We start from the raw sequence: 55,179 nt of genomic DNA, 5'->3' as shown, positions 1-55,179 counted from the left end.
TTTCACAGGTGCTTAATTTCAAGGCGTTACTTTGCAAGAATGGCAGTCCCTTTTAAGAAGTAACAACGATGAGAGTAAGTGCCTGTGAAGCGCCCAAAGGGTTGGTTTAAAAGCGATTTATACTGCGTTATTGATTTTAACAATAGAACCACTATTACTTGCAATCAATGCCTTGCCTAAATCGCTTTTAATTCCAACTGAAACTCGCACCTTGAAATGGTTTGGGTATATAAAGCCCAGCACTGTATGAAGTACTGGGCTGTTTTTTTAGGATTGATAGTCGTAGTAAATCAAAATACACACCAGCTAACCTACTTAGATCTAATCTTCGCTTAAAAGATTGAAAAGTTTATGTTACAACGGCACTAACATTACTTTTTAGTTACAAACATGACTGAACTTTACCATTGGTTTGATTTAATCGGCGTAGCCGTGTTTGCTGTTTCTGGAACGCTATTAGCGTACGACAAAAAAATGGATGGCTTTGGGGTTGTTGTGTTAGCCACAGTCACTGCTATTGGCGGTGGAACTGTGCGCGACGTTATTTTAGATGTGCCCGTATTTTGGTTACATGATCAAAGCTATTTCTGGGCTATATTACTTTCTGTATTTGTTACCACTCGTTTAATCAATAAACAGCGTTCGATTTCACTTAATGCATTGCAAGTGGCAGATGCTTTTGGTTTAGCATTTTTTGCGGTGATGGGGGCGCAAAAAGCCATGCTTGCCGGTGTGCCTGATACCACCGCGATTATTATGGGTGTGATCACAGGGTGTTTTGGTGGCGTTATCCGTGATGTGTTGGCTGGAAATATGCCGATGCTGTTAAAAGGTGAGCTCTATGCTATTACTTGCATCGCAGGTGGGATTGTTTACACATTAAGTATCTCACTGGGTTTGGTGACCGAAATGGCCATGGTGTTGGCTATGCTTATGACCTTATCACTGCGTTTAGCTGCAATGAAATGGCACCTTACATTACACGTTTTTAAATATCCCGACTAAGATTAGTATTAAGAATGAATGATAGGGACATCATGGATCGTGTCTTTAGCTAGAATATTTTCTCGTGCACAAGTAGGTGTGCAAGCTCCTGAAGTGATTGTAGAAGTACACTTAGGCAACGGCTTACCTGCTTTTCATATCGTTGGCTTGCCAGAAGCGTCAGTCAAAGAGTCAAAAGATAGAGTGCGTAGCGCACTCGAAAACTCACAGTTTGGCTTTCCTGACCAACGAATAACCGTCAACCTTGCGCCTGCTGATTTACCTAAAGAGGGTGGCCGTTTTGACTTGGCTATTGCAGTGGGTATTTTGGTCGCCTCTGGGCAAATAAACTGCCCCGATATTCATCGTTATGAGTTCTACGGAGAACTGGCTTTAAATGGTGAGGTAAGAGGGGTGAATGCTATTTTGCCTTCGGTGTTAGGAGCGAAAGAGCAGGGTCGCTGTTGTTTTTTACCCGCCGAAAACGATAATCTCGCAAGCCTTGTTTCGGGCGTTTCTCGAAAAGCCGTTTACTCCTTACAAGATGTTTGGAATGACTTATTAAATCAGCAACCTCTGCCACTTAATATTTGTTATCCAGAGCAGCAGTCGCAGCGTGACTCGCTACTCGATTTAAGTGATGTGAAAGGCCAACCTGGAGCCAAAAGGGTACTCGAAATTGCTGCGGCTGGTGGCCATAATTTATTGTTTCTTGGTCCTCCAGGTACTGGCAAGTCAATGCTTGCCCAGCGTATGCCAACGATTATGCCAACCATGTCGGATGATGAAGCAATTAGCACTGCCGCGTTATATTCGATAATTGGTCAATCGGTTGATTTATCGAATTGGCGTGAACGCCCCTTCAGAAACCCACATCATACTTGCTCTGCTGTTGCCCTTGTTGGTGGTTCCTCAAATCCTAAACCGGGTGAAATCTCTCTCGCTCATAATGGCGTTCTGTTTTTAGATGAGTTACCCGAATTTGAAAGAAAAGTGCTCGACTCATTGCGTGAACCAATGGAAACGGGCGTGGTGACTATATCGCGTGCGGCACGACAAATGGAATTTCCATCACAATTCCAGCTGATCGCCGCATTAAATCCTAGCCCCACAGGAAGCCATACCGATAAGCGTGCAACGCCAGATCAAGTATTGCGGTACTTATCTCGGGTATCTGGGCCATTTATCGATAGGATTGATTTACAAATTGAGCTGCCGCGACTCACCAGTAGTCAATTGCAGAGCACGCAAGTAGAAGAAAGCAGTGAACAAGTAAGAGCCAGAGTCGAAAGAGCTTATGCAATTCAACTCAACCGACAAGGCAAAGTGAATGCGCGCTTGAATAATAAAGAAATGAGCATTCATTGTGAGTTGGCAACTGCTGAGTTGCAGTTTTTAGCAAAAGCCAGCGAAAAACTGGCGTTATCACCGCGTTCATATCATCGCATTATTAAAGTGGCACGTACCATTAGCGACCTAAAAGCACAGCCAGCAATTACTTTAAACGAATTAAAAGAGGCGTTGAATTATCGTGCGTTTGAACGGCTAATAAGCCAATTAACGCAGTTTTAGTGAGCTTTTAAATTGATAGCATGTAGCCTTTACCGCGAACGGTTACGATACGCTTTTGGTCTTTTTCATCGCTGAGTTTTTTACGTAAGCGGCCGATAAGTACATCAACGGTACGATCGCTTGGGCTCCAGTCAGGCTGACCAATTTCTTCGGAAATTTTTTCACGTGATGTCGCTTTACCCGCATTTGCAATAAGGCAAATAAGTACCTTGTGTTCTGCTTCAGTAAGACGAGACTCTTCACCATTAGGGGTGACTAATGTGCGGTTATCAGGGTGCAGTTTAAAGTCGGCATATTCAATAAACTCTTCACTCTCATCATCTTGCTGAGAGCCTTTTATGCGCTTAAAAAGGGCGCGCATTCGTAGTTCAAGCTCTAGTAAGTCAACCGGCTTGCAAATGTAGTCATCGGCACCTTGTGCAAGACCAGCAATACGGTCAGCTTGCGAGTCACGACTAGACAGCACAATAACGCCAATGTCTGTTAGTGCATTAAGCTCTTTGGCAAGCAAAAGCCCATCGCGTTTTGGTAACACAATGTCGATAACGGCTAAAGAGATTGCTTTTTTTGATGAAGCACGCGATTGTACAATGCCTAATGCATCTGCACCCGTTGAATCTACCTCAATATTAAACTCAGTTTCATTAAAATGATTAAGAATGCGTTTAACGAGTAGTTCGTCGTCTTCAACCAATAAAACTTGAATAGTCATTCGCTTTAATTTCACACTTGATTTGTTGTAATGTTAGCACTGTATGGCAAAGGCTGAGAAGAGTCATGATAAGGTTTATAACTATTTCTTACAATTTAATGGCTTAGCGATAGTTGCAAAGGATGAAAGCTGAGCACTCGCATAGTGCTCAGCCAAGTGATTAAACTACTTTTCAGGATAAAGGTGTTGCCACCATTGTGGCTGATCTTTTAAGTTTTTATCGAAATAAGCCAACATGGTATTCCACCAGTCGAAGCGTTTATCACGAGCAAAAATTTGGTGATCTGCACCTTTGTACTCAATCAGGTCAACATCTTTACCTAATAATTTTAATGCCGTGTACATATTGTGGCTTTCACCAACCGGTACGTTGGTATCTGAATCACCATGAAGGAGTAATAACGGCGTTGTTACTTTGTCAGCATGAAAAACCGGGCTGTGTTGGCTGTAAAGTGTAGGATTGTTCCACGGATAGCTATTTTTAGATGCTTCAGCTGAGTATAAGTAACCCCACCAGCCTTGGCCCCAATACGAGGTGATGTTTGAAATTCCAGCATGAGCAATCGATGCACTGAACATATCTGTTTTAGTTGCGAGTAGCATGGTCATAAAGCCGCCGTAAGAGGCCCCTAAATTACCCACACGTTTACTATCTACAAAGTTATATTTATCTAAAAAGGCTTTAGTACCGTCGATGATATCGTTGGCGGTGTATTCACCCCATGCGTTGACGTGTTTAGCCGAGAACTCTTGGCCAAAGCCTGTTGCGCCCGTAGGTTGTACAACGTAAACAACATAGCCATGCTCAGCCCATAGGTTAAATGGGTAGCGACCGGTAAAACCACGGGTTACTGGCGATGTACCACCATAATAATAAACCAGTGCAGGGTATTGTTTATTGCTATCTAAATCATGGGGTAAATAAACGCGGCCCTTAATTTCAATGCCATCTTTATTAGTAAAGTTAAACTCTTCCAGTGAGGCTACTTGCGTATTTTCATAGCCAATTGGTTTAGAATCCCAGACTACTTTAGCGCGGCTCTTACCTAAGCTGAGTTGTTTTAACTGCTGAGGTGTTGACGCTGTGGTGCCGGTAACCAAAATGCGCGGGGTGCGTTCGTGTGAGTAGCTAACTTGCTCAACAACATCAAAACCCGTATTCACTTTATTAAAACGCTTTTTGCTTAAGTCGAATTGATAAAGTTGTACGGTATCTTGCTCGGTCACTTTAATAAGCGCATCACCGTTTTTAAGTACGTGTAACTGGCCGATAGCCGGGTTAAACTCTTTACTTAGCGCGCTTGCCTTTTTACCGTCACGGCTTAGCAAATAAAGTTGACCGTCATAGTTATTAGCAAGCATTCCTTCAGGAAGATTACGACCTAAGCCATTATTAAAATCTGGTCCGGCAGTGACATAAATTCCGTCGTCAGTATATTTAGCCTGATTAAATGTATTGTATTGACCCAGTACCGTAAGAGCCGATGTAGCTAGGTTTAGCTCAACAAGTTCTGTTGCTGGTTGTGGTGATAGCTGCATTGCTTGTGCCGAGCGGCTCATTAAGACGTGGCCGTTTTTAGCGTCAAAATCTTCAAGTGAATGGCTAAGTGGGCCTTGGCTTAAGATTTTGCTAAGACCTGTTGGTATATCGAGTAAATATACTTGCGATGTGGTACGAGCATAAGACCAACGGTCTTGCAGGCCTTGGTAATGCTTAGTGAGCTTGCCATTGTCTGTTGGAGACTTTGACCAACTAAAAATTAAGCTGTTGTTATCAAAAAACTGAAAGCCACTTGCACCTGCGAGGTTTTTAGCAATGACGCTAAGTTGCATGTTTTTTAGGTTTAAATGCTTAAGCTCGCCATTTAATAAATACACTAAGCTTTTGCTATCTGGGCTCCAAGTTATGTTACTCGGCTGGGCTGACTCAAAGCGATAAAGTGTATTGTTTTTTGCGTCTTTAAGCTCAGTAACATATTGCGCTTGATTAGCGGTTGCATCTTCGTAATGACGTAGGCTAGTTATGAAGTAATCGCCATTTGGTGCCATTGAAATATAACTAACCGTTGGCGCATCGAATAATTGCTTAGCCGACAAACCGTGTTGTTGTTTAGCACTAAATTGCACAGCATCTAGTTCTGACTTAGCCGTAAAATCAAGCTCAACCTCATTCCAGTTGGCTACTTGCTCAGTGATGATAATAAACTGATGATCGCCTTGGCTTAAAGCTAGCTCATAGCTTTTATTTTTTTCTGTTTGCTTTTCACCATCAATAAATAGCTGCGCGTTTTCAATGCCTTTAAGTGTTAATGAGCCTTGGCTAAAACGTTCAGTTGAGGCGGTAAATTTGAGTGCCTGTAAACCACCAAGTGTTAGCGCACTCACTTTATCGAATGATTGCCAGTCAAGTTCATTACCAAAAACACGCATGCTATCGCTGCTGTTTTGCAAGCTTGGTAATAGGTTAGCAATAATGGCATCGCGATGATCCGTTTGATATGGCTTAAGTTGCATATCTTCGCCAAGAGGGCCAATAAATTGCACCGCTGATTTATCAATGGCAGCGGCCATCGCAGTATTGCTTAACGCACATAACGCTAATGCACTAAATGTTGTTTTTAGCTTGGCTGATTGGCTTAGCCAAGTAGTTGAAAGTGTCATAGTTTCGCCTGTTGAAGGTAATTTAAACCAATATAGCACGCTGCAAATTAGCCAAAAAGTGCTCTGCGTTAGATTGCAGTCGGGTTTGAGCTTGTGGTTTTCAATTGCTATGGTGAGCAGGTTAACTTTTTAAGAGGGCTTACAGTGACATTGTTACTTGTTTATATGTTTGTTGCCATTACGGTTTCGTTTTTGTGCTCAGTGATGGAAGCGGTACTGTTAAGTATTACGCCAAGTTATGTTGCCATGCTCAGAAAGCAACAACCACAACTGGCAAAACGTGTTGGTAAGCTTAAAGACAATATAGACCAACCGCTGGCAGCAATACTTACGTTAAATACCATAGCGCACACGGCAGGCGCAGCTGGTGTTGGCGCACAAGCTGCAGTGGTGTTTTCAGATGCTGCGGTTGGCGTTGCCTCTGCAATTATGACGCTATTGGTTCTGGTGCTTTCTGAAATTATTCCGAAAACATTAGGGGCTAATTATTGGCGAGGATTAACACCCATTGTTAGTGTGAGCCTAATTTGGTTGGTGTTTATTCTAAAACCCTTTGTGTGGTTTGCAGATATTTTAACGCGCTTTTTAGGGCGTAATTACGATGAAGCCTATTATATTCGCCAAGAAATTGAAGCCATGGCTGATATTGGTACTGAATCAGGAGCCCTTGGGCAAGATGAATCTGAAATCATACGCAGCCTGCTGCATTTTCGTCATGCCAAACTCGATACCTTAATGACACCACGTACGGTGCTTTTTAAAGTACATAAAGATTTAACTGTAAACCAATACTTGGCGGAGCATGGTTCTTCTTCGTTTTCTCGGGTATTGGTTTATGACAAAAATGGTGATGATATTATTGGTTTTGTGCATAAAAATGACATTATGCTGGCTTATCATCGTCTAGGTGAAGACTATAAAATTAGCAAGCTCGTTAAGCCTATTTACACCGTACCAGAAACCTTACATGTGCCGACCTTACTTGAAACCTTACTGTCTGAGCGCACGCATATTTGTTTAGTCGTGGATGAATACGGTGATGTGCAAGGTATTGTCACCCTTGAAGATTTAATCGAAGCATTAATGGGGCTCGAAATTGTTGATGAGCACGATCAATCAGCTAATATGCAAAAAGTCGCCAAACAGCGTTGGCGACAACGTTTAGCATCTAGTAATACCATCGTCAGTGACGATAAGCGTCAACCTTAGCGGCGATGTCCTGCTGCGGTTTTTACCATTTGTCGCCATGAGAGTGACCAATTTAAAAAGTCTTCTTTGGCTTTCGGGCGGCACAGCAAAAAGCCCTGCATAAGAATAAACTCTTTGTAGCGGTCGAGGTATTCGAGTTCTTCCACTCGCTCAATGCCCTCGGCTACAATAGCGAGATCTTCTTGTATCGCTATATTCACTAAGCTACTAACAATCACTTGGGAAAACTGATCGGTTTCAATATTGCTAATCAGGGTGCGATCGATCTTAATTTCGGTAAACGGTAATGTTTTGAGTTGTTGAACATTAGTAAAGCCAGTACCAAAGTCATCGAGCGAAATACCAAAACCGCGCATTCGTAAACGGTTGAGTGTTTCGAGCTGTGCCGCACTTCTAAGTGCATACTGCTCAGTGATTTCGAGGATAATTTCACTTGGAGTTAAATTATTTAAATGTAAGATTAACGCAAGTTTATCTGGGCAGCTTAAATCTTCTAGTTGCGAGGGTGATAAATTGAAAGCGAGCTTTAAGTTTTGATCAAAGTTTTCCTTTATTTCAATAAAATCGCTAGTGGCTTTTTCAAATAATTGAAAAGTAATAAGGTTTATCAAGTCCAAATCTTCAGCAACACAAATAAAGCGTTCGGGCAAAATGATTTCTTGTTCTTGACGCGTGTTGATCCGTGCTAATACTTCAATACTTTCAACCCGGTTGTCATGACGATTAATTTTAGGCTGATAAAACGGGATCACTTCATTGTGGCTGATAGCATGCAGTAGTAATGATTCAGAAATAGGCGCCTGAGTTCGTTCAACATGAATAGCAAAGTGTTCCAACTTTTGAAGTAGTAAGTAAACTTGATTTAATTGTACTGGCTTAGAAACATTACCAATTAAGTGAGCGTTATGCTTGCGAGCTAAGTCAGCAGCTAGGTCTATAACCTTAGGGTCCATCTCAGAAATAATGGCAATTGCACCTTGGTATTTCATGGCGCCTAAATGGCGGATAAGTTCCATGCCATCCATGTCTGGCATATTGAGATCAGTAAAAACAGCATCAAAGTATTTCGGGGCTTTTTTTATTTTTTCTAGTGCTTCCTCAGCACTTAAGCTGGTGGTGATATGAGGGACTTCGAGCTCATTCAAAATAGCATGCATGACAATTAAAATTGCTTTCGAATCATCTACGACGAGAATGTGCCTATTTGACTTAACCATATTCATTCCTTGAATGAGAATACTATTATAAAAGTAGTAGAAAAATTGCATTAAGTCATGTTTATTGATTTCTTTTTGTATAATAAATGAACAATCACTTAAGGGGTTGAAACTCGTAATTTTATCTGTGCGAAGTATAATAGCCGCACTTTTTATTCGTATTTATAAGAACTATGGTCAGACTTCAGTTGAGTCTCGCAGATGAAATCTTTATTTTGCATTTAAACGGCTCACAGTTAATTCAGCTTTTTCATCAACAACAAGCAATTGCCTTCGATAATCCAGAGCCAAAACTTTATGAGTTTGATTTTCAGGGGCAGCGTATTGGCCTTGATACCAGTAAAGTGCACGAAAAAAGCTTAGTGGTTTTTGTTAATCAGCAGCAGGTAAGTCAACTTGCTTTACCTGAGTTGCAAGAAGCCGAACCAAAACGCGGCATTATTGGTTTGCTGGCACTGGGCTTTAAATTATTCAAAAGTGCAAAAGTCGTGAAAGCTGCGTTAGCGGGTGCCTCGGTGGCTGGCTACGCTTGGCTATTTTCCATTGAATTTGCCTTAATGTTAATCGCTTGCTTGGTTGTGCATGAATACGGTCATGTGCGCGCAATGAAATATTTTGGCATTAAAACGAAAGGTATTTACCTTATTCCCTTTGTGGGTGGTTTGGCTGTTTCTGATGATAAAATTACCACGCGATGGCAAGATGTGGTGATCTCACTCATGGGGCCCGCTTTTGGCTTAATTACCTCAGTGCTAGGAGTGGTGCTTTACTACGCCACTGAAATGGAAATATTCGCCGGTGTGGCGGTACTCAGTGCACTGTTAAACCTATTTAACTTGTTACCTATTCTGCCCTTGGATGGTGGCCATGTACTTAAAAGCATTAGTTTTTCGATGCGTTCATGGATAGGCCTAAGTGTATGTTTATTAGGTGTGTTATTTGGCTTGTGGCTGAGTTACACCTTTGGTTTGATGCTACTGGTGTTTTTCTTATTTGTAGGGGCACTTGAGATTATCTTTGAGTGGCGCGGGCGTCACTACTCACACCTCATTCCTCTTGATACTTACGGGCAAGGTTTTTCAGCAGTAATGTACGCACTGGTTGTTGCTGGTCACGTTGCGGTGATGATGCACTTTGCCGACTCAGAAAGCCCAATCTTAAGCTTACCAATGAAGATATTAGCAAGTTAACTCGTATTGCCAGATATTGGGAAGTGTCTTTATCACTTCCTAATTTGGTGTTAAGGATAAAAGCTCAGCATTAACGATATAAATACGCCGGTGATGATCAGCTGCACAAGACAAAAGCCCATGATGTCTTTTGCTTTTAAGCCGGCAATAGCAAGTACGGGGAGTGCCCAGAACGGCTGAATAAGGTTAGTCCAAGCATCGCCCCATGCGACAGCCATAGCAACCCGTGGCATATCCGCGCCAAGTGTTTGCACTGCGGGAATGACAATCGGCGCTTGAACTGCCCATTGGCCACCGCCTGACGGCACAAAGATATTCACAAACCCTGCACTTAAAAAACTCCAAAAAGGCAGCGTTTCGGCTGTTGCAATGGCAATAAATCCTTCAGAAATTTGTTGAGCAAGTCCCGTTTTTACCATAATCGCCATGATCCCGGCATAAAATGGAAATTGAATCACAATGCCAGCGCCACTAGGGATTGCTTGCTGTAAGCTGCTAAGTAAATTATGCGGTGTTTGATGCAGTAAAATTGCGCTAAATAAGAAAATTGCGATCACGCTATTTAAGTTTAAGCCGCCTCCGTTTAACACAAAATAATAAAATAAATAGGCAAGACCAACGGCACCTACTCCCATACCAAGCAAACGACTATGTTCTATGACTTCAGCAGGGCGGGTGGGTGTTGCTATTTGCTGCGTTTCATCATCAAGCTTTGCGGGGTCAACATAAACACTATCTTTTTCGCTTGGCAGCATATAGCGATTTACCAACGGCATGATAATAAACAAGCCCACAACAATAGCGATATTAAATGCCGAAAAAATTGTGTTTTCGGTACTTATCACCCCAATGCTTTGCTGTGCAAAGTGGCCATCGGTTGCGATGGTCAGCGGCACTGAACCGGCTAAGCCACCATGCCAAACAATAAAACCTGAATAGGCACTGGCTACTAACAAACGGTAATCAACGCGGGTTTGTTTCGCAATTGCTTTGGCGAACAAGGCGCCAATAACTAAACCGAAGCCCCAATTTAGCCAGCTAGCCAATAATGACACGAGCGTAACGAGTATAATCGCTTTGGCAGAGCTGTTGGCAAAAGTCGCAAGCTTGTTGAGTATGCTGCGCATCACAGGGGTACTTGCTAGCATGTAGCCCGTTAGCAGCACCAGCAACATTTGCATGGCGAATTGTAGCAGGTTCCAAAAACCACCCCCCCAAGCCGCGAGCACTTGCGTGGGCGTTGATGGCGTAAAGAGGCTCGCAACGATAAAGCTCAGCAAAGTGAGTAATATAACAAATACAAATGGGTCGGGTAGATAACGCTCTACTAGATTAGTGAATGGTTTAGCAACGCGATTTAGCATGGTTTTTATTGTTGTCGTCGAATCGATAGTGCCAATAAATCATGAATAACGATGATTGGCAAATTGCGACGTCGTTGCTTGAGCTTATGCCTTCAAAAACAAATGCTAAAATTAATTACTGTGAATCTTGCTCAAGCACCGCTTTTAAGCGAGCCTGAACTTCTTCGACTAGCAGTATTGGCTGGAACTTTGATAAAAACGCATTACAACCAACCTTCTCAACCAAAGCTTGATTAAAGCTACCACTCAAAGATGTGTTAAGCACGATATATAGGTTTTTCATGCGGCTGTCGTTACGAATTTCGTGTGTTAAGCGGTAGCCATCCATTGCCGGCATTTCTGCATCGGTGATCACCATGAGTAATTCTTTCTCAACATCTTTGCCTTGATCAGCCCAGCCTTTTAACATTTCGAGTGCTTCAAGTCCGTTACGAGCAGGTATGATTTCGATGCCAAGTTGCGACAAGGTATCGCTTACTTGTTTACGAGCCGTTGGCGAATCATCGGCATGAAGAATTTTGCGGCCTGCAAATTCATTCACGATACTTTTATCAAGAATGTCATTAGATATTTGTACTTCATACTCAACGATTTCGGCGAGCACTTTTTCTACATCGATAATTTCAACTAGATGTTCTTGGCCATCGCGTTTTACTTTAGTTAAGGCTGTTAGGTAGTGATTTTTACCAATTGCGGTTGGCGGTGGCATGATATCTGACCATGTCATATTAATGATCTGATCCACTTTACCAATTAAAAAGCCTTGCACAGTGCGGTTGTATTCAGTGATAACTAGGTTTGTATCTTCGATGTTTTTAGCTTCAGGCATATTAATCGCCTTGCGTAAGTCAATAACCGGAATTGATTCACCGCGTATATTGACTACCCCCGATACTTTTGGGTGCGCATGAGGGATCTTGCTAATTGGTGGCAGCTTTACTACTTCTTTAACTTTAAACACATTTAGAGCAAATAAGTGACGGCTGTGAAGGTAAAATAGCAAAAGCTCTAAGCGGTTTTCACCGACCAGTTGCGTACGCTTATCAACAGAAGCAAGAACACCTGACATATTTCACCCTAAACACCTAATACAGAGATAGTATAGTCTACTATTATTTTTCATCGACATGTATGTTCAATTTAGCGCCTGTTGCTAAATATCCTGCATTACAGTACCGTATCGATAATTTCCCCCACGATAGATTGCAAGGATCATGCACTATTTTTTTAATCGAATAGTAGTTCTTATTCGCAGCCATATTGATCAAGTAAGTTGGCAGGCTGTGGTGCTTACCACGCTTTTGCATATGCTACTAATTTGGTGGCTGCTTATGCTTGCAGGAGAGCAAGCTCTTACACCTCTTGGCACTTATTTTTATTATTATGTAGTAACTACGTCAACAGTTGGCTATGGCGACTTTAGTGCGAGCACTGAGCTTGGCCGTTGGATTGTCGCATTACTGCAAATACCTTTTGGTTTAGCATTATTTGGCGTTCTGTTAGGAAAAACAGGGCAAACAGTAACTTATTTAATTAGGCGCGCTATGACGGGTGATAAAAGCTTCGCACATATAAACAATCACATTATTATCTTTGGTTGGCATGATACACGTACTAAGAAGATGGTCGATTATATCTTGGCCGATCATAAACGTTTAGATCGTCGTATTTTATTGGCCGTTACGGAGCAAATGGAGCATCCATTTTTAGCAAACCCGATGGTTGATTTTGCACGCTTAACTAGCTTTACTGACCTAGATGAGTTGAACCGAATTGCGATTGGCCGGGCCGATAAAATTATTATTGATGGCCAAGATGATGACCAAACGTTTACAACGGCATTACGTATTAGCAAGTTGGTAAATGAACAGTGCCACATTAGTGCACACTTTACTGATGAAACGAAAATCGAAATGCTACATGAGCATTGCCACAATGTAGAATGTAGCAGTGCTAAATCAGCCGAGATATTAGTGCGTTCAATGCAAGACCCAGGTTCAAGTCGCGTGCAAGAAGAGTTACTATCGACATTGCACGGTGATACTCAATTTAGTTTACCAATTCCAAAAGGCGTGCAAGCAATGGAATTTGGCAAGCTGTTTCATCACTTTAAATATAGTCACGATGCTATATTACTGGGTGTCGCACATAATTTGAGTGCAAAAAATATGGACTTAAACCCGCCGCTTGATTACGTGGTGAGTGAGGGAGATATTTTGCATTATATCGCTGCTGAACGAGTTTTGAGCGACGAAGTTGATTGGTCTGCGTTGGTATGATGATCTATGAATGAAGTTGTGTTTTTAATTATCGTACTCAGTGCCTACATTTTACCTGTGGTCATTGTGCTCAATAGTAAACGCACACAAGGCCACGAAAAGAATGCTTGGTTAATCGGCATCATCTTCTTTTCGTGGTTAGCTTTAGTAATGTACTTAACAATCATCCCTAAACACGGGCGAGTCAAAAAGCACCGTAAAGTAAAACCCAAGGGTTAACTTACCTTAAGCTTACAGCTGCTTTATCACTTCAACTGTTTTAGTTTATGGTCTATCACAGGATCATCCGGTGAAAGTTGCTGAGCCACTTCTAAGACCTTAATTGCATCGTTTGGGTGCTCATCTTGATGTTTGATTGCAACATCAATCAGCGGTTGCACATCAATCGCATCTTTTTGCTCTTGCATGTGCTCGGCTTTTTCTTCAGCTAAAATTGTATGCGCGGTGCTTAGTAAGGCTAAACGATGTGGCGAACTCTTGTTTGCCTTATTTAGGCGACGATAATAGTCTTCTTTAAAGCGTAGCGTTTTGGTTTGCTGGCGGAATTGGGCGATATCAACTTGCTGGTGGCTAATAAAGTCAACAGCAACATCTTTATAAAAGCCAAACTTATTTAAATATGTTGCATGAACACTATGGCCCATACCAAACACGCGTAAGTGGGTGAGTTGTGGGTAACGTTTAGCATGAGCTCGGTCGATACGATTAGTTGGGTCGTAAATAATATAACCCTTTGCATGGCCTAAATCTAAATCGTGGTAGTCACCGTTCCAATCGAATTTTTGCGCGATGTCGGTGCTTGAACGGTCATCCCATGGTGCTTTTTCTTTGTTTTTTGTGCTAACAGGGTGAAAGAGTAAAACTTTATCAAGCTTTAATAGGTTGGCAAAGGCGCCAACGGCAAAGCCTCCTCGACTCAAGCCATAACCTAACCGCTCTTTGAACCCGCCAATCAGTGGTGCTAGCTGCTCAATGAAAAACAACAGATTACGGTGCCTAAACCAGTTGCTAATGCCTAAATGTTGAAAAGCGATAATATTCACATCCTGCTTTTTCGCGAGCTTATAAGCCCAAGGCGAAAAATCATCAGTAATATCATGTTCTTGATAATTGGTTCCGGCAGGAGAGAAGGTAATTAGCAGGGGCTTATTGGCATCAATGATATGGTATTTTACATAAACATCGCCGAGCAAATCACCGCCAGTCATAGGAACACGGCTTTGTTGCTCATCGCGTGGGAGGTTGGTCCATTCCTCTAACCAATACAATAATTTCATACATCCCCCCTTAGTACCTCTAAAATAAAGGGGCGAAATTATAGCAAAAATAGCAGCTCATTAAAAATGGCCGCTACTTTATATGCTTAGCCCTCGCTCATTGCGATGATCTGTTGCCAGTCATGTTCAGTTACAGGCATTACTGACAAACGGCCGCCTTTTTTAAGGGCAATTTCGGTGATTGCATCATTGGCTTTAATCGCTTGCAGGCTAACTAGCTTTTTAAGGTGTGATTGATATTGCACATCGACCACAAACCAGCGCGGGTTATCAGCGGTTGCTTTGGCGTCGTAGTAATCGCTATTTAAATCAAACTGTGTTGGGTCGGCATAGGCTTCGCGAGTTACCGTAGCAATACCAGCAACACCCACCTGTTTACAACTTGAATGATAAATCATTACCAAGTCACCGTGCTTTATACCATCGCGAAGAAAGTTACGGGCTTGATAATTACGCACGCCATCCCACATAGAAGTTTGCTCAGGTGCGTTTTTTAGATCATCAATTGAAAATGCATCGGGTTCGGTTTTAAAAAGCCAATAAGCCATAATGAGGTGCTCTTACAAAGATTTACTTCCAATTAGTCTATAGTATCATTAAACGCTTGTCGGGATTGAGGGTAAATAAATGAGCCAAGTATTAGATGACCTACTGTCATTAATGTCGTTAGAAGAGATTGAGCAAGGCTTGTATCGCGGGCAAAGCCAAGATTTAGGATTTAGAGCGGTTTTCGGTGGCCAAGTAATGGGCCAAGCCCTATCTGCCGCAAAAGAAACATTACCACAAGGGCGTATTGTTCACTCTTTACACTCTTACTTCTTGCGTCCAGGTGATGCTGCAAAGCCGATTGTCTATGATGTAGAGAATATCCGTGATGGTAAAAGTTTTAGTACTCGCCGTGTAAAAGCAATTCAATATGGTAAGCCGATTTTTTACATGACCGCTTCTTTCCAAGGTGAAGAAGAGGGCTTATCACATCAAGCGCAGATGCCTGATGTACCACAGCCTGAAGAATTAAAGTCATCGCTTGAATTTTACCAAGCAAATGCAGAGCTTATTCCTGAACCAATTCGAAATAAGTTCATCCGTGAAGTGCCAATTGAAATGCGCCCTGTGACTTTTCATAACCCATTCAAACCACAAGTGATGGAGCCAGTTAAGCATATTTGGTTTAAAGCTAATGGTGAGATGCCTGACGATCAGCGTATTCATAATTACTTACTTGCGTACGCATCTGACTTTGAATTTTTACCAACTGCTTTACAGCCGCACGGCGTATCGTTTATGCAGCCGAATATGCAGGTTGCGACGATTGACCATGCGATGTGGTTTCACCGCCCGTTTAGACTAGACGATTGGATTTTATATTCGATTGATAGCCCAAGTGCGAGCTCTGGTCGTGGTTTGGTGCGAGGTCAGTTCTTTGACCGTCAAGGCAATTTAGTTGCCTCAACGATCCAAGAAGGGGTCATGCGTCAGCGTTAATCTTTTGTGTGCTGAGCTTGGCTTTGCACTATATCGTCAATTGACTGCCAGACCCGTGCTGGCAGCAATGCTTTAAGGTATAAATACACCTCACACAGTTCATTGCTACCCGTTAAGCCTTGCTCTGTTTCGGTAATTAGCTTTTGCTCTCGCAAGCTTGAAATAAAACCAATAAGTACTTTTTTGTCGAAGAACTCAGGGGTTTTAATGCCGTGCAAGGTACCTAAGCGATCAGCTAACACTTGGCTTTCGTGTTCAAGTTCTTCACGCTCAATACCACTGCTAGTTTGAATAAAGCCAACCACGATAGCGTAGCGTTGTAGTGTTAAACTTAGGGCACGACCGAGCATTTCGAGTTTCGCTAAGCAGTCGTTGCTGTTAGTGATCTTGATATTATCGCCATCAATTTCAATCAGGTCTTGATCAACGAAGCTTGCAAGTACGCGAGTAATGTAGTTTTCATCTAGCTCGTGTAAGAACCACTCTTTGGCAAACAGTGGGTAAAAACGTGCAATTAAGGCTTGGCAATCAGCCATGGTAGTTTGATGTGCTTTGAATAAATGCAGCGCCAATAAGCTCGGTACTGCAAATAAGTGCAACACGTTATTACGGTAGTAGTTGAACAGTGTTTTTTCTTTATCGTTAATTGCGATAATTTCGCCAAACTCGTCACTGATCACATCAAACTTATTAAGTTTAAGTGCATGCTCTAATAGCTGCTCGGCGCTTTCGTCTGGCGTGGTCACCTTTTCGCTGTAGCTTGCGCTACGTTGTAAATGTAAATAAAACTCAAGCTGAGCAATCAGCTTAGGTTTACTTAGCGCGTGTTTATCATTTACCAGTAATATCATCGCAAGTAGATTCACTGCATTGAGTGCAGCGGCGCTATTAATATTAACCATTACCTTATCAGCGAGGTTAGCAACCTGGGGACCAAGCCATTGTGGCTTTTGCACGTCGGTTGGGTGAATCGACTCTCGCCAATCAGGTTGTTGATCATTGAGATATTGGTTTATCGATATAGGGTCGCCAAAGTTTAAATAACCACGACCATAGTTTTTAAGGTTTTTAATTGCCTTAAAGATACCTAATACCGACTCACCTTTTTTATCGTTACCGGCAAGCTCTTTTAAGTAAGTATTAATTTCCATTACGTGCTCATAACCAATGTATACAGGCACTATTGAAATAGGGCGATCAATGCCACGTAACATAGCTTGTAATGTCATGGCGAGCATACCTGTTTTTGGCGGTAACAAGCGACCAGTACGGCTACGACCACCTTCCGTGTAAAACTTTACTGAATAGCCTTTGATAAATAACTGGCTCAGGTACTCTTTAAATACTGACGAATACAGTTTATTGCCCGCGAATGAGCGGCGAATAAAGAAAGCACCACTGCGACGGAAAATCCCCCCTGCTGGGAAGAAGTTTAAGTTGATACCCGCAGCGATATGCGGCGGAACTAAGCCTAAATGGTAAATAGAATAGGTCAGCAATAAGTAATCCATATGCGAACGGTGACATGGCATGTAGATAATCTCGTGGCCTTTATCTGTAAGCTCATGCACCTGCTCAGAAAACTTAATATCAATCCCGTTATAAAGCTTATTCCACAGCCAAGTTAAAATACGGTCTGCAACACGAATGGTGGCATCGCTATAATTGGCGGCAATCTCATCAAGTAGCTTCAGCGCATTTTGGCGAGCTTGCTCTTGACTGATGTTTTTTTCTTTCGCTTCTATTTGAATTGCTTTTTTTATTGTTGGTGAGGCAAGTAGCGAATTAAATAACTGCTCACGTGATGGCATTTTCGGGCCTGTCGCTGCCAATTTTTGGCGACGAAAGTGCACGCGGGCTACACGTAAAAGCTTATGAGGTAGTTCATCAACATCGGCTTTTTCATTGACCAATAACGATAAATCGAGCGGTTGGCTAAAACGGATAAAGTTATCGCGCCCTGAGAATAGCAACACAAAGAATTTACGAAACCAGCTGGGTGTTAATGAATGAGACACCAAAGTACCTAAACCTGGCTTTTCTTTGCCTGGGTTTCGGCCCCATAAAATAGTCACCGGGATCACTTGGACGTTTTTCTCACCTGATTGCATCAGGTGGTCAATAATTTGTTTGCCTTGCTGCAGGGCATTGCTTGGTTTGCTTTTATTACCAAATAGCGGTGGTGGGTTTTGAATACCGATAAAGCGATCAAGTTCTGCATTACCTAATAACTGCTCTTCGGTCGGGTTAGGTAAGCCGTATTTTTTACATACCCTTGCCAGTGCCGCTAAATCAGAGCGTGCATTTAGCCTAACAATATAAAAAGTAGGGTTGGCTGGGTTTAGATTGTATTGTTCAATCGGATTTTCTGGCAGCACCTTACTTTTTACAAACAAGCGGTTCATACCGGCAGAAATGAAATTTAAACAACGATTAATGATACGCATCAACTCACCAAAGTTATTAGTAGATATTAAATTGACCGAGTCTGGTCAAAAATAAGCGGCATAGAATAACAATTATTAACTGGACTGACCATTTAAAAGCGATTTTCTAGCCTCTTTACTCGCACAAGTATAATTTAAAGACGCTAATGTTATTGATAAAGTTCGAAAATTAAACAAAATTTAATTTAGACCTTTGAGATTTTCAAAATAGTTGTTGCATTTATCACCAATCTATCTATAATACGCAGGCTTTCAAAATTCCCTCGGGAACTTGGAAGGAAAGATTAAGCTTGGATTTCAAGCTAATAAACAGGAATTCCGATTTGGAATTCAACGTAGATATAAGAAAGCAGCCGACATCTTAGTTATTAAGATTGTTTCGGTCGTTTTTTTATGCTCTTTTTAAATGCTCTTTATATTGAGGTTTAAGAATGTCAAATCAACGCATTCGTATTCGCCTAAAAGCTTTTGACCACCGTTTGATTGACCAATCAACGGCGGAAATCGTGGAAACTGCGAAACGCACTGGCGCACAAGTACGTGGTCCAATCCCACTACCTACACGCTTTGAACGTTTTACTGTACTAACTTCACCGCACGTTAACAAAGACGCGCGTGATCAGTACGAAATCCGCACCCATAAACGTCTGATCGACATCGTAGAACCAACTGACAAGACTGTTGACGCTCTTATGCGTTTAGATCTTGCTGCTGGTGTTGATGTTCAAATCAGCCTGGGTTAATCGGAAGATTAGAGAGGTTTTAGGAAAATGGCATTAGGTCTAGTCGGTCGTAAAGTGGGTATGACACGTATCTTCACTGAAGATGGTGTATCTATCCCTGTGACAGTTATCGAAGCGACACCTAACCGCATTGCTCAGATCAAATCTGAAGCAACTGACGGTTATAACGCGCTTCAAGTAACCGCAGGCACTAAAAAAGCAAGCCGTGTAAACAAAGCAGCAGCGGGTCACTTCGCTAAAGCTGGTGTTGAAGCGGGTCGCGGTCTGTGGGAATTCCGCCTAAATGGTGGTGAAGGCGATTTTGAAGTAGGCGCTGAGCTTACTGTTGAATTATTCAACGAAATCAACAAAGTTGACGTAACCGGTACTTCTAAAGGTAAAGGTTTCCAAGGTGGTGTTAAGCGCTGGAACTTCAGCATGCAAGACGCTACTCACGGTAACTCTCTATCTCACCGTGCTCCTGGTTCAATCGGTCAAAACCAATCACCTGGTAAGGTGTTTAAAGGTAAGAAAATGGCCGGTCACATGGGTGCTGAGCGTGTAACGACTCAAAACTTAGAACTAGTTCGCGTTGACGCTGAGCGTAACTTGCTTTTAGTTAAAGGTGCAGTACCTGGCGCTATCGGCGGTGACGTTATCGTTAAACCAGCTGTTAAAGCATAAGTCCTGGAGATTTAGTGATGGAATTAGCAATTAAAGACGCTTCTGGCGCTCTTGAAGTTTCTGAAGCTACTTTTGGACGTGAGTTTAACGAAGCATTAGTACACCAAGTAGTTGTTGCTTACGCAGCAGGTGCTCGTCAAGGTACTCGTGCTCAGAAGACACGTTCTGAAGTAAGCGGTGGTGGTAAAAAACCATGGTCTCAAAAAGGTACTGGCCGTGCACGTGCTGGTACAATTCGTAGCCCAATTTGGCGTTCAGGTGGCGTTAGCTTCGCAGCTAAACCACAAGATCACAGCCAAAAAGTAAACCGTAAAATGTACCGCGGTGCGATCAAAAGCATCTTATCTGAATTAGTTCGTCAAGAGCGTTTAATCGTTGTTGAGCAGTTTGGTCTTGAAGCACCAAAAACTAAAGAACTAGTTGCTAAGCTTAAAGAACTTGAGCTTAAAGATGTTCTAATCGTGACTGAAGAAGTAGATGAGAATCTTTTCTTATCGGCACGTAACCTATACAAGGTTGACACGCGTGATGTAGCTGGTATCGATCCTGTAAGCCTAATCGCTTTCGATAAGGTACTTATTACAGCTGCTGCTGTTAAGCAACTTGAGGAGGCGCTAGCATGATCCGTGAAGAACGTCTTTTAAAAGTGATCCTTGCTCCACACATCTCTGAGAAAAGCACTATCGCTGCTGAAGAGAACAACACGATTGTTTTCAAAGTAGCTTCTGATGCAACTAAAGCTGAAATCAAAGCTGCAGCAGAAAAGCTTTTTGAAGTAGAAGTAACTGGTGTTCGCACACTAAACGTTAAGGGTAAAACAAAACGTACTGGCATGCGTTTCGGTCGTCGTTCAGACTGGAAGAAAGCTTACGTTACTCTTAAAGAAGGTAGCGAGCTAGACTTTGTCGGCGGCGCCGAGTAATAAGGGGAGTTAGAATTATGGCACTTCAAAAGTGTAAACCAACTTCTGCGGGTCGTCGTCACCTGGTTAAAGTGGTTAACCCAGATCTACATAAGGGTAAACCTTACGCACCACTACTAGAGAAAAACTCTAAGTCTGGTGGTCGTAATAACAAAGGTCGTATCACGGTTCGTCACATCGGTGGTGGTCATAAGCATCATTACCGTGTAATCGACTTTAAACGCACTAAAGATGGCATTCCAGCTGTTGTTGAGCGTCTAGAGTATGATCCAAACCGTAGCGCAAACATCGCTCTTGTATTATATGCAGACGGTGAGCGTCGTTACATTATTGCACCTAAAGGCTTAAAAGCTGGTGATTCAATCCAATCTGGTATTGATGCACCAATCAAAGCTGGTAACACGTTACCAATGCGTAACATGCCTGTAGGTTCGACTGTTCACAACGTAGAATTAAAACCAGGTAAAGGCGCGCAAATCGCACGTTCTGCTGGTGCATACGTTCAAATCCTTGCTCGTGAAGGTCAATACGTAACTCTACGTCTTCGTTCTGGCGAAGTTCGTAAAGTTCCAGCTGACTGTCGCGCAACACTTGGTGAAGTAGGTAATGCTGAGCATATGCTTCGTTCACTAGGTAAAGCTGGTGCAAATCGCTGGCGTGGTATCCGTCCGACAGTTCGTGGTGTTGCCATGAACCCGGTAGATCACCCGCACGGTGGTGGTGAAGGTCGTACATCTGGTGGTCGTCATCCTGTGTCTCCATGGGGTAAACCGACTAAAGGTGCTAAGACACGTAAGAACAAGCGTACTGATAAATTTATCGTACGTCGTCGTACTAAATAATAGTTGAGGAATAGCCATGCCACGTTCTCTCAAGAAAGGTCCTTTTATTGACCTACACTTGCTGAAGAAGGTAGAGAAAGCGTTGGAAAGCGGTGACAAGAAGCCAATTAAAACTTGGAGCCGTCGTTCAATGATCATACCTAACATGATCGGATTGACCATCGCTGTCCATAATGGTCGTCAGCACGTTCCTGTGTTCATCACAGACGAAATGATCGGTCACAAACTAGGTGAATTTGCACCAACTCGTACTTACCGCGGTCACGCTGCGGATAAGAAAGCGAAGAAACGTTAAGAGGGGAATGATAAATGCAAGCATTAGCTAAACATAAATTCGCCTCTGGTTCGGCGCAAAAAGCACGTCTAGTTGCAGATCAGATCCGCGGACTTCCGGTTGATCGCGCTCTAGAAATCCTGGCGTACAGCCCTAAAAAAGCGGCTGTATTAGTTAAAAAAGTACTTGAGTCTGCTATTGCTAACGCAGAGCATAACGAAGGTGCTGACATTGATGAGCTTCGTGTAACTACGATCTTTGTGGACGATGGTCCAACAATGAAGCGTATTATGCCACGTGCTAAAGGACGCGCAGACCGCATCCTTAAGCGTACAAGCCACATCACTGTTGTGGTTTCAGATAGCTAGGAGTATAAGTAATGGGACAAAAAGTTCATCCTACTGGTATTCGCCTAGGTATCTCTAAACCTTGGGTTTCTACCTGGTACGCGAATTCAAAAGATTTCTCTGATCAGCTTTTTGGCGATCACAAAGTACGTACTTTCCTTACTAAGGAATTAAAAGCGGCTTCTGTGTCTAAAATCGTTATCGAGCGTCCAGCTAAATCTATCCGTGTAACAATTCACACAGCTCGTCCTGGTGTTGTTATCGGTAAAAAAGGCGAAGACGTTGAAAAACTACGTCAAGCAGTAACTAAGATTGCAGGTGTTCCGGCTCAGATTAATATCGCTGAAGTTCGTAAGCCTGAACTTGATGCACAACTAGTAGCTGACGGTATTGCGTCACAGCTAGAGCGTCGTGTTATGTTCCGTCGCGCTATGAAGCGTTCGGTACAAAATGCAATGCGCATTGGTGCAAAGGGTATCAAAGTTGAAGTTAGCGGTCGTCTTGGCGGTGCTGAGATCGCACGTTCAGAATGGTATCGTGAAGGTCGTGTACCTCTACATACTCTTCGTGCTGATATCGACTACGCAACTTCTGAAGCCTTAACCACTTATGGTATCATTGGTGTTAAAGTTTGGATCTTCAAAGGCGAAGTTATTGGTGGTTTACCACTAGTACAAGAGCAAGAGAAGCCAGCTAAACGCGCGCCAAAGAAAGCCAAAAAAAGTGCTAAGTAGAGGTAGCGAGTAATGTTACAGCCAAAACGTACAAAATTCCGTAAAATGCACAAAGGCCGCAACCGCGGTTTAGCGCAAAACGGTAACAAAGTAAGCTTCGGTACTTTCGGTTTGAAAGCTACTGGCCGTGGCCGTATGACTGCTCGTCAAATCGAAGCAGCTCGTCGTGCTATGACACGTCACGTAAAGCGTCAAGGTAAAATCTGGATTCGTGTATTCCCAGATAAGCCAATTACGAACAAACCATTAGAAGTTCGTATGGGTAAAGGTAAAGGTTCTGTTGAATATTGGGTTGCTGAAATTCAACCTGGTAAAGTACTTTACGAAATGGAAGGTGTTTCTGAAGAGCTTGCTCGTGAAGCATTTAACCTTGCAGCGCGTAAATTACCATTCACAACAACTTTCGTAACTCGGACGGTGATGTAATGAAAGCTAGCGAACTAAAAGACAAAAGCGTAGAAGAGCTAAATGCTGAACTTCTAGGACTTCTTCGTGAGCAGTTCAACCTGCGCATGCAAGCAAGCACTGGTCAGTTAGCTCAGACACACACGCTAAGAACAGTACGTCGCGATATCGCGCGTGTAAAAACAGTTATTAACCAGAAGGCAGGTCAATAATGAGCGATAAAATCCGTACTCTTCAAGGCCGTGTAATCAGCGACAAGATGGATAAATCTTTCACTGTTGCTATCGCACGTTACGTGAAGCATCCAGTATATGGAAAATTCATCAAACGTACGACTAAACTACACGTACATGACGAAAACAACACAGCTCAAACTGGTGACGTAGTTACTATTTCTGAGTGCGCTCCTATTTCTAAGACTAAGTCTTGGACTTTAGTAGACGTTGTTGAGCGTCCAAAGAAAGCTTAATTTTTAATTAAGTTTCCTTACTAAAAAGCCCCGGCATCTGCTGGGGCTTTTTGTTTTTAAAATACCGCTTACCGCCATTTTCTGATGAACTATTTCACTCATCTGACACTCTTAAAAATAAAAAGCGAGGCGCTTGGGTGTTAAAAGGGAATTACAAAGCATGGATCATCTCGATATTGCTACATACTGTGCTTTTGTTGTTACTAGCTCGATATGGCAAGTTTGTGAAGTTACACGCCGTCTCAGAACCGCCCAAGGTAATCAACGCGTATGTGAGTGTCGATTTAACAAAGCTACCTAGTTTGCAGAAGACTCAAGACAAACCTTTATCGGATCAGCCGCCAGAAACAGTTGATGAAGCGAAGGCTTTGCCGCTAAGAAAGGAAACCCCTCATAGCAGTCCTAAGCAGAAAAGCGATGATAGGGTTGTTGAATACTCAGTTAGTGAATCCCAAGAAGTGACAACTGAGGTCGCAAAGCCTGATCAGGCACCTGAACACTCAAAAACAACCGAAGTACCCTTTAAAAAGCTCAACCCGTATGCGCCAATTCCACAGCTTAAGTTTGAAAATGACTCTTCTAATGCATCGCTATTTGGTCAGGTGAACGCCGCAAATAATAATTCGTCTGTAGGCAGGATTTCTGTACCTGTGCAATTAACAGTATCAGATAAGGCAAAAGTCGTTTGGCAGAGTGGTGATGGTAGCAAGCGCATCGAGGTGCTAAATGGTATGTGTTATGGCATCGATTTTAATTCGGTGTTTGGTAAATCTGGAGTGCCAAGCGGTTCGCCCAGACCTTGTGAAGACAAGAATGCTAAATTATTTAAAGAAATAATGAATAAGTGGAGTAAAAACTAATAAAAAAACACTTTACCTCAACTTAACTTGAGCTTTTAAAGTGGCGTTTTTAAAAGGGCGCTACAATGAATCCATTAGAAAACTATCTATTAAGCTTGCAGATTAATACTTATAAAACTTCAATTTATCAAGTTATTGAAATACAAACGCGTATTTGGCAATCACTCCAATCAGGCTCTAGCTATGCACTGGCCATGCTGGAGGTATTAGAAGTAGTAAACCATTCAAAACAACAGCAGCATCAAGCACTGTTAAAGCAGGTGTTACAGCTTCTTGGCTATAGTGCCCAATCTCAAGTCGGTAATAATTTACTTGTTGCGCATAAGCACTTTTCACATTCGTTAGAATTATTATGAGCTGTCATTATTAGGTCACAAAGGTTGGGTGAAATAATACTGTTTTAAGGATTGAAACGGAGTTTCTGCATCATGAATGAGCAGCCAGAGATAATTATTATAGGTAATGGCCCAATAAATACCGAGCTTGCTGAGCTGATTGATTGTTGCCCTCGTGTCGTTCGTTTTAACCGCTGTGCAGCAATGCCTACGCACCTAGGTAGGCGATGCACTGATCTATGGCTACTGGGCCGAGGAAGGCAGGCGCAAAGCTTACTTACTGATCCGCTTGTGATGCCGCTTGAAGGGATAAGTAAAGTTGTCGTCACTGATCCTGCGCCAAATTTACTTATGCAACACATATTCAAACTGATCCGTCGTCATGGCCGGCTTGACCATGGTGACGCTTTGTTTAATAAATATGGCAAAGGATTACAGCAAGAAAGGTTAACCCAGCAATTTCGCCAATCAGTCCTTGAGTATCTATTAACGTTAGGGCCAACAATACATAAGCCATATTGCCCAAGTTCAGGAACTTTAGCGATTGTTCACTACCTTAAATTGTTTTCAAAAGTGCATATAGCAGGTTTTGGTTTTCAGGGCTGGAAGCGTCATCCGTGGCATTTAGAAAAACGCTATGTATCAGAGTTAATTCACGAAAACAAAGTCATTATGCTTGACTGAAAAAAGGCACTTAGCCGAAACTAAGCGCCTTGGCTTAACGAAGTTACCAAATCATTTCTACAAATTCTGGGTGATCCACAAATGGGTTGCGGTTACCTTGATGTTCATAAGCGGCTTGGTTACGGTCAAGCTCTAATTGGCTAACGGGATCCTCGTTATGCCACTTTAATAACATAGTAACGACCCAGCTCTCAAAGACCTGATTAGATGAACCATTCAGTACAGCGTTACTGTAGGTTGTGTTGTTTTGCCATGAGCCAATCACGTTTTCATAGCGTGTTGCCATATAGAAGTACGCTCTTGCAAAGTCACCTTTAAATTCATCAATTGGTTCAAAAACCGTTCCTGAGTAATTTAATGAGCTGGCTGCACTACCTACTTTGCTGCCGTTACTAGAGGTATAGTTTGCACTAGCTACTTCACCAAATGGGTAGTTACTGCGTTTTGAATTGACATAACCGTCAGTGGCAAAAATATGATGTACGTCTGAATTCATTGGCTCAATTGTTCCACCAAACCAACTTTTCGGGAAAGAATGCTCACGGTTGTAGCAGTCTGCTTCGCTGTTGTATGTCCCACATTGGTCGCTCACAGCAACATAGTTGTAGCTGTCTTGGCCTGCAGGGTTTTCTGAATAACGATCTAAAATAGAGTTGTCGTTTTCAAAATACTTATCGCGTGAAGCAACATCGTAAAAGCTCCAAATCGCAGAATAGCCTTGTGAGTTGTGACCTTTAATGATGTTGTATAACTCTGTTTTTAGTGCATAACCACTAAGGCCTTGCGTTGTAACATAGTATCCCGATGGCTCTGTTGGGGTTGTACCACCACCGTCACCGCCGCCTGAGCTATCGCCTAGGCTAAACGGCGTTGCTTCTGAGCTTTGGAAGCTTGCACCACTGGCAAGTACTGTTTGACCTAATGAAAGGCTGTAACTGCCATTGCCGAATGAGCAGCATATGCCATCACCATAACTATCAAAAATAGTAAAGCTATAGTCACCATCCGTTAAACATGCTTGCTCACTGTACTGAGTATTTGCTGCATAGCTGCCGCCTGATGCTACTGCACTACCTTGGCTATTGGTGATTTGCCAGCTTGTTTCTTCACCATAGTTATCGGTAGTGAGGGTTAAAGACACTTGGTTATAGGCGCAGCTGCCCGAAGGTGGTGGGGTTGCGCCAGTGCTTGGTGCAAAGCTATCTACATAAACTACTTCGCTGCCATCAAAACCAGTTACGTCGTAAAAGCGCAGGCCAACATTAATTGATGTGGTAGCAGAGGCTGTGTACTGATAACTGATTTGTTGCCATTGATTAGTTAATGCTGAATTAGAATAGCCTTGATAGCCATCAACCACTAAGCGAGCTTTTACGCCGCCTTCTGTATGGTAAACCCAAGCTGAAAACTCATAAGTTTCACCCGCCACTACATCAACTAGCTGCTGTAAATCGGTATTACTTTGCGTGCCAGTATTAACCACGACTTGCGCTGAGTAATTACCTGAGTAAACCACATTACTATTAGCGCTAAGGCTAATACCGCTATCTATGGTGCTCCAGCTTGCAGGGGTGTTTGCTGACCAGCTTTCGAAGCTGGCGTTATTAACATTTGCCAATGCTGAACTCGCTAGGCACAGCAAGCCACTGGCTAGCATATATTTTTTACATGTCCCGTGTGACATTGTATTTTCCTTTTCATATTTTTTAATAGTTATTGCTGTTCTTAAAATGAACACAGCGAGTATAGGCTAATTGTCTTATGTTGCAATAATGTTAATTAATAAAAGTTTCTTATTTGGGAATTTTTGCTTTTAACATGTTTTTTTTGGATAAATACTAAATTAATAACTAAATGGAATATCAAAGCAGATTCTATTCTTTTTTAATCGCCTCAGACCTCGTTATTCTTCACGCTCAGATAAACCTTTAAAGCGTTTTTATTAGGTCTTTAAAGTCGAAAAAATTGTTCGCGAAATGACGGTAGCAAGTTCGTTTCGCAGTTAACTTTTCAGGGTTACGAGGAATAAATTCATGTTGTTAAGTCAACTAAATGCAGCGGCGAGCCCGCTATCGCAAGAGCAAGTACAAAAGCTGCAAGGCTTAGTGGCTGAACTTAATCCAATTCAGCAAGCGTGGGTAAGTGGTTACTTAGCTGCAAATGCCAACGCAGGTGCATTAACCGGTGGTGTTGCAGCCGCTCCAGCTGCAGGTGATGCACAACCGCTAACTATTTTATACGGCTCGCAAACGGGTAACGCAAAAGGCGTGGCAAGTAAGTTAAAAGAGCAAGCAGAGTCGCGCGGTCTAACGGTTAAGTTAGTAAACATGGCTGACTACAAACCAACTGCCCTGAAAAAAGAAAAGTTCATCACGGTTGTTGTTTCAACTTATGGTGAGGGTGAACCACCAGAAGACGCTGAAAGTCTGCATGAATTCTTAACGACTAAAAAAGCACCAAAACTAGATGGTGTTAAAGTGGCTGTGATCGGCTTAGGTGATTCAAGCTACGAGTTCTTCTGCCAAACAGCAAAAGATTTTGAAGAGCGTTTTAACAAGCTTGGCGCAGAAACTATTTTCCAGCGTGCTGACTTAGATGTTGATTACGATGATGAAGCTGCTAAGTGGATTGACGGTGCACTTGATGCGTTTGAACCTGATCTTAAAGCGCAGCAGCAAGCAAGTGGTGGTCAAGTTGTGGCGATGCCATTTGGTGCAGCGGCACCAGCAGCAAGCCAATACACCAAGCAAAACCCATTTGCTGCAGAGCTAAGCGTTGTGCAAAAAATTACCGGTCGTGATTCAACCAAAGATGTGCGTCATGTTGAAATTTCATTAGAAGGTTCAGACATCACCTATACACCGGGTGATTCGCTAGGCGTTTACTTCTTAAATGACGAAGCGCTTGTTGATGAAGTACTTACGCTTACACAAATCGATGCATCTAGTACGGTTGAACTCGGCGACGAAGAACTAAGTATTCGTGATGCGTTAATCGAAAAATTAGAACTAACTCAGTCATACCCAGGCTTTGTTGAAAAATATGCAACAGCAACGGGCAACCCTGATTTATTAAAGTTAGTTGAAGATAAAGCGGCAATGCGTGAGTACATTGAGCCTCGCCAAATCTTCGATATTATTCGTCAAAACCCAGCTCAGCTTGAAGCACAAACCTTAGTAGACTGCTTACGTAAACTACAAGCACGTTTATATTCGATTGCATCTAGCCAAGCAGAAGTTGAAGAAGAAGTTCACTTAACGGTGGGTCTGGTTGAGTTTGATGCATTCGGCAGCGAGCACTTAGGTGGTTGTTCTGGCTATTTAGCACGTCGTGCTGAGGAAGGCTGCAAAGTAAAAGTATTCAGCGAGCATAACGATAACTTCCGTTTACCGGCTAATGATGAAACGCCAATTATCATGGTAGGTCCGGGTACAGGTATTGCACCTTTCCGTGCGTTTTTACAAGAGCGTGATGCCCGTGAAGCAAGCGGTAAAAATTGGTTATTCTTTGGTAACCCACACTTTACCCAAGACTTTTTATATCAAGTAGAAATTCAAGGTTACTTGAAGTCAGGTTTACTGACAAAAGTGGATGTGGCGTTTAGCCGTGACCAAGCGGAAAAAGTATATGTTCAAGACAAACTTCGCAAAAACAGCCAAGAAGTATTTGCTTGGTTAGAAGCGGGTGCTCATTTCTATATCTGTGGTGATGCAAACCGTATGGCGAAAGATGTTCATCAGGCGCTTGTCGACATTATCAAAGAAAATAGCGGCAAAGATGATGAACAAGCTGAGCAATATTTAAAAGATTTACGTAGCGCAAATCGCTATCAGAAAGACGTGTACTAATCACGTTTAAAGCTAACAGCCGTCACTGTAACAAATTTAGGAAATACCATGAGCGAACAAGACAAAAACGTAAAGCTTTCTGATAACGAGCGTTTGAAAAGAGAAAGTAACTTTTTACGTGGCACCATTGAGCAAGACTTAAAAGACGAGATCACTGGTGGTTTCACTGCTGATAACTTCCAACTGATCCGTTTCCACGGCATGTACCAGCAAGATGACCGTGATATTCGCCCTGAGCGCGCTAAACAAAAATTAGAGCCGTTACATAACGTAATGTTACGTGCTCGTATGCCTGGCGGTATCATCAAGCCAGAGCAATGGTTAGCGATTGATAAGTTTGCTGAAGAGAAAACCAGCTATGGCAGTATTCGTTTAACCACGCGTCAAACGTTCCAGTTCCATGGTGTACTTAAGCCAAATATTAAAGGCATGCATCAAATGCTCAATAGCGTGGGCATTGACTCAATTGCAACGGCGGGCGATGTAAACCGAAACGTATTATGTACAACGAACCCAGTTGAATCTGAGCTTCACCAAGAAGCGTACGAGTGGGCAGCGAAGATCTCTGAGCACCTATTACCAAAAACCAAAGCATACGCTGAAATTTGGCTAAATGGTGAAAAGAGTGAAACCACTGAAGAGCCAATTTTAGGTTCAACTTACTTACCGCGTAAGTTTAAAACCACAGTGACAATTCCACCGAACAATGAAGTGGATGTGCATGCGAACGACTTAAACTTCGTGGCAATTGCAGAAAACGGCAAGTTAGTTGGTTTTAACGTGTTAGTGGGTGGTGGTCTTGCGATGACTCACGGTGATACAGCAACGTATCCTCGTAAAGCAGATGACTTTGGTTTTATCCCACTTGAACACACGTTGAAAATTGCTGAGCACGTGGTGTCTGTACAACGTGATTGGGGTAACCGCTCAAATCGTAAAAATGCGAAAACTAAATACACACTAGACCGTGTAGGTTCAGATGTATTTAAAGCTGAAGTTGAAAAACGTGCCGGTGTTCAATTTCAGCAGAGCCGCCCGTATGAGTTCACTCACCGTGGTGACCGTATCGGTTGGGTTGAAGGTATTGATGGTAAGCACCACTTAACGCTGTTTATCCAAAGTGGCCGTATTTTAGATTACCCAAATCAACCTCTTAAAACAGGTTGCCGTAAAATTGCTGAAATTCACCAAGGTGATTTCCGCATGACTGCAAACCAAAACTTGATCATCGCAGGTGTTCCGGCTGATCAAAAAGCGGTAATCGAAGAGATTGCTCGCAACCATGGCTTAATTGATGACAGCCATACAGAGCAGCGTAAAAACTCAATGGCGTGTGTGGCATTACCAACCTGTCCGCTAGCGATGGCTGAGGCAGAGCGTTATTTACCAAGCTTAATTGAGAAAACAGAAGCGCTATTAGCTAAGCACGGCATTAGCGATGACAACATCATTATGCGTGTCGTGGGTTGTCCGAATGGCTGTGGCCGCGCAATGTTGGCAGAAGCGGGTCTGGTTGGTAAAGGTCCGGGTAAATACAACGTGTACTTAGGTGGTAACCGTGAAGGCACGCGTATTCCAAAATTGTATTTAGAAAATGTTGGCGAAGACGTATACCTAGACGCATTCGATAAGCTAATTGGCCAATGGGCAAGTGAGCGTAATGAAGGCGAGTGTTTTGGTGATTTTGTAATTCGCAAAGGCATTGTTGCTGAAGTTAAAGTTTCAGTAACCGATTTTCACGCATAATTTTATAAGCGACACCGCTTTAAGGTTTGGAATTAACCATGAGTGAATTTAAAGACATCTTAACGATGAGTAAAGAAGACCAAACAGCCATGCTGGCTGATATTAATGGTCTTCTGACTGATAAAAGCGCAGAAGAGCGTGTTGCGTGGGCACTTGAAAACTTACCAAGCACTCACTTTTTGTCGTCGAGCTTTGGTATTCAAGCGGCGGTGATGTTGCATTTAGTGACATCGCAGCAGCCAGATATTCCAGTGGTACTGACTGACACGGGCTATTTGTTCCCTGAGACTTATCAGTTCATCGAGCAAATGACCGAGCGACTTTCGCTTAATCTTAAAGTTTATAAAGCACAGCTTAGCCCAGCGTGGCAAGAAGCGAAGTTTGGTAAACTTTGGGAGCAAGGTGAAGCCGGTATTAAGCAATACAATCAACTGAATAAAGTTGAGCCAATGACTCGCGCTTTAAACGAGCTGGAAGCAGGCACCTGGTTTAGTGGTTTGCGCCGTGACCAGTCATCAAGCCGTGCTGATAAGCAAATTGTTGAAATTAGCCGTGGCACAGTGAAAGTGTACCCACTTATCGAGTGGAATAACCGCGATATTTATCAGTATCTAACTAAGCATGATTTGCCGTATCACCCGCTTTGGGAGCAAGGTTATGTGTCTATGGGTGATGTTCACACCACCCGTAAACTTGAGCCTGGCATGACAGAAGAAGAAACGCGTTTCTTCGGTTTAAACCGTGAATGTGGCTTACATATTGATGGTGACGGTATCTAATCCTAAATTCCTATCAGAATTTTCTCAAAGCGCAGCTTAGCCTGCGCTTTTTTTGTGCTATTTATATACAATCCCTGGCTCAATTTTATGAGAGAAAATTATGAGTCGTGCCGTTGTTTTTTTATTATTGCTATTAATTACGCCTTTAGTGCGAGCAGAAACTTTACGTGTTGCGTTGTATGACACGGATTACCCACCTTATCATTTTGTTGATAGCGGTCAAAAAGGCCTAGTCGCTGACCTATTAAGCCGCTTTGCCGAAAAATATAATTATGATCTTCAGTACATGCTGGTACCAGAAGTGCGTTCGCAGCATTTACTTGATGAGGGTCAGGTTGATGTTCGTTTAGAGTCTGAGCAATGGTATCGTGGAGATAATCAATATTATTGGAGTGATAGTATTGCGATTGTTGAAGATATTTTAGTTATGCCCAGAGGTTGTCATATTCCAGCGATTGATGAGCTCGGCGGCTATGTGTTGATGGCTCGCTTTGGTTACACTTACCCGCAATTTGAAGCATTGTTTGCAGCTGGCAAGTTGCATCGTGAAGATTTTTACTCTGAAATAGATATGTTGAATGCTTTAGTCGATATGCAGCAAAATCAACGTGTTGCCGTCATCTCAAAAAACACATTGCAGTGGTATGCCTCAAGAAATCATGTCTTTAAGAAATTCACGGTAAGTGATTACAGTGTGGGTAGAGCGCCGATGCAATTACAGTTTACATACAATGAAAAAGGTAAGCATATGAGCGAGCAATTTAACGAATTTATGAAAAATCTTAAATCATCCGGTGAATTTGCTAAGATTGAGAGTAACTACCAATAATCGGTAAATGGAATGATTAAGCGTTTTTGTTATCTTGCGGTTATGTTGCTACTGACCAGTGTTGCCCTGCTGTTTTACATTAAAAAGCCAGACGGTAAACCTTACCTAGAGCTGAGCATGTTCGAGCGTTACGCAGAAAAAGTAAGTGGTGATGTGAGTGATTTTGCTTCGCAAGGTGCCGATACACTGACCAGCCAAGCAAAAAAGCTCACTGAGAATTTGAGCTTTAGCAAAAACGCGGATGCACCTGTCGTCGTGTATAAATGGCAAGATGAACATGGTCAGTGGCACTATGCTGATACCCCTCACCCTAATTACGTTAGTACTACAGTAACTTTGGATCCGAACGATATAACTGTGTTACCTGCAGAGACTTTTCAAGCTGATGAAAAGCAACCAACAACCGTTAAAGCAGACGAAAAAGCTGCAGCGCTTGGGATATACGACCCTAAAAATGTACAAAAAATGATGCAAGATGCTGAGCAAGTAAAACAGCTTATGGAGCAACGTAATAAGCAACTTGAGCAGCAGCTCAAAGAGCAAGGTGGGAATTAACTTTGTTTGTTTTGCGCTGTGAGATCGCTTTCTATTTTCATCAGTAAAATAGTGAGATAAATTTTGGTGGGTAACGAGAACAGCACACCAACAGCAATACACGCTGCGCTGATCATAATGCCATGTATACCCATGCTATCACTTAAGTAATTGCCGGCTAATAGAGAATGCCCCAAAATGATTAGACAAATACCTAAAATAATAAAGGTTTTTAAGATTCGAATGATGGTTTGTTCAGTCATACAAGCACCTCACTTTAGCCTTAATTAAAGTGTAGGTGCTGTTGTCATTAAGAGGATTGTTCTAAATCAAGCAAGTGTCGGTTATTTGTCTAATTTTAACGCGCTGGTTTTTATGCGCTTTTCATTTTTTGTAAATAAGTGTGTTGCTCTAAACTGTAATTTATACCAATTCGCTTAATTAAGTGGTCTATTTTGAGGCAATAAAACCTCGTTGATAACAAGGCAAAAATTTCGTTATTTAGTTTGTTCTAAATCAGAAATTTTTAACGCAGGTAGCGACAGGTTTAATCCCTCAAAATGATTAAGTATTATTGCGGATTGGTATTACTGGTGTTCTAAACAAAAAAGGGGCTGAAAATTCAGCCCCTTAGTTAACTTAAAAGCAATTACTGCTCAGCCAGCATATTACGCAGAACATACTGTAAAATACCGCCATGTTTGTAGTAGTCCCATTCTTTCGGGGTATCTATACGTACATCAACACTAAAGCTAATTTGTTTTCCTTCGCTGTTAGTGGCAATCACACTGACTTCATTGGTTTTGTCATATAAGCCTTCAAAATCGAACGACTCTTGGCCGGTTAAACCGAGTGACTCATAGCTTTCACCTTCTTTAAATTGTAGGGGTAAAACACCCATACCAATCAGATTTGAACGGTGAATACGCTCATAACTTTGTGCAATAACGGCTTTAACACCAAGTAAAAGTGAACCTTTAGCAGCCCAGTCGCGTGATGAGCCTGTGCCATATTCCGCGCCCGCTAAAATAATCAGTGGCGTACCATCTTGCTGATATTGCATCGCTGCATCATAAATACTGGCGAGCTCATCACTTGGTTGCATACGGGTCACACCACCTTCGGTACCCGGTGCTAATAGATTACGTAAACGCACATTAGCAAAGGTACCTCGCATCATTACTTCGTGGTTACCACGACGCGAACCATACGAGTTAAATTGTGCTTTTTGTACACCGTGCTCTTGCAAGTAAAGACCTGCTGGGGCATCCGCTTTAATCGCACCTGCTGGCGAGATGTGGTCAGTGGTAACTGAGTCACCTAATTTTGCTAAACAGCGCGCACCACTAATGCTCGGAATACCAGGAGGCTCAATCTCCATACCATCAAAGAATGGCGCTTTTTTGATGTAGGTTGACGCATCATCCCAATCATAAAGTTTGCCATCAGGAATTTGAATTTTCTGCCAACGATCATCACCTTGATACACATTGCCATAGCTTGATGCGAACATTTCTTTGGTGACAGTTTCGCGGACGAGTTCGTTCACCTCACTAACACTTGGCCAGATATTTTTTAGATAAATGTCATTACCATTAGGGTCTTGCGCAAGCGGCTCATTGTAAACGTCGATATCTGTACGGCCCGCAATTGCGTATGCAACCACAAGGGGTGGTGACGCTAAAAAGTTCATTTTCACATCTTGGTGAATACGGCCTTCAAAGTTACGGTTACCCGATAAAATAGAGCTTACAACTAGTTTATGCTTTTGAATAGCTTCACTGATTTCATCAGCTAAAGGCCCTGAGTTACCGATACAGGTTGTACAACCATAACCGACAAGGTTAAAGCCTAACGCATCTAAATCATCCATTAAGTCGGCTTTTTTCAAGTAATCAGTCACCACTTGAGAGCCCGGAGCAAGTGAGGTTTTAACCCATGGCTTAACCTTTAATCCTAATTGTTTGGCTTTTTTAGCCACTAGGCCAGCAGCTAAAATAACACTTGGGTTTGACGTGTTTGTACAACTTGTAATTGCAGCAATGACACAAGCACCATCATTAAGCTCAAACTCTTCGCCTTTAAAGTTAACCTTAGCTGCGCCCATAAACTGTGCTTCGTTTACTGGCTCATCAGGGTTAGTGGTTGGGCCCTCGTCTTCAATGCGCGCCTCTTGAACATCGCTTTTATCGCGATGTTGCATACGCTCTTCTTGAAAGCCTTTTAAGTGCTCACCAATAATGCTACCTGCTTTATTAAGGGCAATTCTATCTTGCGGACGTTTAGGTCCGGCAAGGCTTGGCACAACATCATCAAGTGACAGCTCTAGTGTGTCGGTATAATGGGCTTCATCGCCAGGGTTACGCCATAAACCTTGGTGCTTAGCATAGTCCTCGATGAGTTTGAGTTGTTTGTCATCGCGGTTAGTTAAACGTAGGTAGTTGATGGTTTCATCATCAATTGGGAAAATACCGCAGGTTGCACCATACTCAGGCGCCATGTTTGCAATAGTTGCACGGTCTGCAAGTGGTAAATCAGCTAGACCATCACCATAAAACTCAACAAATTTACCTACTACGCCATGCTTACGCAGCATTTCTGTCACGGTTAGTACAAGGTCGGTTGCGGTCGTACCTTCTGGCAGGCGACCATTGAGCTTAAAGCCAATGACCTGTGGAATGAGTAAGCTGATCGGTTGACCAAGCATTGCGGCCTCGGCTTCAATACCACCCACACCCCAGCCTAGTACCCCAAGACCATTGATCATGGTGGTGTGCGAATCGGTTCCGACTAGGGTATCTGGGTAGGCGAGTGATTTACCATTTTTACTATCGTTAAATACCACGCGGGCTAAATATTCTAAATTTACTTGGTGTACGATGCCGGTTGCTGGTGGCACGACTTTCAAGTTATCGAAGGCAGTTTGCCCCCAGCGTAAAAATTCGTAACGCTCTTTGTTACGCTCATATTCAAGTTTTGCATTTAAGTCGAATGAACCATCTTCACCGTAGCCATCAACTTGTACTGAATGGTCAATAACAAGCTCGGCAGGCGACAGCGGATTAATCTTCGCAGGGTCGCCGCCAAGTTTTTCCATGGCATCACGCATCGCGGCTAAATCGACAATGGCGGGTACGCCGGTAAAATCTTGCATGACAACACGAGCAGGCGTAAATGCGACTTCTGCTGATGGTTTCGCTTGAGGGTCCCAGTTTAATAAGGCATCGATATCTTGCTTTTTAATATTAACGCCATCTTCATTGCGCAACAGGTTTTCAAGTAAGATTTTTAGAGAGAATGGTAGACGTTTTGCTTTGTCGCCTAAACCTTGTAAAGAGTGAATATGATATTGCTCACCATTAATCGTAAGCTGCTTTTGGGTATCAAAACTGTTATTCATTATTTGCCCCTGTGGTTTGAGCAAGCAATTTGGCTTGCTTTGTTGTTTCCTTTTCGAAATAGACACAGTGTTATTGCAAACTTAATACCAGCTGAGAAATTCATCTAGCTGATGAAAAAATATGCTACCTAATATAGTTGCTGCTGATGTGATTTATTTCAAGGGAAGGGGGCAGATAAAAAGGGTAGTCACTTTAAACTACCCTCAGAAATAAGTGTTTTTAGTTAAGCCAGTTTTGTTGTTTACCTTTATGGCTAATAAACAATAATAGTAAACCAATAACGATCACGCACAATGGCATTGCTAATGCGCTAGTACCAAACATAGCAAGGCTATCTATCACCACAAAATTATAATATTGCTGGACTAATACGGCGATAAACGAGATTAAAAATAACTCGCGCGCAAGGGCTTTTTTTGTCAGTAATAAGATGCTCGCAAAACTTGCTGCAAACACGGCTATCGCAAAGGCAGCCGTTGACCAGAGCGGTATGTCGCGGTATGCGGCTTGTTGTGCTTCGGGGAGTTGGTTAATCATTTCGGGTGTGATCAACAGTTGCATTATAAATGCAATGACACCTAAAAGATTCCATACAAGGGCTGCCCAAGCAAGTGGCTTGAGCCAAGCTGGAGGATTCATAAATCACCTTTTATTGTTGTTATAATCGCATTCAATTAAAGGTGATTTATACTAACTAAGCAAGCTCTAGTTAACCAAAAGAGATAGGGCGACGGCCGGTTTTTTCGTCTACTTTTGGTTTTTTAGTACGTTTACGCTTCGATTTTTTTGGCGCTTCTTCAGTGCTTTGTGGTTGTGCTTTTTGTACAGGTTCCGGTGGGCGAGGATTCGGTGTTGCATCTTCGCTTAAAGTAAGTTGGAACAACTCACCATCGAAAGCCAACACGTCACCACTGTATAATTTTTTCCGTTTTATTGTACAAATTTCATAGTTAACCCCAACATAACCTTCACCAATTAAGGCTTTTGCTTGGCCGCCTGTTTCGACTAGGTCGAGCACTTTTAACAAGTTGCATAACTCTATTGGCTCTTCTTCTAGTTCAATTTCGATGAAATCTTCGTTCATGTTGGTCTCTCTTAATTCAATCGCAGCCATTATAAAGCCTAGCACTCAATTGAACCAAGATTAAATTTTTAAGCTCTTCAGGCGGTTAAAATTTACAGCAATAAAAAATCTGACATTTTTATAAACAGTAAAAAAACTGCAGTATTTACTGGGTACACTGCGCGCGTTCGGAATTGGTGTACAAATTGCTAAATGCATGTCCGTTTCATTTTTTATTCGTTCAGGAGAAGTTGTAATGGGCGTAAGATCAGCGCTAAGAAAAGAGTTAATGGGTTTGCAAGATTCGTCATTGCTTGCTGCAGATGATGTGCGAGCTTTGTTAACGCAAACAATTAAATCTCAGCCTGAAAAGTCAGAACAAGGTTTTGCGTTAATTTCGCGTTTTAATGATAACCATAGCCAGTTAAGTTCAGGTGAAACAAATAAAGAAAAACTGCTTCAGCATCAAACTCACCGTTTATTTAAAGATATTTTATATACCCGTCAAAGTGTTAATAGTTGGCTAAAAAAACATCTTAATTAATTGATTTATTGTTTTTCTCACTTTAGACTACATTTGTAATCTAAAGTGAGAAAGAATATGAAAAGGATAATTTCGGCAGCCATATTTTTAATTTTGGCTGGTTGTCAGCAAGCTACAGTCTACGTATACACAGAAAATCTTGATCAGTCGCAGTTGCAATCATTAGAGCAAGCATTAAATAAGCAAAGCTTACCCTATGAATACACTCAGCTCCCAGTGCCAAGAGAGTTTGCGGATGCAACCTTAATGTTATCGAGTGATAAAATCCTCACTCATGAAACTGAGCAACTTGCTGAAATTATGCAAGGATTGGGTTATGAAGTTGAAATCAAATACACCACAGATGCCAACCACTTTTACAATCATGGCAATATTGGCTTTTATTTAAAAGCTAAAAATACTACCACTAATTTTACTATGCCGGCTCGTGTACTCACCACAGGATGTGTTGAAGACAAGTATAATGATCTTGTTGTTACATTCAGTGATAAGCAAGCTCACTTTACTCTTGCTGGCGGTAGTAAAGTTACTCTTGATTGGGAATACTTATACGGCCACCTAGTCATTTATTATAAAAACTATTCGCAAAGTTACAGCCATTTAACGCCAGAAGTGAGTACCCCTTTTGGTATGAAACCATCAGACACCTACCGTTACACGGCTCGCGTTAATAGCCCAAGTTGGTTAAATTGCTCATTTCAAATTGTGTATATGGACTAGCTACGTGACTCAAGGTAAGTGCTTAACTTAGTAATACGTTCACTCATACCTTCGATTATGCGATCTTTAATTTTCTCGCGGATCACATTCGGCAAGCGGGTAAGTGCCTCAGGGGTGATAGCTAACAAAATGGTATCAACTTTTGCGCGCGCACTGGTACTGTGCTCGCGGTTATTGATAAAAGCACCTTCACCGATAAATTCACCAGGCTCAATCGTGCCAAGTTCAAGAAGATGGCTTTGTTTGAATACCATCAGTGAGCCGCTTAGCACAATATAAAGCCGCTTATCAGTATCGTATTGTTTGAAAACAGCGCGGCCTTGCTTGACCAAATATAAATGGCTAAATGACTCTAATAACACTTGTCGTTCGCTTAATGTGAACTCTCTAAAAAATGGTAATCTGTTAATAATTTCCATTTGTTTAATTAGTGGAATGTGCTCGATTAAATTCATTGACTCACATTGGTTTGCGCGAAATTAGCTAATATTGCGCTCTTTTAGCTTGCGGGTCAATGTATTACGACCCCAACCGATCTTCACTGCGGCTTCTTGCTTGTGCCCAGCACAGTTGGCAAGAGCAGTTTTAATCAAGCGAGTCTCGAGTTGTGCTTGAATGGCAGGCCAAATATTTTCTTTACCTTGTTTAAGTTCAAGGTTAAGCCATTGTTGAAATGCATCTAGCCAGTCGCCTTCTTGCTCGATTGGTGTAACTGCGACGATTTCAGGTGGCAAATCTTGTTCACTAATAAGTTCACCCGGCGCCATAACGGTTAACCAACGGCAGGTGTTTTCTAATTGGCGCACGTTACCTGGCCAGTTAAATAGGCGTAGTTGCTCAGTGGCTTTTGGGCTTAAAATTTTGCTGTCAACTTGCAGTTCTTTGGCACTTTTATGTAAAAAGTGTTGTGCTAGTCGTTCAATATCTTCCGTACGCTCACGCAGCGCGGGTAAGCGTAAACGCACTACGTTTAAGCGGTGGAATAAGTCGTCACGAAACTTACCTTGTTTTACCAAGTCTTCGAGGTTTTGGTGCGTTGCAGCAATAATACGTACATCAACTTTAATACTTTGATGGCCGCCCACTCGGTAAAACTCACCATCGGCTAACACGCGTAATAAACGTGTTTGAACGTCGAGTGGCATATCACCAATTTCATCTAAAAATAAAGTGCCACCATTCGCCTGTTCGAAACGGCCTTTACGAATGCTGTCGGCTCCAGTAAATGCGCCTTTTTCGTGGCCAAATAACTCTGACTCAACTAATTCTTTAGGAATGGCAGCCATATTCAGAGCTATAAATTGGTTTTCTTTGCGTGGGCTGTGGTTATGCAGGGCGCTTGCAACTAGCTCTTTACCTGTCCCTGACTCACCATTAATCAGCACGCTCATACTTGATGCTGATAATTTACCGATCGCGCGAAACACCTCTTGCATTGCAGGTGCTTCACCGATGATATGCGCATTGGTTTGTGGTGCTTGTTTGCGTTTAGTTTTCTTCGTTGAGTTAGCGCGACATGCGCTTTCTACCAGTGCCACGGCTTCGTCTAAGTCAAACGGTTTGGCGAGGTACTCAAACGCCCCTTTTTGGAAGGCATTTACCGCCGAATCTAAATCCGAGTGAGCGGTCATGATAATAACAGGTAAGCCAGGATTTTGCTCGGCAATTGTTTCGAGTAACGCCATGCCGTCCATGCCAGGCATACGCACATCAGATACCAATACCGTGGGCTGGCTAAACTTTAATGCGTTAAGCACATCTTGTGCGTTTGCATAGCTTTCAGTGTCAAATCCTGCACGTGCCAACGCTTTTTCCAATACAAAGCGAATTGAGGCATCATCATCAACTAACCAGACTGTTTTCATGACTACTCCAAAAAACCATTAATCCGTAAAAGGCAAATAGATATTAAATTCTGTATGGCCTGGCCAACTGTCACAATCAATGTGGCCGTCATGTTGGTCAACCAAGGTTTGCGCTATCGATAAACCAAGCCCTGATCCATTTTCTTTGTTGGTGATCATTGGGTAGAACAAGGTTTCACGTAAGCTCTTGTCTATACCTGGGCCGTTATCCGAAATTTGGATCAGCAAGGTTTTTTTCGGTGCCTTACCCGGGCGCCTGTGTTGATGATTGATGCGAGTCTTTATTCTTATCTCGCCACCATCAACAAGTGCCTGTTGTGCATTACGAATAATGTTCAGTACCACTTGCTGAATTTTACTCTGATCTATGTATACACTCGGTATACTTGGATCATAGTCTTTCACTAAAGTGATATTGGCATTGTTGTCTAACATGCTCAGTTTAATCACCGACTCTAACGCTTGGTGAATATTGCCATGGGATTTGTGTGGCAGTTGATTCGGACCAAGTAAACGGTCGACAAGCTCGCGTAAACGGTCTGCTTGTTCAATGATTAATTCGGCACATTGATCACGTTCTTGCTGATCAACCTCATACTGCAATAATTGCGCCGCTCCGCGAATTCCACCTAAAGGATTTTTAATTTCATGTGCTAAACCACGAATAAGGTTACGGGCAGCTTGATATTGATGCATTTGATTCGAAGCTTGGTCATGGCGAATTTCATCATCCATTTGGCGGCATTCGAACAGGATATAATTTTCATCGTTGCTACTTATTCGGCGTGTGCTAATAGTTAACTTGGCATGGCGAGAATCGACGAACACCACGTCAGCTCTATGTTGGTGGCAATCGACACCGTCAAACAACGAATACTGAGCAATACGTTTTAAATCTATCGAGTGGTAGTTAAATAGGTTGTCGAACGGTTGGTTGATGATACGTTTTGGGCCTAAACCTAAAAGCTCACTGGCGCTATCGTTTGCGTAAACCAGTTTAAAATCATGATCGAGTAAAATAACAGCAGTACTTAAATTTTTCCAAATACTGTCGAGTAATTGAGAATTAAAATGTAGATCTCTGAGCATGGTTGCACCATTTTAGTGCGTTTCAATTTAGTGCAGCTTAGCATACTCTTTTTGCTTTGCGAGACATCATGTCGAAAATTCTAATTTCCGTTATTAATTGAAGTTCTGTGCATGAAAAAAGTGCTGACTGGGCTAACTGAAACGAGTTTATTATTCGCATCAAAAAGTTTCGCTTGTAATGTGTGTTCGCCTCGAAAGACCTCTCTTAGAGCAAAGGTCGTGCTATTACTTGGTGCGCCATGAGGTGAACCATCAACGAGTAATTGAACTTTGAAACCAGTTTCAAAACGGGGGCTGATTCGTGTAGTAACATAAACAGAACCTGTATTTTCTCTCACAGTTTCTTCATTTGCGGGGGCTGCAATTGACACTTTAAAGTTAACAGGGACTGCACTTTGAGCAGTATCAAGAATACTGGTATCAGCTGCAGGCATTGTAAGATTTTGGGTATTTAACTTGACCTCAGTAGCACCGGGGCGAGGAGTATCAGAAAATACTAATACACCATTCTCATCTTTCCAAGAATAGACTTTTTGTGCTGCTGTATAACCAAAAAAGCTTGCAAATAATAACGATAATACCAATAAGGTTGTGTTTTTCACCCTGCGACCCTGCATTTTTTCACTTAACTAAAACTGTAGAGTAGAACCCGCTCAATTACCATTAAAAAAGCCCGCAGAGCGGGCTTGAGAACACACATTTATTATCTTTTAGATAATTCTGATACAGCGTGTATTACACGCTGTAGTACATTTCGAACTCAACTGGGTGAGTTGTCATGTTAAGTTTTTCAACTTCTTGGCTCTTAAGCGCGATGTATGCATCGATTAGGTCATCAGTGAATACGCCACCTTGAGTTAAGAACTCACGGTCTGCGTCTAATGATGCAAGTGCTTCTTGTAAAGAAGATGCAACTTGTGGGATCTCAGCTGCTTCTTCAGCAGGTAGATCGTATAAATCTTTGTCCATTGCATCGCCAGGGTGGATCTTGTTCTTGATACCGTCTAGGCCAGCCATAAGCATTGCAGAGAATGCTAAGTATGGGTTCGCAGTTGGATCAGGGAAACGTACTTCGATACGACGTGCTTTTGCAGACGGTACCACTGGGATTCGGATTGAAGCAGAACGGTTACGTGCAGAGTATGCAAGCATTACAGGAGCTTCGAAGCCTGGTACTAAACGCTTGTATGAGTTCGTTGACGCGTTAGCGAATGCGTTGATTGCTTTAGCGTGCTTGATGATACCACCGATGTAGTAAAGTGCTTCTTCAGAAAGACCTGCGTATTTGTCACCCGCGAAGATGTTTACGCCATCTTTACCTAGAGATTGGTGACAGTGCATACCAGAACCGTTATCACCTACGATTGGTTTAGGCATGAATGTCGCTGTTTTTCCGTATAAGTGAGCCATGTTATGGATAACATATTTCATCTCTTGGATTTCGTCAGCTTTTAATACCATTGTATTGAAGCGAGTTGCGATCTCATTTTGACCTGCAGTTGCTACTTCGTGGTGGTGAGCTTCTACTACTTGACCTAGTTCTTCAAGAACTAAACAAGTTGCTGAACGCCAGTCATGTGATGAATCAACAGGTGAACACGGGAAGTAACCGCCTTTAACACCTGGACGGTGACCCATGTTGCCACCTTCGTAATCTTTATCTGAGTTCCAAGCAGCTTCTACAGAATCGATTTTGTACATAGAACCAGACATGTCTGATTTGTATTTAACGTCATCAAAAAGGAAGAATTCTGGCTCTGGACCGAATAATACAGTGTCAGCAATACCAGTAGAGCGCATGTACTCTTCAGCGCGTTTTGCAACAGAACGTGGATCACGCTCGTAACCTTGAAGTGTTGAAGGCTCAACTACGTCACAACGTACGATTAGTGTAGCTTCTTCAGAAAACGGGTCCATTTTCGCAGACTCAGGAACAGGCATAAGTACCATGTCTGATTCGTTGATACCTTTCCAGCCAGCAATTGAAGAACCGTCAAACATTTTGCCGTCTTCGAAGAAATCTTCATCAATTTGATGATGAGGAATAGAAACATGCTGTTCTTTACCTTTGGTATCAGTAAAGCGTAAATCAATGAACTTAACGTCATTTTCTTTGATAAAATCTAAAACCGATTGTGACATGTGTCCTCCAATTGTTGGGTTTTATTTTTGCTGCATTATTGCTTTTCGCTTATATAAGCTGGTTTCGTGCCATGTTTTTAACACCTTGTTTAGGCTTGTAAAAAGTGAACAGGGCTTCGTTTTGTTAACTTTTATTGCACTAAGTTGGTGCGTAAAAAGATCATTCTGGTGCGTAAAAAGTGCGACCTTGTTTTGCACAATTATTGAGCGTGCCAATTTTTCGGTTATGAACACGATTTAGTGCCAAAATATGGTTCAAAAACTAAAATTTCGCCAGTTTTGAGCTCAGATTCACTTTAATTTTCATAAATTTGTCATTTATAAAACAGATACTTATAAAAAGCTTGAAGAAAGTTTATAAATTTATATTGGATAAACTTTCATCCATGCCATTATTAAGGGATAATATGCGCCCTTTTAAATCCTATGCTGGGACATCTGGTGAAAACGCAGGTGACTGCGTAGATCTTGCAGGATCAATGAGATTCAATTTCTCTGAGAAAAAATATGAGCATCGAAAAGTTAAGAAATATAGCGATTATCGCCCACGTTGACCACGGTAAAACAACTTTGGTTGATAAACTGCTTGAGCAATCAGGCACATTAGAAACGCGCGGCGGTAACGAAGAGCGCGTAATGGACTCAAACGACATTGAGAAAGAACGTGGTATTACCATTTTAGCTAAGAACACAGCTATCTCTTGGAACGACTACCATATCAATATCGTAGACACCCCAGGACACGCCGACTTCGGTGGTGAAGTAGAACGCGTACTTTCGATGGCTGACTCAGTATTACTACTTGTTGATGCTCAAGAAGGTCCAATGCCGCAAACGCGTTTCGTAACGCAAAAAGCATTCGCACAAGGTTTAACGCCGATTGTTGTTATCAACAAAATCGACAAACCTGGTGCACGTCCTGACTGGGTTATGGACCAAGTTTTCGATTTATTCGATAACCTAGGTGCAACTGACGAACAGTTAGACTTTAAAGTAATCTATGCATCAGCTATCAACGGCTGGGCAACAATGGATTTAGACGAGCCATCAGATAACATGGAACCAATGTTCCAGATGATCGTTGACGAAGTATCTCCACCGGATGCAGATCCTGAAGGTGCTTTCCAAATGCAAATTTCTCAGCTTGACTACAACTCATACATCGGTGTTATCGGTGTAGGTCGTATCAAGCGTGGTACTGTTCGTCCTAACCAACAGGTGACTGTTGTAAGCGCAGACGGTACTAAGCGTAACGGTAAAGTTGGCCAAGTAATGAGTTACTTAGGCCTTGAGCGTCATGAAGCAGAATCTGCAGGCGCAGGTGACATCATTGCAATCACTGGTCTTGGTGAGCTGAAAATCTCAGACACTATCTGTGATGTAAATACCGTTGAAGCATTACCACCACTAAGCGTTGATGAGCCAACAGTAACAATGACGTTCTCTGTAAACACATCACCATTTGCTGGTAAAGAAGGTAAATTCGTAACGTCACGTAACATTCTTGAGCGTTTACAAGCTGAGCTTGTTCACAACGTTGCATTACGTGTTGAAGAAACTGACAACCCAGATAGCTTCCGTGTTTCTGGTCGTGGTGAGTTACACTTAGGTATCTTAATCGAGAACATGCGTCGTGAAGGTTACGAGCTTGCTGTATCTCGTCCACAAGTAATCCTTCGTGAAGTTGATGGTCAAAAAGAAGAGCCATACGAAACACTTACAATCGACTGTCAAGAAGAGCACCAAGGTTCTATCATGGAACAAATTGGTCTTCGTAAGGGTGAACTAACAGACATGTCTCCAGATGGTAAAGGCCGTGTACGCATGGACTTTATGATCCCAAGCCGTGGCTTAATTGGTTTCCAAACTGAATTCATGACATTAACGTCTGGTTCTGGTCTTCTTTACCACACATTCGATCACTACGGTCCACATAAAGGCGGTACTATCGGTGCTCGTAAGAATGGTGTAATGATTGCAAACGCAACTGGTAAAGCACTTACTAACGCATTATTCAACTTACAAGACCGTGGTAAGTTATTCATCGGTCACGGTGTTGAAGTTTACGAAGGTATGGTTATCGGTATCCACAGCCGTGACAACGACCTAACTGTAAACGCGCTTAAAGGTAAGCAACTTACAAATGTTCGTGCATCGGGTACAGATGAAGCGCAAACGCTTGTTCCACCACTAAACTACACGCTTGAACAAGCGATTGAGTTCATCGATGATGACGAGTTAGTGGAAGTAACACCTGAGAACATCCGTATTCGTAAGCGTCACTTAACTGAAAGTGAGCGTAAGCGTGCGAGCCGTGCAGCTAAAGACTAAAAACGTCTTTTAGTTTTGCAAAATAGAAGCCGCCGTATTGAAAAATACGGCGGTTTTTTTGTTTTAGTGTAAGCCAGGTAGGTTGGGCAGAGCGAAGCGAAACCCAACTTAATTTATATAGATTTCTAAACGCAACTCGCAACTTTTTACTAACTCCCCCATCTGTACTATCTTTTCTAAATCCAACTTGCAGGAGAGTAAGATGTATTTAGTTAGACTGATTTATACAAGTGAAATTAGCGATGGGTTTGGGCCTAATGATATTGAGGATATTCTCGAAAAGGCGAAAAAGAAAAATGCTGAATGTAATGTAACAGGGCTACTTTGTTTTAATAGTACTCATTTTATGCAGTGTCTTGAAGGATCGCGAAAAGCAGTGAATGCAACGTATCATCGTATTTTGAATGATAAAAGGCATCGCAACATTATCATGCTGAACTATTGCGAAATTGCAGAGCGGGAATTCGAAAAGTGGTCGATGGGGTACATACCATATTCAAAACTAACAACGCCATTAAATATTAAATACTCAGGTACTAGCGATTTTAATCCATTAGCAATGTCAGCAGGAAGTGCTCACAAATTGATGCTTGCTTTGCGAGACTCCATGCTGGATAAAGTTATTTAATATTAGCCCGTACCTTTAAAGCGAGATTTGCTCTCCTTCGTTCATTATATAAACTGGAACTTGGCTGTTCATCTGCTTTTGCATATTTAACAACCTAAGTAATGCCGAATGACTTGAATGGTCACCCATTTGCCAGCTTGAGTTGCCGTAACCCCATGGGATCATCACTTTACAGCTTAGCTCTTCTGCCGCGTTTAATGCATCTTCAGGTGTAGTATGAACATAACGATACCACTTACCATCTTCTTCATGGTAGTAGGAAGCAATTGGCATTAAGCACACATCAATCTCGCCGTATTTTTGCTTAATATCTTGAAAGTGTTTTGAGTAACCGGTATCACCAGCAAAAAACAAGGTCTTACCATTTTGCTCAAGTAACCAACCATTCCATAAGTCTATATTGTGATCGTCGTAAATAAAGGGAACCATAATACGACTACTAAAGTGATGGGCCGGCACCGAATGAATCGTTAGGTCATTAATTCGTGTACTTGCATACCACGCCATCTCTGAAATATTAAAGCCACCAGTCGGAAAATTATCTGCAAAGCCTAGTGGCACTAAATAGCGGGGAGCATTACCAATTTCTTCGATATCTGCTTTATTAAAATGGTCATAGTGAATGTGTGAGTACATTACCGCGTTTAAACCTTCGAGCTCTGACTTAGTAGGCCAAAATCCGGGCTTACGATAACTGCCACCAGCAAGTTTAAAGGCCAAGTCTACGGGTGAGTCAAACTGATCTTTAACAGGGTCAAACAACAGTTGTTCACCATTTGGTGATTGAATATAAAAGCCTGCATGACCTAACCAACGGACTATAAACCCTGTATTTGTTGCTGGAACTATTTGTTCTGCTTGATATTGGCACTGAGAATTGCTGTCATCACATATAAGTAGCTCTGATGGTTCATAGCAATTGTCTGTACAGGTTGTTGGGTATTCTTTATCACCCGGATAAAGGTTGTGGTAGCGACCTTCGAAGTCACCTTCAGTTTTTAATGGGGTTATAGTGCCTTCACCGGCAATAACATTCACTGTATTTGAGTTGCTACATGCGCTTATAAGTGCTGCTGCAATAAGTGTTGAGAGTGTTTTTAAATGCATACTATGCTTACTTTTTATTCTTTGCCGTGAGTTTAGCAAAATAAAAATTAAGATAAATCATTAAAAAGTAACTAAATATTGACTAATTTGTGATGCGTTTTTTTTTTGCTATGATTTGAGTGATTTTCGAACAGCAATCAAGGAGGATAAATGAAAATTATTGCTTTTTTAATTGGTGTATTTTCACTGTCGTGTTTAGCCGCTACGGACTCGTTAACATGTAATGGCTGCTCCACTAATGGAATGGAAAACTTAGCTGCGTTTTCACAACAACGGTCGGGGTCTAGCTATGTGGTTATTTTTGATTTTGATAACAGGCAAGTGAAAAAGTATTACAGGAGCTTGCGATTTAGTAGCTTTGGTGAGCCTATACGTAACGCTGTTAATGTTGAGTTGAGCTATGAAGAGCAATTTGATGCAAATTTAATTCTGGAGTTTAGGCAAGAAGCAATATTGCTATTGAAAAATAAAAGTGTTGCTATGTTTGTTTCTAATGATGCTGAAACAGATTATATGGGCACTGACTCGAGCCAATCGATCGCCGCATTTTCTAGAGCTGAGATAAGCAACCAAAAAAGTACCTCTTCAGTTTTAAAAGATGTAGGTGGATTTGATGTTAAAGGAGATCCGTATACCTTCTTAAGTCGGTCTAGTTTTAGAAATAATGCATTTGATTATTATTTAAACCAAGATGGTTCTTTGTTTTCTGAATTAATTGACTCTGCTCTAGATGCCGTAAGAATACCCACAGGAAAAGACATGGGGCTCTACGTGACAATTAATTTTTATGAATCTGCCGATAAAAGTATTTATAACGGCTCTGTCAAAGCTGCAATAGACTTTACAAATGATGTGTTCATCATTATGAGCGCAAAAGATGCAGATAATAACAGTATTCCATTAAAAGTTAGTGACTTAAATAATGAATTTGTTTTTAAAAATAAAAGCAATGGTGAAACAATATTTCTCAATTATATAAATTTACTGTTTGACAGTCATGGAGGGCACACTCCAAATTGCGTGGTAACATCACACCGCACGCAAGGTGATCAACACATCTTTACATATAGTTGTAAGTAAATTTTTATATGCTCTAATAAAATTAATGCGGCTAATTGCCGCATTAATTTTTAGCTAACTATCTCAACCTGCTTTATTCATTTGCTCAATGAACTTATTCGAGTCTTCAATTGATTTGTTCATATCGTCCATTAACACTTTAATATCGCGTTTAAGATTTGTGAACTCACCTTTGATAGCTGTAACAGCCTGTGCGTTTAGGTTATGTTTTAAGTACAAAACGTTGTCATGTAAAGATGATAACACGGGTTCCATTTTGCTTTCTGCACTGCGCATTGAGCGAAGCAGTTGATCAAATTGGCGCTTAGTTGCGTTGAGCTTTTTGCTGCTTTCACGTTTTAGTGAGGCGCTTTTGTATTGCTCTAGCTCGTCGGCCCATTCATCAAACAGTGCCTCAGCTACATCTTCTACTTTATTGATATTGTTTGTAACGTCGTTCGCTGCAGCTAAGCTCGACTCGTAATCATCATTCAGTTGATTGTAGGCATCTTGTAGCTCACCACCATCAAAGTTGATCAGCGTGGTTAATCTGTCTAGTGCTGATTGAAACTCTTCTTGTGACTCTTGCTGTGCTTCTTTTGTTTCTTCTACGCGGTCCACTAAAATGTCGCGTTTATGCACACCGACAGACTCCATGGCTGAGTAATAAGCTGACTGGCAGCCCGATAATGCCATTGTAACTGCAAATAGTGGTGCACTTAAAAGTGTCAGTTTTTTCATTGAGAATCCTTTTTAGGTACCTGTCATTTCAAATTATGTGGTGGATTGCTATGATTATCAAAACATTTTAGCAGAAATTAGATTCTATGGACGAGAAGCTCAGTCGGTATAAGCTGCAAATAAGCATTTTCTTAAAACAACAACCTGCTTGGTGGATGCAGTATCTCAATCGTTGTATTGACGATCAAATCACAGTCAATGCGGGTTATTTGGCTTATGTAACCTTATTATCAATCGTGCCTTTAGTGGCGGTTGGTGTGGCTATTTTTTCTGCTTTCCCAGGATTTGAAAGCACGTTAGTAACTATAGAAAACTTCTTGTTTACTAACCTTGTGCCGACCTCTACAGATGTAATTAAAGAGCATATCAGCGCTTTTGCCGGTAATGCGAATAAAATGACTGCCGTTGGTGTGGGTTTTTTAGCGGCGGTATCTTTGTTACTTATTCGCAATGTCGATGCTACATTAAATCGAATTTGGCGTATTAAGAAAAAGCGTCCAATGATGATTTCGTTTGCCGTTTATTGGATGGTGCTTAGTCTAGGCCCTGTATTATTAGGGGCTAGCATTGGTGTTACTTCATACATCGTGTCGTTAGTGTCGTTTGCCGATCAAGGTATCCCCGGCTTTAGCGGCTTTTTATTGAAATTATTACCTTACATAATTTCAATGATTGGCTTCATTATGCTCTATACTTTAGTTCCTAACACACGAGTTCCATTTAGAGCGGCAATTCCGGGCGCTTTGTTTGCAGCTATGTTGTTTGAGCTGACAAAAAAAGGCTTTGCTTTGTACATCAGCCACTTCCCATCATACGAAGTTATTTATGGGGCGTTGGCGACAATCCCTATTTTATTTGTATGGGTGTATTTGTCGTGGATTGTCGTATTACTCGGTGCAGAATTTACTGTATGTATCAGCCCTGAGAATATCGAGGACACGCCAGATATAGAGGTTTAAATTCACTGCACCTAAGGAGAGCGAGGTGCAGTTACATCCACAATATGTTGCCAACCGCGATTACCATTTGAGTGTTGGCGATGGTCATCAAATCCATGTGCAAGAATATGGTGCGTCTACAGGGATTACTGTGGTGTTATGCCATGGCGGTCCTGGTGCGGGTCTATGCCCTGAAAATTGCCGCTTTTTCGACTTAGAACGTTTTCGAGTGATCATGTTCAGTCAGCGCGGTTGCGGTCACTCAACACCCCATGATAGTTCAACCAATACCACCTCAGAATTAGTTGCCGATCTCGAGTATTTACGCCAACAACTGGGTATTGAAAAGTGGCTGGTGTGTGGTGAGTCATGGGGTGCGACTTTGGCACTTGTCTATGCTATTCATCACCAAAAGCATGTTGCAGGGCTTATTTTACGGGCTAGCTTTTTAGCTTGTAACAGTGACTTCGAGTGGCTTTACACAACAAAAGGAGCCGGCGCGCATTTTTACCCTGAGTGCTTTAATGAATTTGCACATGATTACACTGATTGGCGTGCCTTACTCGACTTTTATCAGCAGCAACTAAACAGTGACGATCAAATTAAAGCCAGTAAATTTGCCAAGTTATGGTGTCATTGGGAGCAGGTGCTATGTCATGGCGAGCCTTTGACAAACTGGAGTTTACAGGAGCCCCATGTCGGGTTAAATCAAGCAAAGTTAATGGTGCATTACTTTCGTCATCGCTGTTTCATTGAAGAAGGCTTTATCGCAGAAAATGCACATTTACTGACTCATTTACCGATTTGGTTTATTCATGGCCGCGCCGATTTGATCTGTCGATATAGTGCCGTACAGCAGCTTGCTGAACAGTTAAATGCACAATTATTGATTTTAGATGGCATTGGGCACAGCAGCGATAATCAGGTATATTTGGCGGCAATGCGACGTGCCGCAGATTTAATGTATATCAAGTTATCGAGGGATCAATGCAAGGCTTAATTCAAAGAGTAAAACAAGCAAAAGTAGAAGTGGCAGGCGAAGTAGTTGGTGAAATTTCACAAGGTATTTTGCTGCTATTAGGTGTTGAAAAACCGGACACCGAGCAAAGCGCCCAGAAGCTTTTACACAAAGTCAGCAATTACCGCATTTTTACCGATGAACAAGGAAAGATGAACTTAAGTTTGAACGATATCAAAGGTGAGCTTTTAGTGGTTTCGCAGTTTACCTTAGCAGCCGACACCAAAAAGGGCATGCGCCCAAGCTTTTCAAGTGCTGGCACGCCAGAACAAGCCAATACGCTCTATGAGTATTTTATTGCAGAGGCTAAAAAAGCAGGCTTAACAGTGGCTACAGGGCAATTTGGTGCTGATATGCAAGTAAGCCTATGTAACGATGGTCCCGTTACTTTTAATTTATCTGTGTAATAGACAGCTACTTTTTGATCATCACGATATGATTCACGTAGTCGGGGATTTTTACAATGCTTGGGCGCTTGCCAAACTCGGTGATTAGCAGGTGCTCAAGTTGCTTTAGTTGCGATGGGTGATTGGACAAAAAATTAATGAACAACAAGCCATCTTTTGCCATCGCTGCTCTTAGTTTGGTGTAAAACAGGTGCTTGTATAAAAATAATGGTGCATCTACCTCACTGAATAAATCTAAGATGATCCAATTGTATTCGTTGTTTTGCTCTAATACTTGCTGCGCATCAAAACAGTGCAGGTTACTGGCATGGTCGCCACCAAAGTAACGTTTATAGCAGTGAATTATGTCGGGGTTTTTATCAACCGATGTCAGTTGGCTATCAGGGTAGGTGTGCTGTAAGTAGTTACGAATAGCACCACCACCTAGGCCTAATTCTAAAATCTTTTTCGGTTCCTCTAAGTCTTGCCAAAGCTTTGCAAGGTATTGTAAATGAGGGAAAAGTAATCTGGCAGGTCGGCGTTTTTCAATGACCGATTGCAGGGTTTCGTTGATCAGTAACCAGCGTAATTGGTTAAGTTGCCTAACTTGAATACTGTAATTGCCTTGTTTATGCCAATAAATGAGCTGCCCTAATCGGTGACAGTCCTCAATAAAACTATGTTTTACTGCGCCACTGGGTTCAAGAAAATGTTCCATATTTCGGGCCTTTAGCGTGTTATTATAATAATTAGACAATTATTTCAGCATAGACCAGTAAGCATAAAGTGCAATTGTGCATTAGTTTTTACAGCCATGAATAATAATTTAGGCTGGGTCACCAAAGTATTATTCCAACTTGATAGAAGATCGCGTATCGTAATTCGCATTGCAAAGGCCACGACAGAAAAACAACAGACCCGTGGCTGAATTATCACAGGAGTTTTTATGTTTAAAGTGACCACCCCGCAAAGCAGCGAAGATTGGCAAGCATACTATTCATTACGTTGGCAGGTTTTAAGAGCACCCTGGGGCGAGCCGCGCGGTTCTGAACAAGATGACTTAGAGCAAGACGCAGAGCACCGCTTTATCAAAAATAATGATGGCGAAGTATTAGGCGTAGCTCGCCTGCATTTTAATAATCATCAGCAAGCGCAAGTTCGTTATATGGCGGTTGCTGAAGGTAATCGTAACCAGCATATTGGTAGCCGTTTATTACATGAATTAGAAAAAATCGCATGGACTCAAGATGCAGATGAACTGGTATTGTTTGCTCGTGAGCGAGCCCTTGATTTCTATAAGCGTCATGGCTACGAATTAAAAGAAAAAGCACACCTTGCCTATGACGATGTACAGCATTGGAAAATGGTAAAACAAAAACCCTCTGAGCCGGGTTGGTTCCGTCATCCAAACTGGACACAAGTACTACAAAACACGTGGCGTGAGTCGATCCCTATCAGCGATGCAATGGGAATTAAAGTAGAAAGCTATACCGATTGGCAGTTTACTACGCGCGCTGATCTAGATGCGAACTTAAATCTTCATAACACTATGTTTGCCGGCTCGATTTATAGTTTAGCGACCTTAACAGGCTGGGGCGCAACTTACCTAGCGCTTAAAGAAGCTGGCCTTGAAGGGAATATCGTGTTAGCAGATGCCAACATTAAATACCTTAAACCACTGAATAACGATCCTCGCGGGAGTGTTGAGTTGGCTGGCTGTAAAGGCAAGTTGGCGGAGCTAGAGGACAATGGCAAAGCAAGCTACCATGTGCCAGTGAATGTATACGATGGTGATGTGCTAGTAGCAGAATTTGAAGGTCACTTCATCGTTAAAAAATAACGAATATTCAGAGCGAGCTAACTAAAGCTCGCTCTTTAAGTTAAAGCAAGTCAGTTAACAGAATACCCACACCAAAACGTTCAATATCGGCGTTGTAATCAATTAAGCTCTCACCATAACCATTAAAGTATTGTGCATAACCACGTAATCTGCCCCAAAGAGGGAAAGACCAGTCTAGTTGGATTGCGCCGCGGTTATCTGAATTTAAGTTATTACGGGTCATAAAGCTAAACTCATGCTCGTTGTAACGGTATGCACCCGAGAATTCAAAGTAACCCATGTATTTGTAGATATCAGGGTTGTCATCACCTTTAGCTTCTAGTTCATCGTCTTTTTTGTCTTCAGGAATGCGGTACCAAGGCTTAAAGCTAAATACAAAGCCATCTTTTTCCCATAAGAAGTCAGCATAGATACGGTTCCACGAACGTGAATTAGGCTGGCTGCGGCCATTAGATTGATGTGAAGCACCAATTGCAATCGCCATTTCATCGCCCCAAAGCACATGCTCAGGATCAAGGTAGTTCACCCAGAAGATCTCTGGTTCGTAGTTTGTTTCACGAAACGGCGATGAAATATCTTTATTGTAAAATTGCCAAAACGATTGCATGGTAAATGCAAAAAATACGCCCTGATCTTTATCAGAGAAGTCTTCGAAGATTGGCACTTTAATTGATAGTTGATATTTTACTTCCAGGTTATCAAGTGGCTCGCCATCAGTTTGCTCAGCAAGGTCTTTTAGGCCGTCAAAAGGGCGCTCATTCGGATTAGATACGTAAGAAAGCGGTAAAATATAGTTACGCTTATGTGGGGTGATCACATTACGGTTTTTCTTGCTCACTTCTTCACGCGCTTTACGTTTGTCTAAAGCGGTGAGCTTTTTGCTTTCATCTAAATCA

57 protein-coding genes (1 of these 57 cut by a window edge) are annotated in these 55,179 nt (G+C 42.0%); 35 read left to right on the top strand and 22 right to left on the bottom strand.

All coding sequences use genetic code 11. The features are described 5' to 3' along the window. Window positions 1-390: 390 nt before the first annotated feature. Together CWC02_RS10415 and CWC02_RS10410 are read left to right on the top strand one after the other, a co-directional pair. Entirely contained in the window at window positions 391-1,005 is a 615-nt protein-coding gene (locus tag CWC02_RS10415) for a trimeric intracellular cation channel family protein (protein ID WP_138618064.1), read from the top strand. A gap of 39 nt (window positions 1,006-1,044) precedes the next feature. Next, complete coding sequence (locus tag CWC02_RS10410; RefSeq protein WP_138618061.1) at window positions 1,045-2,556, top strand: YifB family Mg chelatase-like AAA ATPase; 1,512 nt, start codon at window positions 1,045-1,047, stop codon at window positions 2,554-2,556. Window positions 2,557-2,563: 7 nt separating this feature from the next. On the opposite strand, the gene CWC02_RS10405 is transcribed toward CWC02_RS10410, so the two are convergent. Together CWC02_RS10405 and CWC02_RS10400 are read right to left on the bottom strand one after the other, a co-directional pair. Beyond that, on the bottom strand, window positions 2,564-3,268 hold the full coding sequence (locus CWC02_RS10405; RefSeq protein WP_138618059.1) for a response regulator transcription factor: 705 nt from the start codon (window positions 3,266-3,268) through the stop codon (window positions 2,564-2,566). 165 nt (window positions 3,269-3,433) lie between these two features. Further along, window positions 3,434-5,929, bottom strand: coding sequence for an alpha/beta hydrolase family protein (locus CWC02_RS10400; RefSeq protein WP_138618057.1), 2,496 nt, complete (start codon window positions 5,927-5,929; stop codon window positions 3,434-3,436). Between the two features lie 144 nt (window positions 5,930-6,073). Between CWC02_RS10400 and CWC02_RS10395 the strand changes: the two genes are divergently transcribed. Continuing rightward, a complete protein-coding gene (locus CWC02_RS10395; RefSeq protein WP_054554517.1) occupies window positions 6,074-7,138 on the top strand; it encodes a hemolysin family protein in 1,065 nt (354 codons plus the stop codon). On the opposite strand, the gene CWC02_RS10390 is transcribed toward CWC02_RS10395, so the two are convergent. Continuing rightward, complete coding sequence (locus CWC02_RS10390; protein WP_054554503.1) at window positions 7,135-8,355, bottom strand: EAL domain-containing response regulator; 1,221 nt, start codon at window positions 8,353-8,355, stop codon at window positions 7,135-7,137. The two genes, CWC02_RS10395 and CWC02_RS10390, sit on opposite strands and share 4 nt — an antisense overlap. Before the next feature lie 173 nt (window positions 8,356-8,528). Here CWC02_RS10390 and CWC02_RS10385 point away from each other — a divergent pair, with 173 nt between their 5' ends. After that, window positions 8,529-9,545 (top strand): metalloprotease, encoded by a 1,017-nt coding sequence (locus tag CWC02_RS10385; protein ID WP_054554502.1) that lies wholly within the window; start codon window positions 8,529-8,531, stop codon window positions 9,543-9,545. A gap of 50 nt (window positions 9,546-9,595) precedes the next feature. Here CWC02_RS10385 and CWC02_RS10380 read toward each other — a convergent pair whose 3' ends face one another. After that, complete coding sequence (locus tag CWC02_RS10380; RefSeq protein ID WP_138618055.1) at window positions 9,596-10,909, bottom strand: short-chain fatty acid transporter; 1,314 nt, start codon at window positions 10,907-10,909, stop codon at window positions 9,596-9,598. Between the two features lie 115 nt (window positions 10,910-11,024). Continuing rightward, window positions 11,025-11,978 carry a chemotaxis protein CheV gene (locus CWC02_RS10375; protein ID WP_054554500.1) on the bottom strand — a complete coding sequence of 318 codons (954 nt, stop codon included), beginning with the start codon at window positions 11,976-11,978 and terminating at the stop codon, window positions 11,025-11,027. Between the two features lie 145 nt (window positions 11,979-12,123). On the opposite strand from CWC02_RS10375, the gene CWC02_RS10370 reads away from it, so the two are divergent. Further along, the gene (locus CWC02_RS10370) at window positions 12,124-13,188 is read left to right on the top strand and encodes a potassium channel family protein (RefSeq protein ID WP_138600963.1); all 1,065 of its coding nucleotides are present in this window, start codon (window positions 12,124-12,126) and stop codon (window positions 13,186-13,188) included. Window positions 13,189-13,194: 6 nt separating this feature from the next. Continuing rightward, the gene (locus CWC02_RS10365; protein WP_054563926.1) at window positions 13,195-13,407 is read left to right on the top strand and encodes a hypothetical protein; all 213 of its coding nucleotides are present in this window, start codon (window positions 13,195-13,197) and stop codon (window positions 13,405-13,407) included. Window positions 13,408-13,433: 26 nt separating this feature from the next. Here CWC02_RS10365 and CWC02_RS10360 read toward each other — a convergent pair whose 3' ends face one another. Together CWC02_RS10360 and CWC02_RS10355 are read right to left on the bottom strand one after the other, a co-directional pair. Then, complete coding sequence (locus CWC02_RS10360) at window positions 13,434-14,465, bottom strand: cytosolic protein (protein WP_138618053.1); 1,032 nt, start codon at window positions 14,463-14,465, stop codon at window positions 13,434-13,436. Between the two features lie 86 nt (window positions 14,466-14,551). Then, complete coding sequence (locus tag CWC02_RS10355) at window positions 14,552-15,013, bottom strand: EVE domain-containing protein (RefSeq protein ID WP_138618051.1); 462 nt, start codon at window positions 15,011-15,013, stop codon at window positions 14,552-14,554. Between the two features lie 79 nt (window positions 15,014-15,092). Here CWC02_RS10355 and tesB point away from each other — a divergent pair, with 79 nt between their 5' ends. Continuing rightward, window positions 15,093-15,950: an acyl-CoA thioesterase II gene (tesB, locus tag CWC02_RS10350; protein ID WP_054552365.1), complete on the top strand. Its 858-nt coding sequence runs from the start codon at window positions 15,093-15,095 to the stop codon at window positions 15,948-15,950. Here the strand turns inward: tesB and plsB are convergent. Then, the gene (gene plsB, locus CWC02_RS10345) at window positions 15,947-18,397 is read right to left on the bottom strand and encodes a glycerol-3-phosphate 1-O-acyltransferase PlsB (RefSeq protein WP_138618049.1); all 2,451 of its coding nucleotides are present in this window, start codon (window positions 18,395-18,397) and stop codon (window positions 15,947-15,949) included. The two genes, tesB and plsB, sit on opposite strands and share 4 nt — an antisense overlap. A gap of 431 nt (window positions 18,398-18,828) precedes the next feature. Here plsB and rpsJ point away from each other — a divergent pair, with 431 nt between their 5' ends. The 14 genes from rpsJ (at window position 18,829) to CWC02_RS10275 (ending at window position 25,675) form a co-directional block, all read left to right on the top strand. Next, complete coding sequence (gene rpsJ / locus CWC02_RS10340) at window positions 18,829-19,140, top strand: 30S ribosomal protein S10 (protein WP_002957900.1); 312 nt, start codon at window positions 18,829-18,831, stop codon at window positions 19,138-19,140. A 27-nt stretch (window positions 19,141-19,167) separates the two neighbouring features. Beyond that, the gene (gene rplC, locus CWC02_RS10335) at window positions 19,168-19,803 is read left to right on the top strand and encodes a 50S ribosomal protein L3 (RefSeq protein ID WP_036974218.1); all 636 of its coding nucleotides are present in this window, start codon (window positions 19,168-19,170) and stop codon (window positions 19,801-19,803) included. A gap of 17 nt (window positions 19,804-19,820) precedes the next feature. Then, window positions 19,821-20,426 carry a 50S ribosomal protein L4 gene (gene rplD / locus CWC02_RS10330; RefSeq protein WP_062568199.1) on the top strand — a complete coding sequence of 202 codons (606 nt, stop codon included), beginning with the start codon at window positions 19,821-19,823 and terminating at the stop codon, window positions 20,424-20,426. Further along, the gene (gene rplW / locus CWC02_RS10325) at window positions 20,423-20,725 is read left to right on the top strand and encodes a 50S ribosomal protein L23 (RefSeq protein WP_054552368.1); all 303 of its coding nucleotides are present in this window, start codon (window positions 20,423-20,425) and stop codon (window positions 20,723-20,725) included. Before rplD ends, rplW begins: the two co-directional genes overlap by 4 nt. Window positions 20,726-20,742: 17 nt before the next feature. Beyond that, window positions 20,743-21,567 (top strand): 50S ribosomal protein L2, encoded by an 825-nt coding sequence (gene rplB, locus CWC02_RS10320; RefSeq protein WP_054552369.1) that lies wholly within the window; start codon window positions 20,743-20,745, stop codon window positions 21,565-21,567. A gap of 16 nt (window positions 21,568-21,583) precedes the next feature. Then, on the top strand, window positions 21,584-21,862 hold the full coding sequence (gene rpsS, locus CWC02_RS10315; protein WP_010376377.1) for a 30S ribosomal protein S19: 279 nt from the start codon (window positions 21,584-21,586) through the stop codon (window positions 21,860-21,862). 14 nt (window positions 21,863-21,876) lie between these two features. Further along, a complete protein-coding gene (gene rplV, locus CWC02_RS10310) occupies window positions 21,877-22,209 on the top strand; it encodes a 50S ribosomal protein L22 (RefSeq protein WP_004588690.1) in 333 nt (110 codons plus the stop codon). A gap of 11 nt (window positions 22,210-22,220) precedes the next feature. After that, window positions 22,221-22,922, top strand: a complete 702-nt coding sequence (gene rpsC, locus CWC02_RS10305; RefSeq protein ID WP_054552370.1) for a 30S ribosomal protein S3 — start codon at window positions 22,221-22,223, stop codon at window positions 22,920-22,922. A gap of 12 nt (window positions 22,923-22,934) precedes the next feature. Next, entirely contained in the window at window positions 22,935-23,348 is a 414-nt protein-coding gene (gene rplP, locus CWC02_RS10300; RefSeq protein ID WP_036974208.1) for a 50S ribosomal protein L16, read from the top strand. Then, window positions 23,348-23,539 carry a 50S ribosomal protein L29 gene (gene rpmC / locus CWC02_RS10295; RefSeq protein ID WP_054552371.1) on the top strand — a complete coding sequence of 64 codons (192 nt, stop codon included), beginning with the start codon at window positions 23,348-23,350 and terminating at the stop codon, window positions 23,537-23,539. The genes rplP and rpmC overlap by 1 nt, the downstream gene beginning before the upstream one ends. Continuing rightward, entirely contained in the window at window positions 23,539-23,796 is a 258-nt protein-coding gene (rpsQ, locus tag CWC02_RS10290) for a 30S ribosomal protein S17 (protein WP_054552372.1), read from the top strand. Before rpmC ends, rpsQ begins: the two co-directional genes overlap by 1 nt. A 50-nt stretch (window positions 23,797-23,846) precedes the next feature. Continuing rightward, a complete protein-coding gene (locus CWC02_RS10285; RefSeq protein WP_138618047.1) occupies window positions 23,847-24,656 on the top strand; it encodes a hypothetical protein in 810 nt (269 codons plus the stop codon). Window positions 24,657-24,721: 65 nt separating this feature from the next. Beyond that, a complete protein-coding gene (locus tag CWC02_RS10280; protein WP_138618045.1) occupies window positions 24,722-25,012 on the top strand; it encodes a hypothetical protein in 291 nt (96 codons plus the stop codon). Between the two features lie 72 nt (window positions 25,013-25,084). Next, window positions 25,085-25,675 carry a hypothetical protein gene (locus CWC02_RS10275; RefSeq protein ID WP_138618042.1) on the top strand — a complete coding sequence of 197 codons (591 nt, stop codon included), beginning with the start codon at window positions 25,085-25,087 and terminating at the stop codon, window positions 25,673-25,675. 43 nt (window positions 25,676-25,718) lie between these two features. Here CWC02_RS10275 and CWC02_RS10270 read toward each other — a convergent pair whose 3' ends face one another. Beyond that, window positions 25,719-27,359, bottom strand: coding sequence for an endonuclease (locus CWC02_RS10270; protein WP_138618040.1), 1,641 nt, complete (start codon window positions 27,357-27,359; stop codon window positions 25,719-25,721). Between the two features lie 349 nt (window positions 27,360-27,708). On the opposite strand from CWC02_RS10270, the gene CWC02_RS10265 reads away from it, so the two are divergent. From CWC02_RS10265 to CWC02_RS10245, 5 genes are all read left to right on the top strand, one after another. Further along, window positions 27,709-29,523 carry an assimilatory sulfite reductase (NADPH) flavoprotein subunit gene (locus tag CWC02_RS10265; protein ID WP_138599062.1) on the top strand — a complete coding sequence of 605 codons (1,815 nt, stop codon included), beginning with the start codon at window positions 27,709-27,711 and terminating at the stop codon, window positions 29,521-29,523. 48 nt (window positions 29,524-29,571) lie between these two features. Next, on the top strand, window positions 29,572-31,269 hold the full coding sequence (gene cysI / locus CWC02_RS10260; RefSeq protein ID WP_138599061.1) for an assimilatory sulfite reductase (NADPH) hemoprotein subunit: 1,698 nt from the start codon (window positions 29,572-29,574) through the stop codon (window positions 31,267-31,269). Between the two features lie 38 nt (window positions 31,270-31,307). Beyond that, window positions 31,308-32,048 (top strand): phosphoadenylyl-sulfate reductase, encoded by a 741-nt coding sequence (locus tag CWC02_RS10255; protein ID WP_138618038.1) that lies wholly within the window; start codon window positions 31,308-31,310, stop codon window positions 32,046-32,048. A 100-nt stretch (window positions 32,049-32,148) separates the two neighbouring features. Further along, a complete protein-coding gene (locus tag CWC02_RS10250; protein ID WP_054552380.1) occupies window positions 32,149-32,877 on the top strand; it encodes a substrate-binding periplasmic protein in 729 nt (242 codons plus the stop codon). 12 nt (window positions 32,878-32,889) lie between these two features. Beyond that, a complete protein-coding gene (locus tag CWC02_RS10245; protein ID WP_138599059.1) occupies window positions 32,890-33,432 on the top strand; it encodes a DUF4124 domain-containing protein in 543 nt (180 codons plus the stop codon). On the opposite strand, the gene CWC02_RS10240 is transcribed toward CWC02_RS10245, so the two are convergent. The 4 genes from CWC02_RS10240 to CWC02_RS10225 form a co-directional block, all read right to left on the bottom strand. After that, the gene (locus CWC02_RS10240) at window positions 33,429-33,674 is read right to left on the bottom strand and encodes a hypothetical protein (RefSeq protein WP_138599058.1); all 246 of its coding nucleotides are present in this window, start codon (window positions 33,672-33,674) and stop codon (window positions 33,429-33,431) included. The two genes, CWC02_RS10245 and CWC02_RS10240, sit on opposite strands and share 4 nt — an antisense overlap. Before the next feature lie 386 nt (window positions 33,675-34,060). Further along, a complete protein-coding gene (gene acnA / locus CWC02_RS10235; protein ID WP_138618036.1) occupies window positions 34,061-36,811 on the bottom strand; it encodes an aconitate hydratase AcnA in 2,751 nt (916 codons plus the stop codon). 220 nt (window positions 36,812-37,031) lie between these two features. Further along, window positions 37,032-37,451 (bottom strand): hypothetical protein, encoded by a 420-nt coding sequence (locus CWC02_RS10230; RefSeq protein ID WP_138618034.1) that lies wholly within the window; start codon window positions 37,449-37,451, stop codon window positions 37,032-37,034. 70 nt (window positions 37,452-37,521) lie between these two features. Next, window positions 37,522-37,896, bottom strand: a complete 375-nt coding sequence (locus tag CWC02_RS10225) for an RNA-binding S4 domain-containing protein (protein ID WP_138599152.1) — start codon at window positions 37,894-37,896, stop codon at window positions 37,522-37,524. 235 nt (window positions 37,897-38,131) lie between these two features. On the opposite strand from CWC02_RS10225, the gene CWC02_RS10220 reads away from it, so the two are divergent. Continuing rightward, the gene (locus tag CWC02_RS10220) at window positions 38,132-38,419 is read left to right on the top strand and encodes a hypothetical protein (protein WP_062566674.1); all 288 of its coding nucleotides are present in this window, start codon (window positions 38,132-38,134) and stop codon (window positions 38,417-38,419) included. A gap of 57 nt (window positions 38,420-38,476) precedes the next feature. Beyond that, window positions 38,477-39,139 (top strand): hypothetical protein, encoded by a 663-nt coding sequence (locus CWC02_RS10215; RefSeq protein ID WP_054552386.1) that lies wholly within the window; start codon window positions 38,477-38,479, stop codon window positions 39,137-39,139. Here the strand turns inward: CWC02_RS10215 and CWC02_RS10210 are convergent. The 5 genes from CWC02_RS10210 to glnA form a co-directional block, all read right to left on the bottom strand. Next, entirely contained in the window at window positions 39,136-39,594 is a 459-nt protein-coding gene (locus tag CWC02_RS10210) for a cyclic nucleotide-binding domain-containing protein (RefSeq protein ID WP_138599054.1), read from the bottom strand. The genes CWC02_RS10215 and CWC02_RS10210 overlap by 4 nt on opposite strands. A 24-nt stretch (window positions 39,595-39,618) precedes the next feature. Beyond that, window positions 39,619-41,004: a nitrogen regulation protein NR(I) gene (gene ntrC, locus CWC02_RS10205; RefSeq protein ID WP_054552388.1), complete on the bottom strand. Its 1,386-nt coding sequence runs from the start codon at window positions 41,002-41,004 to the stop codon at window positions 39,619-39,621. A gap of 18 nt (window positions 41,005-41,022) precedes the next feature. After that, window positions 41,023-42,093, bottom strand: a complete 1,071-nt coding sequence (gene glnL / locus CWC02_RS10200) for a nitrogen regulation protein NR(II) (protein ID WP_054552389.1) — start codon at window positions 42,091-42,093, stop codon at window positions 41,023-41,025. 80 nt (window positions 42,094-42,173) lie between these two features. Further along, complete coding sequence (locus CWC02_RS10195) at window positions 42,174-42,695, bottom strand: DUF4124 domain-containing protein (RefSeq protein ID WP_249364093.1); 522 nt, start codon at window positions 42,693-42,695, stop codon at window positions 42,174-42,176. A gap of 133 nt (window positions 42,696-42,828) precedes the next feature. Beyond that, a complete protein-coding gene (gene glnA, locus CWC02_RS10190) occupies window positions 42,829-44,235 on the bottom strand; it encodes a glutamate--ammonia ligase (RefSeq protein ID WP_054552391.1) in 1,407 nt (468 codons plus the stop codon). A gap of 507 nt (window positions 44,236-44,742) precedes the next feature. Between glnA and typA the strand changes: the two genes are divergently transcribed. Together typA and CWC02_RS10180 are read left to right on the top strand one after the other, a co-directional pair. Continuing rightward, a complete protein-coding gene (gene typA / locus CWC02_RS10185) occupies window positions 44,743-46,566 on the top strand; it encodes a translational GTPase TypA (RefSeq protein ID WP_054552393.1) in 1,824 nt (607 codons plus the stop codon). Window positions 46,567-46,768: 202 nt separating this feature from the next. Continuing rightward, on the top strand, window positions 46,769-47,194 hold the full coding sequence (locus CWC02_RS10180; protein ID WP_054552394.1) for a BLUF domain-containing protein: 426 nt from the start codon (window positions 46,769-46,771) through the stop codon (window positions 47,192-47,194). A 15-nt stretch (window positions 47,195-47,209) separates the two neighbouring features. Here the strand turns inward: CWC02_RS10180 and CWC02_RS10175 are convergent, their stop codons facing one another. Further along, window positions 47,210-48,301, bottom strand: coding sequence for an MBL fold metallo-hydrolase (locus CWC02_RS10175; protein ID WP_138618030.1), 1,092 nt, complete (start codon window positions 48,299-48,301; stop codon window positions 47,210-47,212). A 150-nt stretch (window positions 48,302-48,451) separates the two neighbouring features. Between CWC02_RS10175 and CWC02_RS10170 the strand changes: the two genes are divergently transcribed. Next, entirely contained in the window at window positions 48,452-49,381 is a 930-nt protein-coding gene (locus CWC02_RS10170) for a hypothetical protein (RefSeq protein WP_138618028.1), read from the top strand. Window positions 49,382-49,444: 63 nt separating this feature from the next. On the opposite strand, the gene CWC02_RS10165 is transcribed toward CWC02_RS10170, so the two are convergent. Beyond that, window positions 49,445-50,101, bottom strand: coding sequence for a DUF2959 domain-containing protein (locus tag CWC02_RS10165; RefSeq protein ID WP_054552396.1), 657 nt, complete (start codon window positions 50,099-50,101; stop codon window positions 49,445-49,447). An 86-nt stretch (window positions 50,102-50,187) separates the two neighbouring features. Between CWC02_RS10165 and CWC02_RS10160 the strand changes: the two genes are divergently transcribed. The 3 genes from CWC02_RS10160 to dtd are packed head-to-tail and all read left to right on the top strand — an operon-like array spanning window position 50,188 to window position 52,464. Beyond that, window positions 50,188-51,060, top strand: a complete 873-nt coding sequence (locus CWC02_RS10160) for a virulence factor BrkB family protein (protein ID WP_054552397.1) — start codon at window positions 50,188-50,190, stop codon at window positions 51,058-51,060. Window positions 51,061-51,085: 25 nt separating this feature from the next. Next, window positions 51,086-52,039, top strand: coding sequence for an alpha/beta fold hydrolase (locus CWC02_RS10155; protein WP_138618026.1), 954 nt, complete (start codon window positions 51,086-51,088; stop codon window positions 52,037-52,039). Further along, complete coding sequence (dtd, locus tag CWC02_RS10150) at window positions 52,027-52,464, top strand: D-aminoacyl-tRNA deacylase (RefSeq protein ID WP_138618024.1); 438 nt, start codon at window positions 52,027-52,029, stop codon at window positions 52,462-52,464. Before CWC02_RS10155 ends, dtd begins: the two co-directional genes overlap by 13 nt. A 7-nt stretch (window positions 52,465-52,471) precedes the next feature. Here dtd and CWC02_RS10145 read toward each other — a convergent pair whose 3' ends face one another. Beyond that, complete coding sequence (locus CWC02_RS10145) at window positions 52,472-53,161, bottom strand: spermidine synthase (RefSeq protein WP_138618022.1); 690 nt, start codon at window positions 53,159-53,161, stop codon at window positions 52,472-52,474. A gap of 228 nt (window positions 53,162-53,389) precedes the next feature. Here CWC02_RS10145 and CWC02_RS10140 point away from each other — a divergent pair, with 228 nt between their 5' ends. Next, window positions 53,390-54,283 (top strand): bifunctional GNAT family N-acetyltransferase/hotdog fold thioesterase, encoded by an 894-nt coding sequence (locus CWC02_RS10140; RefSeq protein WP_054552401.1) that lies wholly within the window; start codon window positions 53,390-53,392, stop codon window positions 54,281-54,283. Between the two features lie 40 nt (window positions 54,284-54,323). On the opposite strand, the gene CWC02_RS10135 is transcribed toward CWC02_RS10140, so the two are convergent. After that, window positions 54,324-55,179: the 3' portion of a phospholipase A gene (locus tag CWC02_RS10135; RefSeq protein WP_054552402.1), read on the bottom strand. Its footprint extends 182 nt past the window's final position; only the last 856 of its 1,038 coding nucleotides appear in the window; its start codon lies off the right edge, out of view; it ends in the stop codon at window positions 54,324-54,326.

This window comes from Pseudoalteromonas sp. S2721, assembly GCF_005887425.1.
GTDB classification, from domain to species: domain Bacteria; phylum Pseudomonadota; class Gammaproteobacteria; order Enterobacterales; family Alteromonadaceae; genus Pseudoalteromonas; species Pseudoalteromonas simplex.
This window is presented reverse-complemented; position numbering and strand designations above follow the sequence as displayed.

Excerpts from the sequence above, each read along its gene's own strand:
- CWC02_RS10380 (WP_138618055.1), bottom strand. The coding sequence starts at position 10,909 with ATGCTAAATCGCGTTGCTAAACCATTCACTAATCTAGTAGAGCGTTAT.
- CWC02_RS10225 (WP_138599152.1), bottom strand. The coding sequence starts at position 37,896 with ATGAACGAAGATTTCATCGAAATTGAACTAGAAGAAGAGCCAATAGAG.
- CWC02_RS10370 (WP_138600963.1), top strand. The coding sequence starts at position 12,124 with ATGCACTATTTTTTTAATCGAATAGTAGTTCTTATTCGCAGCCATATT.
- CWC02_RS10170 (WP_138618028.1), top strand. The coding sequence starts at position 48,452 with ATGAAAATTATTGCTTTTTTAATTGGTGTATTTTCACTGTCGTGTTTA.
- rpsJ (WP_002957900.1), top strand. The coding sequence starts at position 18,829 with ATGTCAAATCAACGCATTCGTATTCGCCTAAAAGCTTTTGACCACCGT.
- CWC02_RS10240 (WP_138599058.1), bottom strand. The coding sequence starts at position 33,674 with ATGACTGAACAAACCATCATTCGAATCTTAAAAACCTTTATTATTTTA.
- CWC02_RS10160 (WP_054552397.1), top strand. The coding sequence starts at position 50,188 with ATGGACGAGAAGCTCAGTCGGTATAAGCTGCAAATAAGCATTTTCTTA.
- CWC02_RS10360 (WP_138618053.1), bottom strand. The coding sequence starts at position 14,465 with ATGAAATTATTGTATTGGTTAGAGGAATGGACCAACCTCCCACGCGAT.
- CWC02_RS10365 (WP_054563926.1), top strand. The coding sequence starts at position 13,195 with ATGAATGAAGTTGTGTTTTTAATTATCGTACTCAGTGCCTACATTTTA.
- rpmC (WP_054552371.1), top strand. The coding sequence starts at position 23,348 with ATGAAAGCTAGCGAACTAAAAGACAAAAGCGTAGAAGAGCTAAATGCT.
- rplB (WP_054552369.1), top strand. The coding sequence starts at position 20,743 with ATGGCACTTCAAAAGTGTAAACCAACTTCTGCGGGTCGTCGTCACCTG.
- CWC02_RS10280 (WP_138618045.1), top strand. The coding sequence starts at position 24,722 with ATGAATCCATTAGAAAACTATCTATTAAGCTTGCAGATTAATACTTAT.
- CWC02_RS10210 (WP_138599054.1), bottom strand. The coding sequence starts at position 39,594 with ATGAATTTAATCGAGCACATTCCACTAATTAAACAAATGGAAATTATT.
- dtd (WP_138618024.1), top strand. The coding sequence starts at position 52,027 with ATGCAAGGCTTAATTCAAAGAGTAAAACAAGCAAAAGTAGAAGTGGCA.
- plsB (WP_138618049.1), bottom strand. The coding sequence starts at position 18,397 with ATGCGTATCATTAATCGTTGTTTAAATTTCATTTCTGCCGGTATGAAC.
- CWC02_RS10405 (WP_138618059.1), bottom strand. The coding sequence starts at position 3,268 with ATGACTATTCAAGTTTTATTGGTTGAAGACGACGAACTACTCGTTAAA.
- rplC (WP_036974218.1), top strand. The coding sequence starts at position 19,168 with ATGGCATTAGGTCTAGTCGGTCGTAAAGTGGGTATGACACGTATCTTC.
- typA (WP_054552393.1), top strand. The coding sequence starts at position 44,743 with ATGAGCATCGAAAAGTTAAGAAATATAGCGATTATCGCCCACGTTGAC.
- rpsQ (WP_054552372.1), top strand. The coding sequence starts at position 23,539 with ATGAGCGATAAAATCCGTACTCTTCAAGGCCGTGTAATCAGCGACAAG.
- cysI (WP_138599061.1), top strand. The coding sequence starts at position 29,572 with ATGAGCGAACAAGACAAAAACGTAAAGCTTTCTGATAACGAGCGTTTG.
- CWC02_RS10270 (WP_138618040.1), bottom strand. The coding sequence starts at position 27,359 with ATGTCACACGGGACATGTAAAAAATATATGCTAGCCAGTGGCTTGCTG.
- CWC02_RS10215 (WP_054552386.1), top strand. The coding sequence starts at position 38,477 with ATGAAAAGGATAATTTCGGCAGCCATATTTTTAATTTTGGCTGGTTGT.
- CWC02_RS10390 (WP_054554503.1), bottom strand. The coding sequence starts at position 8,355 with ATGGTTAAGTCAAATAGGCACATTCTCGTCGTAGATGATTCGAAAGCA.
- ntrC (WP_054552388.1), bottom strand. The coding sequence starts at position 41,004 with ATGAAAACAGTCTGGTTAGTTGATGATGATGCCTCAATTCGCTTTGTA.
- CWC02_RS10180 (WP_054552394.1), top strand. The coding sequence starts at position 46,769 with ATGTATTTAGTTAGACTGATTTATACAAGTGAAATTAGCGATGGGTTT.
- CWC02_RS10265 (WP_138599062.1), top strand. The coding sequence starts at position 27,709 with ATGTTGTTAAGTCAACTAAATGCAGCGGCGAGCCCGCTATCGCAAGAG.
- CWC02_RS10145 (WP_138618022.1), bottom strand. The coding sequence starts at position 53,161 with ATGGAACATTTTCTTGAACCCAGTGGCGCAGTAAAACATAGTTTTATT.
- CWC02_RS10175 (WP_138618030.1), bottom strand. The coding sequence starts at position 48,301 with ATGCATTTAAAAACACTCTCAACACTTATTGCAGCAGCACTTATAAGC.
- CWC02_RS10400 (WP_138618057.1), bottom strand. The coding sequence starts at position 5,929 with ATGACACTTTCAACTACTTGGCTAAGCCAATCAGCCAAGCTAAAAACA.
- rpsS (WP_010376377.1), top strand. The coding sequence starts at position 21,584 with ATGCCACGTTCTCTCAAGAAAGGTCCTTTTATTGACCTACACTTGCTG.
- rplD (WP_062568199.1), top strand. The coding sequence starts at position 19,821 with ATGGAATTAGCAATTAAAGACGCTTCTGGCGCTCTTGAAGTTTCTGAA.
- rpsC (WP_054552370.1), top strand. The coding sequence starts at position 22,221 with ATGGGACAAAAAGTTCATCCTACTGGTATTCGCCTAGGTATCTCTAAA.
- tesB (WP_054552365.1), top strand. The coding sequence starts at position 15,093 with ATGAGCCAAGTATTAGATGACCTACTGTCATTAATGTCGTTAGAAGAG.
- rplW (WP_054552368.1), top strand. The coding sequence starts at position 20,423 with ATGATCCGTGAAGAACGTCTTTTAAAAGTGATCCTTGCTCCACACATC.
- CWC02_RS10230 (WP_138618034.1), bottom strand. The coding sequence starts at position 37,451 with ATGAATCCTCCAGCTTGGCTCAAGCCACTTGCTTGGGCAGCCCTTGTA.
- CWC02_RS10275 (WP_138618042.1), top strand. The coding sequence starts at position 25,085 with ATGAATGAGCAGCCAGAGATAATTATTATAGGTAATGGCCCAATAAAT.
- CWC02_RS10165 (WP_054552396.1), bottom strand. The coding sequence starts at position 50,101 with ATGAAAAAACTGACACTTTTAAGTGCACCACTATTTGCAGTTACAATG.
- CWC02_RS10255 (WP_138618038.1), top strand. The coding sequence starts at position 31,308 with ATGAGTGAATTTAAAGACATCTTAACGATGAGTAAAGAAGACCAAACA.
- CWC02_RS10220 (WP_062566674.1), top strand. The coding sequence starts at position 38,132 with ATGGGCGTAAGATCAGCGCTAAGAAAAGAGTTAATGGGTTTGCAAGAT.
- rplV (WP_004588690.1), top strand. The coding sequence starts at position 21,877 with ATGCAAGCATTAGCTAAACATAAATTCGCCTCTGGTTCGGCGCAAAAA.
- acnA (WP_138618036.1), bottom strand. The coding sequence starts at position 36,811 with ATGAATAACAGTTTTGATACCCAAAAGCAGCTTACGATTAATGGTGAG.
- glnL (WP_054552389.1), bottom strand. The coding sequence starts at position 42,093 with ATGCTCAGAGATCTACATTTTAATTCTCAATTACTCGACAGTATTTGG.
- CWC02_RS10375 (WP_054554500.1), bottom strand. The coding sequence starts at position 11,978 with ATGTCAGGTGTTCTTGCTTCTGTTGATAAGCGTACGCAACTGGTCGGT.
- glnA (WP_054552391.1), bottom strand. The coding sequence starts at position 44,235 with ATGTCACAATCGGTTTTAGATTTTATCAAAGAAAATGACGTTAAGTTC.
- CWC02_RS10245 (WP_138599059.1), top strand. The coding sequence starts at position 32,890 with ATGATTAAGCGTTTTTGTTATCTTGCGGTTATGTTGCTACTGACCAGT.
- rplP (WP_036974208.1), top strand. The coding sequence starts at position 22,935 with ATGTTACAGCCAAAACGTACAAAATTCCGTAAAATGCACAAAGGCCGC.
- CWC02_RS10140 (WP_054552401.1), top strand. The coding sequence starts at position 53,390 with ATGTTTAAAGTGACCACCCCGCAAAGCAGCGAAGATTGGCAAGCATAC.
- CWC02_RS10415 (WP_138618064.1), top strand. The coding sequence starts at position 391 with ATGACTGAACTTTACCATTGGTTTGATTTAATCGGCGTAGCCGTGTTT.
- CWC02_RS10385 (WP_054554502.1), top strand. The coding sequence starts at position 8,529 with ATGGTCAGACTTCAGTTGAGTCTCGCAGATGAAATCTTTATTTTGCAT.
- CWC02_RS10250 (WP_054552380.1), top strand. The coding sequence starts at position 32,149 with ATGAGTCGTGCCGTTGTTTTTTTATTATTGCTATTAATTACGCCTTTA.
- CWC02_RS10355 (WP_138618051.1), bottom strand. The coding sequence starts at position 15,013 with ATGGCTTATTGGCTTTTTAAAACCGAACCCGATGCATTTTCAATTGAT.